Origin of the sequence: Parendozoicomonas sp. Alg238-R29 (assembly GCF_947331445.1) — a bacterium.
In the GTDB taxonomy this organism is placed as follows: Bacteria; Pseudomonadota; Gammaproteobacteria; order Pseudomonadales; family Endozoicomonadaceae; genus Sansalvadorimonas.
Genome location: NZ_CAMZOG010000015.1, coordinates 1 through 57,671, shown reverse-complemented (window position 1 = coordinate 57,671; position 57,671 = coordinate 1). Strand labels below are relative to the sequence as shown.

39 protein-coding genes and 3 tRNA genes (1 of these 42 running past the window's edge) are annotated in these 57,671 nt (G+C 48.4%); 24 read left to right on the top strand and 18 right to left on the bottom strand.

Going from position 1 to position 57,671, the window contains the following annotated elements:
* The 3 genes from QMA35_RS05940 to QMA35_RS05930 form a co-directional block, all read left to right on the top strand.
* Positions 1-26: the 3' portion of an HlyD family type I secretion periplasmic adaptor subunit gene (locus QMA35_RS05940; protein ID WP_281646219.1), read on the top strand. The gene continues 1,078 nt to the left of window position 1, outside the view; 26 of the gene's 1,104 nt are visible here — the last part of the coding sequence; the start codon falls outside the window, past its left edge; it ends in the stop codon at positions 24-26.
* Positions 10-144: a hypothetical protein gene (locus QMA35_RS05935; RefSeq protein WP_281646218.1), complete on the top strand. Its 135-nt coding sequence runs from the start codon at positions 10-12 to the stop codon at positions 142-144. Before QMA35_RS05940 ends, QMA35_RS05935 begins: the two co-directional genes overlap by 17 nt.
* Before the next feature lie 184 nt (positions 145-328).
* The gene (locus QMA35_RS05930; RefSeq protein WP_281646217.1) at positions 329-832 is read left to right on the top strand and encodes a hemerythrin domain-containing protein; all 504 of its coding nucleotides are present in this window, start codon (positions 329-331) and stop codon (positions 830-832) included.
* 53 nt (positions 833-885) lie between these two features.
* Here QMA35_RS05930 and QMA35_RS05925 read toward each other — a convergent pair whose 3' ends face one another.
* Together QMA35_RS05925 and QMA35_RS05920 are read right to left on the bottom strand one after the other, a co-directional pair.
* The gene (locus QMA35_RS05925; RefSeq protein WP_281646216.1) at positions 886-1,575 is read right to left on the bottom strand and encodes an SDR family oxidoreductase; all 690 of its coding nucleotides are present in this window, start codon (positions 1,573-1,575) and stop codon (positions 886-888) included.
* A gap of 137 nt (positions 1,576-1,712) precedes the next feature.
* On the bottom strand, positions 1,713-2,549 hold the full coding sequence (locus QMA35_RS05920) for a hypothetical protein (RefSeq protein WP_281646215.1): 837 nt from the start codon (positions 2,547-2,549) through the stop codon (positions 1,713-1,715).
* 265 nt (positions 2,550-2,814) lie between these two features.
* Here QMA35_RS05920 and QMA35_RS05915 point away from each other — a divergent pair, with 265 nt between their 5' ends.
* The 9 genes from QMA35_RS05915 to QMA35_RS05875 all read left to right on the top strand — a co-directional run bounded on the left by QMA35_RS05915 (position 2,815) and on the right by QMA35_RS05875 (position 15,858).
* Positions 2,815-3,696, top strand: coding sequence for an NAD(+) kinase (locus QMA35_RS05915; protein WP_281646214.1), 882 nt, complete (start codon positions 2,815-2,817; stop codon positions 3,694-3,696).
* A gap of 145 nt (positions 3,697-3,841) precedes the next feature.
* Positions 3,842-4,711, top strand: a complete 870-nt coding sequence (locus QMA35_RS05910; protein WP_281646213.1) for a rhomboid family intramembrane serine protease — start codon at positions 3,842-3,844, stop codon at positions 4,709-4,711.
* A 15-nt stretch (positions 4,712-4,726) separates the two neighbouring features.
* Positions 4,727-4,987, top strand: coding sequence for a DUF1315 family protein (locus QMA35_RS05905; RefSeq protein WP_348650931.1), 261 nt, complete (start codon positions 4,727-4,729; stop codon positions 4,985-4,987).
* A complete protein-coding gene (locus QMA35_RS05900) occupies positions 4,987-5,844 on the top strand; it encodes a DUF2797 domain-containing protein (protein ID WP_281646211.1) in 858 nt (285 codons plus the stop codon). Before QMA35_RS05905 ends, QMA35_RS05900 begins: the two co-directional genes overlap by 1 nt.
* Positions 5,845-5,902: 58 nt before the next feature.
* Complete coding sequence (gene pepN, locus QMA35_RS05895; protein WP_281646210.1) at positions 5,903-8,545, top strand: aminopeptidase N; 2,643 nt, start codon at positions 5,903-5,905, stop codon at positions 8,543-8,545.
* A 260-nt stretch (positions 8,546-8,805) separates the two neighbouring features.
* Positions 8,806-10,887 (top strand): DUF1302 domain-containing protein, encoded by a 2,082-nt coding sequence (locus tag QMA35_RS05890; protein WP_281646209.1) that lies wholly within the window; start codon positions 8,806-8,808, stop codon positions 10,885-10,887.
* A 165-nt stretch (positions 10,888-11,052) separates the two neighbouring features.
* Positions 11,053-12,426 carry a DUF1329 domain-containing protein gene (locus tag QMA35_RS05885; RefSeq protein ID WP_281646208.1) on the top strand — a complete coding sequence of 458 codons (1,374 nt, stop codon included), beginning with the start codon at positions 11,053-11,055 and terminating at the stop codon, positions 12,424-12,426.
* Positions 12,427-12,518: 92 nt separating this feature from the next.
* Positions 12,519-13,484, top strand: coding sequence for a YCF48-related protein (locus QMA35_RS05880; RefSeq protein ID WP_281646207.1), 966 nt, complete (start codon positions 12,519-12,521; stop codon positions 13,482-13,484).
* A 19-nt stretch (positions 13,485-13,503) separates the two neighbouring features.
* Complete coding sequence (locus tag QMA35_RS05875; RefSeq protein ID WP_281646206.1) at positions 13,504-15,858, top strand: MMPL family transporter; 2,355 nt, start codon at positions 13,504-13,506, stop codon at positions 15,856-15,858.
* Positions 15,859-15,969: 111 nt separating this feature from the next.
* On the opposite strand, the gene QMA35_RS05870 is transcribed toward QMA35_RS05875, so the two are convergent.
* The 6 genes from QMA35_RS05870 to QMA35_RS05845 are packed head-to-tail and all read right to left on the bottom strand — an operon-like array spanning position 15,970 to position 23,094.
* Positions 15,970-17,700, bottom strand: a complete 1,731-nt coding sequence (locus QMA35_RS05870; protein ID WP_281646205.1) for a BatD family protein — start codon at positions 17,698-17,700, stop codon at positions 15,970-15,972.
* Complete coding sequence (locus QMA35_RS05865) at positions 17,694-19,577, bottom strand: VWA domain-containing protein (protein ID WP_281646204.1); 1,884 nt, start codon at positions 19,575-19,577, stop codon at positions 17,694-17,696. Before QMA35_RS05865 ends, QMA35_RS05870 begins: the two co-directional genes overlap by 7 nt.
* Positions 19,574-20,608: a VWA domain-containing protein gene (locus QMA35_RS05860; RefSeq protein ID WP_281646203.1), complete on the bottom strand. Its 1,035-nt coding sequence runs from the start codon at positions 20,606-20,608 to the stop codon at positions 19,574-19,576. Before QMA35_RS05860 ends, QMA35_RS05865 begins: the two co-directional genes overlap by 4 nt.
* Positions 20,601-21,149, bottom strand: coding sequence for a DUF4381 domain-containing protein (locus QMA35_RS05855; protein ID WP_281646202.1), 549 nt, complete (start codon positions 21,147-21,149; stop codon positions 20,601-20,603). Before QMA35_RS05855 ends, QMA35_RS05860 begins: the two co-directional genes overlap by 8 nt.
* The gene (locus QMA35_RS05850) at positions 21,146-22,078 is read right to left on the bottom strand and encodes a DUF58 domain-containing protein (protein ID WP_281646201.1); all 933 of its coding nucleotides are present in this window, start codon (positions 22,076-22,078) and stop codon (positions 21,146-21,148) included. The genes QMA35_RS05855 and QMA35_RS05850 overlap by 4 nt, the downstream gene beginning before the upstream one ends.
* A 35-nt stretch (positions 22,079-22,113) precedes the next feature.
* A complete protein-coding gene (locus tag QMA35_RS05845; RefSeq protein ID WP_281646200.1) occupies positions 22,114-23,094 on the bottom strand; it encodes an AAA family ATPase in 981 nt (326 codons plus the stop codon).
* A gap of 628 nt (positions 23,095-23,722) precedes the next feature.
* Here QMA35_RS05845 and QMA35_RS05840 point away from each other — a divergent pair.
* Positions 23,723-28,552, top strand: a complete 4,830-nt coding sequence (locus QMA35_RS05840; RefSeq protein WP_281646199.1) for an NAD-glutamate dehydrogenase — start codon at positions 23,723-23,725, stop codon at positions 28,550-28,552.
* A gap of 80 nt (positions 28,553-28,632) precedes the next feature.
* Here the strand turns inward: QMA35_RS05840 and QMA35_RS05835 are convergent, their stop codons facing one another.
* The gene (locus QMA35_RS05835; protein WP_281646198.1) at positions 28,633-32,748 is read right to left on the bottom strand and encodes a hypothetical protein; all 4,116 of its coding nucleotides are present in this window, start codon (positions 32,746-32,748) and stop codon (positions 28,633-28,635) included.
* 234 nt (positions 32,749-32,982) lie between these two features.
* Here QMA35_RS05835 and QMA35_RS05830 point away from each other — a divergent pair, with 234 nt between their 5' ends.
* Positions 32,983-34,023, top strand: coding sequence for a quinone-dependent dihydroorotate dehydrogenase (locus tag QMA35_RS05830; protein WP_281646197.1), 1,041 nt, complete (start codon positions 32,983-32,985; stop codon positions 34,021-34,023).
* A 115-nt stretch (positions 34,024-34,138) separates the two neighbouring features.
* On the opposite strand, the gene QMA35_RS05825 is transcribed toward QMA35_RS05830, so the two are convergent.
* A complete protein-coding gene (locus QMA35_RS05825) occupies positions 34,139-34,351 on the bottom strand; it encodes a ribosome modulation factor (RefSeq protein ID WP_281646196.1) in 213 nt (70 codons plus the stop codon).
* 454 nt (positions 34,352-34,805) lie between these two features.
* On the opposite strand from QMA35_RS05825, the gene rlmKL reads away from it, so the two are divergent.
* Together rlmKL and QMA35_RS05815 are read left to right on the top strand one after the other, a co-directional pair.
* On the top strand, positions 34,806-37,022 hold the full coding sequence (gene rlmKL / locus QMA35_RS05820) for a bifunctional 23S rRNA (guanine(2069)-N(7))-methyltransferase RlmK/23S rRNA (guanine(2445)-N(2))-methyltransferase RlmL (RefSeq protein WP_281646195.1): 2,217 nt from the start codon (positions 34,806-34,808) through the stop codon (positions 37,020-37,022).
* A 103-nt stretch (positions 37,023-37,125) separates the two neighbouring features.
* The gene (locus QMA35_RS05815) at positions 37,126-38,514 is read left to right on the top strand and encodes a hypothetical protein (protein WP_281646194.1); all 1,389 of its coding nucleotides are present in this window, start codon (positions 37,126-37,128) and stop codon (positions 38,512-38,514) included.
* A gap of 3 nt (positions 38,515-38,517) precedes the next feature.
* Here QMA35_RS05815 and QMA35_RS05810 read toward each other — a convergent pair whose 3' ends face one another.
* Positions 38,518-39,210, bottom strand: coding sequence for a pseudouridine synthase (locus QMA35_RS05810; RefSeq protein WP_281646193.1), 693 nt, complete (start codon positions 39,208-39,210; stop codon positions 38,518-38,520).
* Positions 39,211-39,595: 385 nt separating this feature from the next.
* Here QMA35_RS05810 and QMA35_RS05805 point away from each other — a divergent pair, with 385 nt between their 5' ends.
* Positions 39,596-40,804, top strand: a complete 1,209-nt coding sequence (locus QMA35_RS05805) for an ammonium transporter (RefSeq protein WP_281646192.1) — start codon at positions 39,596-39,598, stop codon at positions 40,802-40,804.
* Positions 40,805-41,058: 254 nt separating this feature from the next.
* The gene (locus tag QMA35_RS05800; RefSeq protein ID WP_281646191.1) at positions 41,059-41,241 is read left to right on the top strand and encodes a hypothetical protein; all 183 of its coding nucleotides are present in this window, start codon (positions 41,059-41,061) and stop codon (positions 41,239-41,241) included.
* A gap of 1 nt (position 41,242) precedes the next feature.
* On the opposite strand, the gene QMA35_RS05795 is transcribed toward QMA35_RS05800, so the two are convergent.
* The 3 genes from QMA35_RS05795 to QMA35_RS05785 form a co-directional block, all read right to left on the bottom strand.
* On the bottom strand, positions 41,243-42,220 hold the full coding sequence (locus QMA35_RS05795) for an MDR family oxidoreductase (RefSeq protein WP_281646190.1): 978 nt from the start codon (positions 42,218-42,220) through the stop codon (positions 41,243-41,245).
* Positions 42,221-42,313: 93 nt separating this feature from the next.
* A complete protein-coding gene (locus tag QMA35_RS05790) occupies positions 42,314-44,269 on the bottom strand; it encodes an ATP-dependent DNA helicase RecQ (protein ID WP_281646189.1) in 1,956 nt (651 codons plus the stop codon).
* Between the two features lie 95 nt (positions 44,270-44,364).
* Positions 44,365-50,316: a hypothetical protein gene (locus QMA35_RS05785; protein WP_281646188.1), complete on the bottom strand. Its 5,952-nt coding sequence runs from the start codon at positions 50,314-50,316 to the stop codon at positions 44,365-44,367.
* 163 nt (positions 50,317-50,479) lie between these two features.
* Between QMA35_RS05785 and QMA35_RS05780 the strand changes: the two genes are divergently transcribed.
* The 6 genes from QMA35_RS05780 (at position 50,480) to QMA35_RS05755 (ending at position 55,939) form a co-directional block, all read left to right on the top strand.
* Positions 50,480-52,861, top strand: a complete 2,382-nt coding sequence (locus tag QMA35_RS05780) for a DNA polymerase II (RefSeq protein WP_281646187.1) — start codon at positions 50,480-50,482, stop codon at positions 52,859-52,861.
* 331 nt (positions 52,862-53,192) lie between these two features.
* The gene (locus tag QMA35_RS05775; protein ID WP_281646186.1) at positions 53,193-53,678 is read left to right on the top strand and encodes an HAD family hydrolase; all 486 of its coding nucleotides are present in this window, start codon (positions 53,193-53,195) and stop codon (positions 53,676-53,678) included.
* Positions 53,679-54,048: 370 nt separating this feature from the next.
* A complete protein-coding gene (locus QMA35_RS05770) occupies positions 54,049-54,405 on the top strand; it encodes a hypothetical protein (RefSeq protein ID WP_281646185.1) in 357 nt (118 codons plus the stop codon).
* Between the two features lie 12 nt (positions 54,406-54,417).
* A complete protein-coding gene (locus tag QMA35_RS05765) occupies positions 54,418-54,834 on the top strand; it encodes a DUF393 domain-containing protein (protein WP_281646184.1) in 417 nt (138 codons plus the stop codon).
* Between the two features lie 23 nt (positions 54,835-54,857).
* The gene (locus tag QMA35_RS05760) at positions 54,858-55,265 is read left to right on the top strand and encodes a hypothetical protein (RefSeq protein ID WP_281646183.1); all 408 of its coding nucleotides are present in this window, start codon (positions 54,858-54,860) and stop codon (positions 55,263-55,265) included.
* 65 nt (positions 55,266-55,330) lie between these two features.
* A complete protein-coding gene (locus QMA35_RS05755) occupies positions 55,331-55,939 on the top strand; it encodes a LysE family translocator (protein WP_281646182.1) in 609 nt (202 codons plus the stop codon).
* Here QMA35_RS05755 and QMA35_RS05750 read toward each other — a convergent pair.
* The 4 genes from QMA35_RS05750 to QMA35_RS05735 all read right to left on the bottom strand — a co-directional run bounded on the left by QMA35_RS05750 (position 55,929) and on the right by QMA35_RS05735 (position 57,557).
* A complete protein-coding gene (locus QMA35_RS05750) occupies positions 55,929-57,113 on the bottom strand; it encodes a hypothetical protein (protein WP_281646181.1) in 1,185 nt (394 codons plus the stop codon). The two genes, QMA35_RS05755 and QMA35_RS05750, sit on opposite strands and share 11 nt — an antisense overlap.
* Before the next feature lie 163 nt (positions 57,114-57,276).
* Positions 57,277-57,352: transfer RNA gene (locus tag QMA35_RS05745), tRNA-Gly, on the bottom strand.
* A 19-nt stretch (positions 57,353-57,371) separates the two neighbouring features.
* Positions 57,372-57,447: transfer RNA gene (locus tag QMA35_RS05740), tRNA-Glu, on the bottom strand.
* A gap of 34 nt (positions 57,448-57,481) precedes the next feature.
* Positions 57,482-57,557: transfer RNA gene (locus QMA35_RS05735), tRNA-Ala, on the bottom strand.
* Positions 57,558-57,671: the final 114 nt, after the last annotated feature.

Here is a 57,671-nt window from a genome sequence, read left to right as displayed (position 1 = left end):
GTGTGATTTATGCTATCTGCAGATAGCCTGATCGATGATGCCACACAGGAGCCTTACTATCTGGTTCAGATAGAGGTATCTGTCGATGAAATTCATCGATTGCAAGGGAAAGCCTTCAGCCTGGAATGCCAGCAGATATTATGATTTCTACGGGAACCCGTACGGCATTGGAATATCTTACTCAACTTTTAAGGGACTCTTTTAATAAGGCTTGGCGTGAGTCGTAATTTCGTTTTTATTTGGAATCTGTCGTCAATTACTTATCTGGTTTCGTGGAATGCCTTCTGTTTAGAACTATAGATAATAGTGGGCTAAACCAGAGGTGTTGATGATGAAGTGTGCCAATAATAATTATTTTGATGGTGTTTCCATTGAGCCAATGGGGTTCGTCTCTGTGTATCCCGGTTTTTCTGGTTACGATGAACGATTGACAGATGTTCTTACCAAAGAGCATACAAAATTATTAGCAAATTATATTGAGCTTTCTTTAGGCATCCAGAGAAGAGCTGCTGATGTGCAGGTTCAGCTAGATCAATTTCTGACAGAACTGGAAAATCACTTTGTGCTTGAGGATTCAAAACTGTATCCCCAGTTAATTAAGGGGCTGACGGAGTGTCCTTTTTCACAAACGATAATCTCCAGTATCAGTGTTCGCATGCATGAAACCAGTCAAAGAATTTCTTCGTTTGTCCAGGCAGCGAAAACAAAGGGTCTTGACCACAAAGATAATCACTTTGCTGCGCGCTTTTCATCAATAGGACAGACTTTGAGGGAACGAATTGAGCTGGAAGAGAATGTTTTGTACCCGATTTATCGAGATCTGGCGAACTAAACTAATGGAGCATTAGCAGGCAGTGGCATCTCTGCCTGCTTCGTCTTCGCTAATTACCAATCGATGTTCGAACCATCGTAGTTGAAGAACTGGCCTGAGTTCTCTGCATTCAGGTTTTCAATAACTTTCCGTAAACCGGTAACTGATGTCTGGGTATCGATTAACGCATCAGGGCCGCCCATATTGGTTCTTACCCAGCCAGGGTGGCAGATAACAACAGAGAGGCCTTTGTCTGCAAGATCATGGGACAGGCTTTTGCCAACAGCGTTAACCGCGGCTTTGGAGGAGCGGTAGATATAGCTGCAGCCACTGGTGTTATCGCTTATGCTACCCATTTTGCTGCTGATCAGGGCGATCTTTGCACCTGCGGGCAGCAAATCCACCAGGGCTTGAGTCACCATCAACGGAGCTATGGTGTTGACCTGCAAAACCCGCATCCACTCCTCTTGATTGACCTCACCAAAGGGCAATCGCTCACCGTAAATACCCGCATTGTTAATTAGAAGATCTATGAGTTGTCCCTGAAGCTGCCTATGAAGCCGGTGTAAATCTTCCTGCTGTGTAACATCCGCCGTAATAAGGGTGAGGGTATCGGGGTATTTCTCAGAGAGAGTGTGAAGCTGCCCAGATGGTGTACTGCTTCTTAGTACGGCAAAAACAGTTTCCCCTGCTGCAAGGTACTGTTGGCAAAATTCCAGTCCTATACCACGGTTTGCCCCGGTAATTACAATGGTCTTTGGCATGCTGTGTCCCCCGTTAATATTCACAAGAGTTTAACTGCCGTTTGTTGTTAATGCCCATTGTCTTGAAGTTGTTTGTTTGAGGGTAGAAACAAAAACCGCCCCTGGAGGTTGGGGCGGCTGTCAGTGATGTGCTGGATTTAAGCGGTGCTGTCAGTCTCCGAAATCGGAGTGTCAGCATTTACCTTTTCTGAGATCAGCGCCAGATCTTTTCTCAGATTGTTCTCAACAATCTTTACCTGTTTCAAATTATCTAGAAGCGAATTCATCTTATCGAGCTGCTTCTTCAAGCTCTGTAAAGCTTTCAGCTTACTTTTATCTCTCTTGCTTGGGTTTTCGAGAGCAGACATGGCTGTAATGTTCTTCTCCAGGTGTTCTTCAAGCCCGCTGGTATGGGTTAACAGTGTTGGTTGAAGGTAGTCGACACCAAAGCCCATGTTTTTCTGTGCTTTCAGAAACAGGCCATCAGTGCGGTTCGCGGCCTTCGTATAAGCTATCTGAGCCTTCTTCACATTCGCGGCTGCATCATTAATTTTATCCTGTAGAAGCGTTTGTGGAGTCAGGCTGCGAATAGTCCTGATACCTTTAATTGCGCCAACCGTTCCACCAATGCCTGTCCCGGCAGCAAGACCAACTATTACGCCTGCAGGGATTGCTGCGATATGCATGGAAAACGCGGCTGTTACTGTTCCACCGATAAGTCCTGTAATGCCACCAATCTTGGCTCCTTTTACCGCGCCACGATAAGTGTGCTTGAGGAATAACTTAACTTTCTTTTTCCAGGTGATTTTGTAGTCATCCAGCAGCTTCTGCTTTTTAAAAGCCGGAACATCGGAGTTATCTGACTTTCGCGTCATGGGCTCCACGTTGGACAAACGCTGTACTGGTGAAGTGTTTTCAGCGGTTGCTGCTTCAGGTGTGCTCACCCTTAATGGGTCGGCAAATGGATGCTGAATAGACTCTGAGCGTGATAACATGGCGATCTCTCCCTGTAGGAATCAAATTGAATTTGTATTGTTATGTTTGAAGTATTGTCAGGGCCCGGGAGAGCTGCCATAGACCTTTGGTCGCAGGTAGTACTTAGGTCTTAGGCGCCTGGGGAGCTTTTTGGTGCTTTAATTTCAGTGGTTGATAAAAGACAAATGGACTTGCTTCCTGACCTTCGCCGATAATAAAGAGTAATAATCTCCAGCCACCCTTTGGCTTGGGCAAACAGGAATCTCGTAAAAACTTCCGGCATTTATGGAACAATTCAAACATATAGGGGTTATAGGGCGTCAGGGCAGTGTTGAGGTAGTGGACACGCTTAAACGCTTGAAAAGCTTTCTGCTTTCCCGGGATCTCCATGTCATTCTTGAAGAGCCCATGGCGCAGTTGTTGCCCGGGCATGGCCTCCAGGTCAGCAGTCGTAAGATGATGGGAGAGATCTGTGATCTGGTGATCGTTATTGGCGGAGATGGCAGCCTTCTGGGTGCAGCCCGGGCATTGGCGCGCCACAATGTTCCGGTGCTTGGTGTTAACCGTGGTAGTCTGGGATTCCTGACTGACATTCAGCCAGATCATCTGGAAGAGCAGGTGGGCGATGTTCTTGATGGTAAATATGTTGTCGAGAGCCGTTTCCTTCTGGAAGCCACAGTGAAACGTAATGGCGAGCCTATAGGTCATGCTGATGCGTTAAATGAAGTGGTGCTGCATCCTGGTAAGGCTACACGGATGATTGAATTTGAACTGTTTATTGAAGGACAGTTTGTTTACAGTCAGCGCTCCGATGGTTTGATTATTTCCACGCCGACAGGTTCTACCGCATATGCACTGTCTGGCGGTGGGCCCATTATGCATCCCCGTCTGGATGCTTTGGTGCTGGTGCCAATGTTCCCCCATACATTGAGCAGTCGTCCACTGGTGATTGATGGTAATAGCGAAATCAAGATTGTTATCGGTCGCAAGAATCCCACTTACCCGCAGCTTTCCTGTGATGGTCAGGTGCATATTACGGCGGCACCGGGAGATACTCTCTCCATCCACAAAAAACCATTTAAATTGAGATTGATTCACCCACTTAATCATAATTACTACGAAGTCTGCCGATCCAAGCTAGGCTGGGGTAACCGTCTCGATACCTGATTTTTTCTCTGCTGCTGTTGTCTACGGTGGCAGAGCTTTTCTGAATTGAACTGCTTTTTCTGAATTGAACTACTTTTGGCTCTGTTTTGCGCCGACTTTTCTGGAGGCGCAGTATTAACAGAGTTTTGATCCAGGACTTATGGATATGATCCGGGTTTTTGACCTTCCTTCTGAAGATGATCTTCTACCGTTCTCGGCTTTTCTCTGGAAGCAGAGTATTCCCCATCGTATTACCGAGAAAAGAGGGCGGCAGGTGCTCTGGATAGAGCATCCTGAGCATATGTCGCAGGTATTGTCATTCTATCAGGAATGGAAAGCCGGGATGTTGCAGCTGGGCAAAGTGAAAGTGTCCTGGAAGTCCTCGGCCGGGCTGGTAACAGGGCCGCTGGCCAACTGGAAGAAAATGCCGGCGACTTTGCTGTTTATGCTGTGCTGCCTGGTTGTGGCTGTTGTCACCCGACTTGGGGGTAACGAAACACTGGTTGCTCTGTTTACCATGGCAGATTATCGAATCGCTGGTGGTTACATTCATTACGCAAGTTTGACTGCGATGCTGGAGCAGGGGCAATTCTGGCGATTGGTTTCTCCCATATTTCTTCATTTCGGTATTTTCCACTTCCTGTTCAATATGCTTTGGCTGATGGACTTTGGCTACAGAATAGAAAGCCGTCATAAAACACCGTTCTTAATATTGCTGGTCTTGGGTGCCGGGCTGATTTCTAACATTGTTCAGTTTGTGGCTATGGATGGTTATCCGCTATTTGGCGGCATGTCGGGAGTGATTTATGGTCTGCTGGGTTTCTGCTGGATTCGAGAAAAGCAGGAGCCGGGTTTGTATGGCGTTCCTTCAGGTATTTATCTGTTTATGTTGCTGTGGCTGGTGATCGGTGCCACTGGGATGCTGGATATTTTCGGGTTTGGAAAGATTGCCAACGCTGCTCATACCGGAGGATTGTTATCCGGTGTTGCCGCGGGCTGGCTGTTCAACCGATTTGCTGGTAGAAAGGCAGGATAATTCAAAAAGGGGGTAATCATGGATTTTGAACAGCTGTTGTCCACCCTGACACCAGAAATTGTTGCCAGTATGAAGCGCGCTGTTGAACTGGGGAAGTGGCCTGATGGTCGTGTTTTAACTCAGGAGCAACGGGAGCAGAGCTTGCAAGCTGTGCTGGCCTGGGAAGCCCGCAACCTGCCAGAAGAGCAGCGTATTGGTTATATGCCTCAGACCTGTAAAAGCTCAGAACAAAAACAGGAAACTGAGCCAACCATTCTTCGTTTTCAGGATGCCTGATGTCCACTGCCGTGAATGACACAATTGAACTGACCGGAACAGTCTCCAAAATGCATACCGAGCTGGGCGAAAACGGCCAGCCAGTTTCTTACCGATTACCAGTGGGTGATGAGAGTGTTTCCCTGAATGATGTTCTGGGTAGAAAAATGCGCTTGGAGCATACCGGTAATATTTTCTGTACCCATTGTAATCGCAAAACCAAAAAGAGTTTTAGCCAGGGTTTTTGCTGGCCTTGTTTTCAAAAGCTGGCTTGCTGTGACAGCTGCATAATGAGCCCGGAGAAATGCCACTATCACAATGGCACCTGCCGTGAGCCAGAGTGGGGCGAAAAGTTCTGTATGACCGGGCACGTTGTTTATCTTGCTAACTCGTCTGGGTTAAAGGTTGGCATTACCCGTGCCAATCAGGTTCCTACCCGTTGGATTGACCAGGGTGCGGTTCAGGCTTTACCCATTCTGCGCGTGGCTACCAGGCAGTTGTCGGGGTTTGTTGAAGATATGCTGCGTCAAGATGTCAATGACAGAACCAACTGGCGCGCTATGTTGAAAGGGCAGGCGGCAGAGATCGATCTTGAACAGGAGCGTGAGCTGCTGCTGGATAAGTATGCCGATGGTATTGATTCCTTATTGCAGGAGCATGGTTTGCAGGCGGTTCAACCGGTGAGCGATGTAGCGCCTGTAAATATTCACTATCCTGTTACTGAGTATCCAACCAAAGTAACCTCGTTCAACCTTGATAAGAACCCTGTTGCGGAAGGTGTTCTGATGGGCATCAAGGGTCAGTATCTGATTTTCGATACCGGCGTAATCAACATCCGCAAATACACCGCTTATGAACTGGCGGTAGCGATTCACTAAAAGTGACATGAGTCAAATGCAAAGCCACAAGTTTTGCATTTGGCGTTAAGGAGAGAGCATGAAAGACGCGCAACCCCGGGCTATCTATCTAAAAGATTATCAGCAGCCTGACTATTGGATAGATACCTCCGCGCTGACTTTTGAACTCGGTGAAGAATCGACGCTGGTCACGTCGACTCTGAACTTTCATTTGAACGATTCCAGGCAGCACGACACTCTGCCACCTCTACCTCTGCATGGTCAGGAGATGGAACTGGTCAGTGTTGCTATTGATGGTGAGGTGATTCCTGCGGACCAGTATCAGGTTGATAAGGAACAATTGGTACTGCAGCCAAAATCCGACAGGTTTGAAACCACTATCGTGACCCGCATCAAGCCCCAGGAAAATACCTCTCTTGAGGGCTTGTACCGTTCCAGCAGTATGTACTGTACCCAGTGTGAAGCCGAAGGCTTCCGCAAGATTACCTACTATCTGGATCGCCCGGATGTGATGTCTGTATTCACCACCACGGTGATTGCCGACAAAGAAAAATATCCTGTTCTGCTTTCTAACGGCAATGCTGTTGATCGTCAGGATTTGGATAATGGCCGTCATCTGGTGACCTGGAACGATCCGTTTAAAAAGCCCGCTTACTTGTTCGCGCTGGTGGCCGGCAACCTGGATTTTATTGAAGATAAATTCACGACTATGAGCGGCCGGGAAGTCACTCTGCAGATCTTTACCGAATCCCACAATATCACCAAGTGTGATCACGCTATGCGCTCTCTCAAAAAATCCATGAAATGGGATGAGGACGTGTATGGCCGGGAATACGATCTCGATATCTTTATGATCGTGGCGGTAGATGACTTTAATATGGGAGCAATGGAGAATAAAGGTCTTAATATCTTTAATTCCTCTGCTGTGCTGGCTCGTCAGGATACTGCTACTGATGCCGCCTTCCAGCGTATAGAGGCGATTGTAGCCCACGAATATTTCCACAACTGGTCTGGTAACCGAGTGACCTGCCGCGACTGGTTCCAGCTGAGCTTGAAAGAAGGTTTTACTGTTTTCCGGGATGCCGAGTTCTCTGCGGATATGAACTCTCGCACAGTGAAGCGTGTGGAAGATGTCAACCTGCTGCGTAGCCATCAGTTTGTCGAAGATGCTGGCCCAATGGCTCATCCCATTCGCCCGGATTCCTTCATTGAAATTAACAACTTCTACACCCTGACGGTTTATGAGAAGGGCGCGGAAGTTGTGCGGATGATTCATAACATTGTCGGCAAAGACGGTTTCCGCAAAGGTACTGATCTGTACTTTGATCGTCATGATGGTCAGGCCGTTACAACAGAAGACTTTGTAACGGCTATGGAAGATGCCAATGGCGTTGACCTCACCCAGTTCAAGCGCTGGTACTCTCAGGCTGGTACACCGGTGCTGGATGTGACCGACGACTATGATGAAGAGAAGCAGGAATATCGCCTCACTATTCGCCAGAGCTGCCCGGCCACTCCAGGGCAAAAAACAAAACTGCCTTTCCATATTCCAGTAGAAGTCGGCCTGTTGGATGGCGAAGGGGAACCCATGCCGGTTACCTCAGAAGGAAAAACAACTCTGATCCTTGATCTTAAAGACGAAGAACAGACTTTTGTCTTTACCGGTATGGATGAGCGTCCTCTGCCGTCTTTGCTACGTGGTTTCTCTGCTCCGGTTCGTCTGAACTATGACTACAGCCGTGAAGAGCTGATCTTCCTTATGAGTAATGATGAAGACGGCTTTAATCGGTGGGACAGTTGTCAGCGTTTGGCTATTGATGTTTTGCTGGAGTTGGTTGCTGCTGTTCAGGAAGGGAGAGAGCTGGTTGTCGATGAAAGTCTGATCAATGCTTATCGTCAAGTGTTGTCTGACACGTCTCTTGATAAGGCAATGGTGGCCGAAATGTTGAACCTGCCATCAGAAACTTATCTGGCTGAGCAGATGGATGTGATTGACGTTGATGCTATCCATCGGGCGCGGGAGTTTGTGAAGCAGCAGGTAGCCGTTGGGCTGCAAGATCAGTTATTGGCAACCTACCAGCGTCTCAACATCGAAAAACTTTATCGCCCGGAAGCTGAAGATATTGCTGAGCGAGTGCTCAAAAATACCTGTATGGCTTATCTGGTTGAGCTGGATGATGTTGTGGGTGTTGAGCTGGCCAAGAGTCAGTACGCTGCAGCCACCAATATGACTGACACCATGGCCGCGTTAAACTGCCTGATTCACGCGACTCATGAAAGTGCTGCGCCAATAGTGGGAAAAGCTCTGGCTGAATTCGCTGAGAAGTGGATCGGCGACAACAATGTGATGGATATGTGGTTTGCTGCTCAGGCGGGTAGTCCACGCACGGGTAAGCTGGAAAAGATCAAAGAGCTGATGGAGCACAAGGCGTTCGATAAAAAGAACCCTAACAAAATGCGCTCTGTTGTTTCTGTGTTCTGTGGCCGTAATTTAGTGAACTTCCATGACTTGTCTGGATCAGGTTATGAATTCCTGGCCGATGAGGTTATTCGTGTGGATACGTTGAACCCTCAGTTGGCAGCAAGGCTGATCAATCCGATGACGCGCTGGAAGCGTTATGATGAAAAGCGTAGGGAGCTGATGCAGAAAGCTCTTAAGCGCATTCAGAGCCATGATCTTTCTGCCGATATCTTTGAAGTGGTGAGTAAGTCTCTGGCATAAAGTGCCAACTATATTGACGAAAGAAACCGGCTGAACAGGCCGGTTTTTTTATGGTTTGTGTCGTGTATAAAACATCACGAATTTGTACGTCGAAATACCTATAAAGGCTATACAAAACCGAAAAATCAGGATAAATTGACCCCAGCCCGAAACTTGATGGTCAAAGAAGTCAATCACGGTGAAGCCGCAGGGGGGAAGCTGTTGCTCACTTTAATCCTCACGGGCACTAAAAATAACAACGCCACAAGGTGATAATAATAATGAAACTGCGCAGGATTTCTGTTTCTACTCCCATGCATATTGCACCGGCTCGCGCTGGGTTTGCCTTAGCTAGTATTCTGGCTGTGGCTCCGGTTCAGGCCGTTGAGTTCGACCTGATGGATGGCGATGTTTCTGGTTCCCTTGATTCTACTGTTTCCTATGGCGCTATGTGGCGTGTGCAAGGTCAGGACAAGAATAACGACGGTGTTAACGGTAACGACGGTAACCGTAACTACGACACTGGTATTGTTTCACAGGTTTATAAAATCACTTCCGATCTGGAGCTGAACTACGAAAACTACGGTCTGTTTGCCCGTGGTACGGCTTTTTATGATTCCGAATTAAGTGGCAAGACAAACTTCGGTGAAGAATCTTGGCACGCAAGCCAGCCAAGCCAGGCAGGTATGAATGGCTCTAAGCCAAATAACCGTTTCACCAACGATGCCAAAGATATTTCCGGTAAAGATGCCCAGCTTCTTGATGCCTATATCTACGGCAGCTGGGATATAATGGATCGCCCGGTTGATGCCCGTTTAGGCAAGCAGGTGCTGAGCTGGGGTGAAGGTATTTTCTACCGTAATGGTGTGAATACAACCAACCCGATTGATGCCGCCAAGTTCCGTTTGCCAGGTTCCGAGCTGAAAGAAGCTCTGATTCCAGTTGAGACTTTCGCATTGAGTGTTGGTCTGACTGATAACCTGTCTATGGATGCATTCTATCAGTACAACTTCCGCAAAACTCAGATTGATCCGGTCGGTACTTACTTCGCGGAAACAGATTTGTTTTCGGAAGGTGGTCACACTGCGTACAATAAAACGCCTGCTGGTTTAACAGGTTTTAAAGCATTGATGCAGGCTCCGGTAGGATTAGGCCCTAATGGTAGCGGCTTAGGGTTGAGTCAACAGTATTTTGAGCAAGATGCTTTTAAGGTTGCATCTATCGGTTCTGATATTAATGCTAAAGATGACGGACAGTTTGGTATTTCTTTCCGCTACGTAGCAGAAGAGCTGAATGATACTGAGTTTGGCTTTTATTTCGTTAATTACCACAACAAAGAGCCTGTTATTTTTGCAAGTGTCGATGATGGTTATTACGGATTTACAGGTCAGGGTACGAACGGCAGTGCCACACTTGCAAATGTATTTCAAACTGTCGCGACAGGTGTAAATGGGCTCCTGGGTAGTTCCTATACAGCTGCAGATGTTCAAACGGCACTAGGTCTTGCTGCTGCAGGTCAACCTCTGGATGCTGGGCAGCAGACCCTTGTTAATTCTGCCGGTGGTATTACCGCAGTTGATCTTGGTAATAGTTTGACCGGTAATCGTAAGTACCTTGAAGATATTCGTATGTATGGCTTCTCATTTAGCACTACATATGGAAATACTTCATTTGCTGGTGAGATTGCATACCGCCCTAATATGCCTGTCACGATATCAGCAACAGATGATCTTATTGGTGATGTTCTTCTACAAGCGACTACTTTATCTTCTGGAGGTAATGCTCAGGTCGCAGGTCAGGATATCAATTATGGGCAGCTGAGAACTTTGGACAATTATGAGCGGGTTGAATCCTATAACCTCTCATTGTCTGCTATTCACAACTTTGGACCTGTACTCAGCTTTGATTCGCTGTTTGGTATCGTAGAAGTTGCCTCTGAGCATTTGCGAGGATCTGATCTGAGCTATACCGCTTATAATTCAGAAACTCGGAATGTTGATCAGGTGCGTAAATATGCAGGCCGCGGTGACTGCGAATACGGCTCCTTCGATGAAGGCGAGTGCAACGAAGACGACCAAGTCTCCAAAAATGCCTGGGGCTACAGCGCTGTACTGGCTGGTACCTGGAACGATGTCTACGCTGGTGTCACTCTGAACCCTTACCTGAAGTGGAGTCAGGACATCAAGGGTAACTCCCACCGTACAGGTAACTTCCTGGAAGGGGCTAACTCCATGACTGTGGGTATGACCGCGCAGTATCTGGATATGGAAGCTGAGATCCAGTACACCGAGTTTACTGGTCCAAGCACTTACGGTTCCCGTGACCGTGACAACATTGCCATCGGTGTGAAGTACTCCTTCTAATTGTTGGTTGTTGCTCTGAAACGGGGGCTGGCATCAGCCAGCCCCTTTATTATTAACCTTTTAAATGTTTACTTTTTGCTCAGATTTTTACCGCTACAATGTGTTGTCATAACGGTTTCTGACAACAATGTTTCGCGATAACAGGGCTAAGTGAGAATAAGAAATATGAGAACAAAAAGAACACTGATTGCCAGTCTGGCTGCACTTATGATGTGTGCCGGTCCGGTGGCGGCGAAAGTGTCTATCGCCGAAGCCGGTAAGCTGGGTAAAGAGTTAACACCGATTGGTGCTGAGCTTAAGGGGAATGCGGATGGCAGTATTCCAGAGTGGAAGCCATTCACTGATGCGGATATTCCTGCCGACTACAAGGGTCCAGGCAAGCACCTGGCTAACCCTTATCCTAACGATAAGCCACTGTTTACGATTACGGCGGCTAATCTCGATAAATACAAAGATAATCTGACCGCTGGCCAGATTGCTCTGTTTAAAGCGTATCCTGATACGTTCAAAATGCCGGTTTACCAAACCCGCCGAAATGCTAAATACCCTGAGCGGATTTACGCCAACACTAAAAAGGCTGCGACAACAGCAACCTTGTTGAAAGGTGGTAATGGCTTTGAAGGTGCAATGGATGCCTATCCATTTCCAATTCCCAAGAGCGGTTTAGAAGCACTCTGGAACCATATTGTTCGTTACCGTGGTGAGTACCTGGTTCGCCGTGCATCCGAAGTGGCTGTACAGCGTAATGGTAGCTATTCACTGGTAACCTCCCAGCAGGAAGTGTACCTCAAGTACAACAACCCTGAACTGTCCGAGAAAGACCTGAAGAATATCATCTTCTACTACCTGTCATTCACCAAGGCTCCAGCTCGTCTGGCTGGTGGAGCGATCCTGGTTCACGAAACTCTTGATCAGATCAAACAGCCACGTAAAGCCTGGGGTTATAACGCCGGTCAGCGTCGTGTGCGCCGTGCACCAAACCTGGCTTACGATACGCCAATCGCTGCTGCAGATGGCCTGCGTACTGCTGACGATACCGATATGTATAACGGTGCTCCCGATCGTTATGACTGGAAACTGGTTGGCAAGAAAGAAGTTTATATTCCGTACAACAACTACGAGTTGATCAGCGATGAGGTGAAGTACGACGATATCCTCGACCCTGGCCACGTGAATCCTAAGTACACCCGCTACGAAAAGCACCGTGTTTGGGTTATCGAAGGTAATCTTAAGAAAGGCAAGCGTCATATCTACTCTAAGCGTGTCATCCACCTTGATGAAGATAGCTGGGGCGCAGCGGTTGTCGATCAATACGATGGTCGTGGTGACCTGTGGCGCGTAAGTATGGCTTACCTGACTAACATCTACGATCTGCCCACTACCTGGACGACTCTGGATGTTTTCCATGATCTGCAGTCACGTCGTTACCATGTGCAGGGTCTGGCGAACGAAGAAGAAACCTTCCTGGATTACAGCAAGGCCATTCCTTCTGAGAAATACTTCAAGCCATCCGCACTGCGTCGTCGCGGTCGTCGATAATCTGAGCGTTAATGCTTGAGTTGTCCTTCGCTGGCGTCCTTTCCTAGGGCGCCAGTTTCAGAATCAACAATAATAATCACACAGGGTTGGCTATGAAGTTTCCCTCATTCGTGCTTTCAGCGTGTTCAGGCCTACTGGCATTGGGAGTGGCTTTTTCGGGGGGAGTAGCAGCCGCAGAACCAGCATCTGAAAAAGTTCTTTCCTCTTTGTTTAATGATATTGAGCGTGTTGGCTCAAGTCAGCGACTGGTTGCGGTCGGTGACCGTGGCTATGTGCTGTGGTCTGATGATATGGGGAAGGAGTGGAAGCAGACTCAAACCCCTTCAGATGTTCTCCTCACAGCCGTTGATTTTCCTTCCGACGACACAGGTTATGCCGTTGGTCATGATGCAGAAGTGTTTAAGTCCCAGGATGGTGGCCAGAGCTGGAAGCGTGTTTATCAGGATAAAGAAGCAGAAGTACCTCTGCTAGACGTTTTCTTTACAGACAATAACAACGGTTTTGCCATTGGCGCTTACGGTTACCTGGTTCAGACGACAGATGGCGGTAAAACCTGGCATGACCGTCGCGACTCTATCGATAACGAAGATGAATTTCATTTCAATGCTATGACTCGCTTGAAAGATGGCACACTGGTTATTGCTGGAGAGGCGGGCACTCTTTATCGCTCTACAGACGGTGGTAAGGATTGGGAAACTCTGGAAAGTCCCTATGAAGGTTCTTTCTTTGGTGTTCAACCTTTGGAACAGTTAAATGCAGCTGTTGCCTATGGTTTGCGAGGCAATGCATTTATCACCACTGATAGTGGTAAAACCTGGGCGGAACTGGATACCGGTACTGATCAGTCTCTTTACAGCGCTGTTGTGCTGACCGGCAATCAACCACTTCTTGTTGGTAGCAGCGGCACCTTTGCATTAAACGATGGTGATGACAGTCTGGTTGCTAACCAGTCTGACCGCGCTGCATTAACAGGTATTGTGCTGGCTCGTGACAATATGTATGTAGTGACCGGTGATAACGGTATTAAGCGGGTAAGTCCCGGGATTCTGGGTCAATAAGAACAAGCGGATTTAATTTATGAGTAAGCATCATTCATCAGAGCCGCTGCTGGAGCGAGTGTTCTTTAACAATCGCTTGCCAGTACTGGCCTTTTTTATTCTCGCTTCTATTTTCCTTAGCTGGAAGCTCACAGGTCTTCGCGTTGATGCCAGCTTTGAGAAAATGATCCCTCTCAAGCACCCGTTCATTATGAACTGGCTTGAACGCAGAGATGATATGGGTAGTGCCAACTCTCTGCGTATCGCTGTTGCTCCACAAGATGGTGATATATTCAATGCTGAATATATGAAAGCCCTGCAGAGTATTACCGATGAGGTTTTCTATCTGCCGGGTGTTGACCGTGCTTCGCTGAAATCTCTCTGGACACCGAATGTTCGCTGGTTGATGGTGACAGAAGAAGGTTTTGAGGGTGGCCCTGTTATTCCTCAAACCTATGATGGCAGTGATCACAGTCTTGAAGAGTTGCAAACTAATATTCTTCGCTCTGGAACAGTTGGTCGCCTGGTGTCCAACGACTTCAAATCCAGCATTGTTGAGTTTCCACTGTTTGAGCTGAATCCGGAAACCGGCGAGAAGCTGGATTACTCTGCACTCTCCACAGCACTTGAAGATATGCGCAGCCGTTATGCGGATCAGGGTGTTAACCTTCACATTATTGGTTTTGCCAAAATTGTTGGTGATCTGTTTGAAGGTGTTCAGGCGATCGGCATTTTCTTCCTGATGGCCCTTGGTATTACTGCTGTACTGCTGTTTCTGTATTCACGTTGCCTCAAGTCGACCATTGTTCCGATCGTCTGCTCCTTGATTGCTGTGGTATGGCAGCTTGGTTTGCTTTCTGCATTAGGTTTTGCGCTGGATCTTTATTCTGTATTGGTGCCTTTCCTGGTTTTCGCCATTGGTGTTAGCCACGGTGTACAGATTATCAACAATATTGGTATTGAGTCGTCTAAGGGGGCGAGTTCTCTCAAGGCTGCTCGTTTGACATTCCGGGCTTTGTATATTCCCGGTATGCTGGCCTTGATTTCCGATGCGATTGGTTTCCTGACCCTGCTGGTTATTGAAATTGACGTTATTCAGGATCTGGCTATTGCGGCCAGCTTGGGTGTGGCGGTTATTATTCTGACTAACCTTGTTCTTCTTCCTGTGTTGATGTCCTGGGTTGGTGTGAGCAAGAGTGTTCGTGAGCGTGGTGACGAAAGCGAGAAGCATTCTCCTTTCTGGTCGTTAATTTCCAAGTTCTCTCACCCCTATGTTGCTCCTGTTTCCATTGTTCTGGCTCTGGCTGGTTTTGGCTACGGCATGATGATGAAGTCAGAGTTGAAAATTGGTGACCTTGATCCTGGTGCTCCAGAGCTGCGTGCTGATTCTCGCTACAACTTGGATAACGCCTTTATTACCGGTAACTACTCCACCAGTGCTGATACCTTTGTCACTATGGTTCAGACTGGTACAGAGATGTGTTCCAGCTATGAAGTGATGAACGCTATTGATAAGTACATGTGGCATATGTCACAGGTTCAGGGCGTTCAGGATGCTGTATCTATGGTGACGGTTGCCAAGCAGGTTATTCGCGGCCTGAATGAGGGTAACCCTCAATGGCAGACACTTTCTCGTAACCAGTATGTACTGAACAATGCGATCAGTAACGGTACAGCCAAGCAGCTGTACAACGATGATTGCAGTCTCGCTCCAGTGCTGCTGTTCCTGGAAGATCACAAGGCCGAAACCCTTGAGCGTGTGGTTGAGGCAACTAAAGTGTTTGCTGCTTCCAACAATACTGACGATATCCAGTTCCTGATGGCGACCGGTAATTCTGGTGTTGAAGCGGCAACTAACGAAGTTATCTCTTCTGCTCAAAACCTGATGTTGGTTTGGGTTTATTCAGTAGTGAGTGTGCTTCTACTGATTACTTTCCGCTCCGTACGCGCTGTTATCTGCATTATTGTGCCTCTGGCTCTGACTTCTCTGTTGTGTCAGGCCTTGATGGTGCACCTTGGTATTGGCGTTAAGGTGGCGACACTGCCGGTAATTGCACTGGGTGTTGGTATTGGTGTGGATTACGGTATCTATATATTTACCCGTCTGGAAAGTTTCCTGAAGCAGGGCATGAGTTTGCAGAAAGCTTATTACGAAACCCTGCGTACAACAGGTAAGGCAGTTGTCTTTACCGGAGTAACTCTGGCGATTGGTGTATGCACCTGGATCCTGTCTCCGATCAAGTTCCAGGCGGATATGGGCATGCTGCTGACCTTTATGTTCCTGTGGAATATGTTTGGTGCTATCTGGCTGTTGCCAGCGCTGGCTCGGTTCTTTATTCGCACGGAAACCGTTGCTGAGAAGGATGAGGATGTCCGTCCAGCGGTAAGTCTTTAAACCCTGAGCAGCGTTGATATAAAAAGAGCCACCCGTGATATGCGGGTGGCTCTTTTTTTTGGAGTTATTTTGAGTGGAGTTATTTTGATTGGCGTTAGCCGGAGAGTTGCCTCAGGGATTTATGGCATCCAGTTCAACAACAGCCTTTTGTGATCTTTTTAGATAATTTTTTCTTGCGGCCTTAAAAGCTTGGGCAAGTTTGTCGGTGTTTGTGCTCTGAACTTTGCTCTGGCTATAGCGGGATTGCTGTATGTTCATCCAAAGATTGGAGAGTTTCGTGCTATTAAGAGATTCAATGACTTCACCTGAGGAATAAACTGGGCGCTTTAGCAAGAGTTGCCCCCACTGTTTCAAAGCACTGTCAACGCTACTTATGCTATTGCTGGCACAGGCAGTCAGTAGATGCTGAAAAGCCTTTTGTTCATCGCTCCCAGATTTTGTCTTCCTCTTGGTAGAACTCTTAGCTGTGGCAGGGGGCTTTTTTCTGCGAACAAGAGCTGTCAGTGTACCCAGCCATAACAGTCCAAATGTGCCGGTGGCAATCTGCCAGTAAATCAACGAGTCGCCGTCTTTTGTTTCAGTCGTTGGTGACTGTATTTGCTTGATGGCTGGCGCAGCAGGTTGAGCAATACCTGGTTGGTTGATGACAGGCTGAGTTCCACTAAGTGGAGCCGTACCGAGAAGTACAGTAATGGTTTGTCCTTCCAGCCTGGCTGTTTCAATCTGCTGGGTTTTGGTGTTAAACCAAGTGATGTTTACGGCAGGGATTTCCAAATGTCCCGCTTGTGTGGGCACCAGTGCTACAGATTCACTGCGGGTTCCTATGGGGCCACGACTGCCAACATTATCTTCAGTGACAGGTTGATCTGGGTAGGTTTTTACATTGGGCAATTGTAACGGCGGCAGGGGAGGAATCTGCGCACTGTTACTGCCTTGGGCACGAATCTTTACAGTGCGGGTAACAGAATCACCTGCTGCGATTTTGCTGGTGTCACTGCTCCATGACTCAGAGATATTCATACTTTCTGCTGGCAGCCAGGGTTTGTTGGATGGCCAGTTTGCTGGGATAGGATTGATCTTTAAGGTTATGTCGGGAGCAACGGCCCGGAAAGGTTCCGGTCGAACCATCCGCATCAAACGGCTGCGGCCGTATGGGTCTTCGCCTTCGATATAGCCAGTGAGAACCTGACCGGGAATTGTGACCGTACCTGCTTGTGTTGGAGAAATAATATAACGACGAGTAATCACTCTATGGCGGACACCATTGATGATTTGTTCTTCATCTTCATCTTTCCCGAAAACCTTAAAGCTGACATTGTCGGCTTCCGGCGGAGTGAGGTTTGGAGATTCAGCATAGTCGGCACGGGAATAAATCTTCAGAGTCAGAATGGCTTCCTGGTTCTGCCAAAGCTCCTCTGTGCTGATGCTGGATCGGATATAAACATTCGAGGTTGTCGCAGTACCTTGGCCGTCAGAATTTCCTTTCTTTACTTCGACACGGATGGGCTGTGACTGGTCATTATTGAAGCTGACAGATGGAATAGAGAGTGTACCTGGCTTTTTCGGTTGAAGAATGAGTTTCCAGGTAGTGGTAGAAGTGTTCTTTCCACCGGAGAAATTGATCACCCGACTCTGGTTTTGCCCTCGACTCAGAATAATGAAGTTTTTTTCCAGAGGGGAGAAGTCAGGGCTTCCCATCACGGAAAAGCTATCGCTTTCCAGTGTGTAGCGAATGGCTTCACCTTCATTTAGAACCAGTTTGTCTACGGTTGCGGTCAATGTTGCTAGAACAGGAGCGCTGGCAGTGGCCAGCGCCAAAAATAATACGCTTGGTTTTACCATGTCTTCTCTCCCTGCTGGACAGGCTGTCTCTGCTGTTGCTGCTCAAACTTACGGCGCAGTAAGCCGCCAGGGTCATCAGGAATGCGACGTAGCCAGGCTTCTATCTGCTCTGCATCCTGATCCTGTTCACCATCTTGAAGGTGTTGGCTTTGTTCCTGGGGGGAACTTTCGGACTGTTCCGGTTGTGATGGTTGAGGTTGCTCACCAGCATCCTCTTGCTCATCTTTAGTCTGTTGGGATTGTTGTTCTTCGGGTTCTGAAGATTTGTTTGAATCGTCTCTATCTTGTTCGCTCTCTGCTTCATCAGACTTTTGACCTTCAGGCTGTTGATGGTTTTGCTGTTGGTTCTTGGAGTTTGAGTTTTGGGAGTCCGAGCCTTGGGAGTCTGATTGAGAATCTTTATTCTTCGAGCTGCTGTCAGAATTGTTTTCTGAGTTTTGGTTTTGATCAGAATTTTGCTCTTTATCGTTTGAATTCTGGTTCTGATCACCCTGTTGCTGGTTGTTTTTCTGTTGTTGTTTTTTCAGGTCTTCAACAATTTGTTTGTTTTTCTGGGCGGCTTCCAGGTTCGGGTTTTTCTCAAGGGCTTTGTCATAAGCCTTGAGTGACTCATCTAATTTTTCTGCTCGAGCAAGTGCGTTACCCTGATTGTAAAACCCTTCAGCTGTATTCTGCTGGCCAAACATTTTGGCAGCTTCTTCATAGTTGCCGCTTTTATCCAGCGCTTCAGCTTTCCATTCCGTGTTTTCAAAGGTTTCCGAGGCAGCTTTTGCATCGCCGTTCTCAAGCAAGGCTTGCGCCTGCTGGTCTGGCCTTTTCCACAGGTCTTTCCATTCCATGGCATAACTGTGCTGTGGCTGAGAACTTAAACCTAATAACAAAACAGGAAGTACCCAGCCTCGGCGGAAGGCGAGGGCGGCCAAAGGCAACAGGAGTAAAACCAGCCAGCGGCCTTCGTCAAACCAGCTGTCAAAACTACGATCGACCCGAATGGTTTCATCTGTGACTGAAGAGCCCGGTATCAAAGAAAGGATATCGTTGTCGTCCAGAGTCAGGTCGCTGTAGCGTCCACCAGTGACTTTGGCTGTACTGGAGAGAATATCCCTGTCCAGTTGTGCCATAACAATGGCACCGTTTCTGTCTCGCTGAAAACCACCATTCTCACCGGGAACCGGTGCTCCGGTTTCTGTACCAAAGCCCAGAATAGAGAGTTTATCGCCAGACTGTTTCAGAATGTTGGTAATGGCCTGACTTTGACTTTCTTCCATGCCGTCGGTGAGCAGAAGAATGGTTCCGGCTTGCCCGGCCCCTTGTTTCATCAACTCAACAGCTTGAGCAATGGCCTTTTCCGGGCGACTGCCAGGAACTGGCATAATGCTGGGATCGAGTGCCCGAATCATATTGATCAGGGTTGCACTGTCGTCTGTCAGTGGTGTAACCACATGGCTGTTTCCAGCATAAGCCACCAGCCCGGTTAAACCATCCTTACGCAGCCGTACAATATCGGTCAGCTTTTGTTTGGCACGTACCAGCCGGTTGGGGCTGGGGTCAGCGGCCAGCATTGAGCGGGAAAGGTCAACAACCAACACCAGCGGCGCACGGCTCTTTTCAACCGGGGTAGTGAGTTGACGCCATGTTGGGCCAGCCAGAGCAATCACGGCAATAATTCCAGCCAGTGTTGCCAGAATGGCAGGTGCGCGGCTGCGGGTTTGTTGTTCGCCTTCCAGAAGATGTTCTAGCAGATGACCTGGAATAAGTTTTTGCCATTGACCAGCCTGCAGACTTTGCTTCCAGAGTTTCCAGCCAATAAATAGAACCGGAATTAAAGCCAGAAGCCATAACGGACGTAGAAAGTGGAATTGTTCAATCATGCTCATACTTCACCTCCCGCTCTGCGTAGGGAGGGCAGGACTTTTATTGTTGCCAACATAAGAGCCAGTAGAAAGGCGACTGCCAGTGGCCAGTAAAACAATTCTTTCACAGGGCGGAAGGTTTCCTTACTCAGCTCAACAGGTTCCAGTTGATTAATAATGGTGTAAATCTGTTTCAGCTCATCAGCGGATTGAGCACGGAAGTAACGGCCACCAGTTAATTCTGCAATCTTGGTAAGGGTTTCTTCATCAAGGTCTGCAGAAGGATTAACCCGCTGGGCGCCAAAGCTGGAGCCAAAGATACCAGGAACAATCATCTCTTCTGCACCAACGCCAACGGTATAAATGGTGACTTTTTCCTGTGCCGCAATTTCTGCTGCTTTGATGGGGCCAAGGTTGCCAGCAGTGTTGTCTCCATCGGTCAGAAGGATCATTATCCGCTGATCCTGTGGTCGTTTGCGCAACTGCCTGACAGACATACCAATGGCGTCTCCAATAGCCGTCAATGGGCCGGCAATACCAATGGTGGCTTCATTCAACAGAGTCCGTACTGTTTCAATATCGAAAGTCAGTGGTGCCTGCAGATAAGCCTGGGTGCCAAACAGTACCAATCCAACTCGGTCACCTTTGCGGCCATCAATAAACCGTGAAACCACATCTTTCACGACCTCCAGGCGGTCGGCCTCCCGTCCTCTCAACGAAATATCTTTTTGGGACATACTGTTGGAAAGATCGACTGCCAGCAGGGTGTCCCGGCCAGTCACAGGAAGCTCAACGGGTTCTCCTACCCAGCGTGGGCCAGCGGCTGCCAATAACAACAATAACCAGGCTAGGCCAGATAAGAGCAGGGGAGCTTTACGAGTACCCGCTGGTGAAGAGAGGGAATCTTCCAATGGAAGATCATTGTAAAATGGGACCAGCAATGCACTTTGCTGTTTGTTGGCAGGTTTTGAAAAACGATAAACCAGCCATGGAAAAGGCAATAAAATAAGAATCCAGGGAAGGGTGAATTCAAGCCCTTTTAAGACATCAGGCATGAGGTAGACCTTCCTTAGCAGTACTTCTTATGTTCTTGGATTTTGGCGTTTTGTGTTTGCGGACCCAGAGTTTCACTGAGTTATGCAGTTTTTCTGAATCAACACTGACCGCAGTGCTATAAACCTGTCCAAGAGCTTTACCGGCTCCTTTGCGGAACGTTGTACTTTGTTTCAGGTTTTTATCCAGAAACTTCAACCAGGCAGCACTATTCAGTGCGGCAACCTGTTCTCGGGGAAATGCGCTTAAAGCGACAGCCTTCAAAAGATGATTGTACTGCTTCACCAGTTTTAGCTGATCTTGATGGTGCTCAAAACCCTGTTGAATGGCATCCAGTTTCTTCAGAGCTTCCCGCCGATAGGCATTGCGCTTGTACCAGCGCCAAAAGGCGATTCCTGTACCAGTAATAACCAAGACAATCAAAAGTGCGAGAACCCACCAGCCAATAGCCGGTGGCCAGAAACCAATGGGATCAGGAAGTATATTTGGCTCAAGGGAATCCAGTGGGTTTGTACCCTGCTGCATTTGCTGTGGAGGTGTCACTGTGAACCTCCTTCAGACCGACTTTCCGGTGAATGAATATGTCCGAGCATCTGTTCATCGGTTGGCAGACTGCTGTTAATGCGCATGAAAGGAATACGGTATTTGTTCAGATGTTCAGTCAAAGTCTTTTGTTTGTGTATGGCCTGTGAACTGTATAGTTCTCTGTTGCGGCGGGCACGGGTATCGAGAATGCCCCGGTGGCGGCCATCGCTGACACTATAGAGTCCGGCATCCGGTAACTGTTGATCAAAGGGATCAAAAACCTGAATAGCCATGACATCATTGTGGCGGGCAATTAATGCAAGGTCTTTCAAACCGTTGCTGCTGATACCATGGAAATCACTGATTACCACAACCAGAGAACCAGGGTGTGCCAGCCGTGATGCACTGGCCAGCACAGTATCAAGAGCTTTGTCGTTACGGGGCTGACCGGCTTTCAACTTTTGATTCATTCCTGCTGTTTGTTGCAAAAGTTGCAGAAGATGTTGGCGGGAGCGCCGAGGACGAAATTCTTTGTGAGTGTCGCTGCCTGCAAGCAGTGCACCTACCCGGTCACCATGATGCAGGGCTTTCCAGGCTAGCATGGCCATAGCTTCTGCTGCGGCGACAGATTTGAAATTTAACTTTGATCCGAAAAATAACCCTGGCCCCTGATCCAGAACCAGAAGAACCGGGCGTTCTCTCTCTTCTCGATAAACGCGAGTCTGAGTTTTGTTGGTGCGGGCACTGGCTCGCCAGTCGATAGTGCGGATATCGTCTCCGGGCTGATAACCCCGGAATTCCTCAAAGTCCATGCCACGTCCACGGATACGGGATTGATGGCCGCCAGACATCAGGGCTTTGGCCGGGCCCGGGCGAAACAGTGATATACGTCTGGCCGGAGCCGACAGGCGGGTCAGTTCTTCAAGGTTGGTATAAGCGCCACTCATGCAATGCTCTCCTTAATTATTATTTCCCGGAGAGGTCAGGCAACCGCAACCTGCTGCATCAGCTGGGCAAGAATCCGGTCAGCATTCATACCTCGGGCTTCGGCCTCATAGCTTGGGATAACTCGATGACGCAGTACATCGTGGGCAATGGCCTGCACATCATCAGGAGTAACAAAGTCACGGCCATTCAGCCAGGCATGGGCACGGGCGCAACGATCAAGGGCTATGGTTCCCCGCGGGCTGGCACCGTATTCCAGTAGCTGACCAAGGTTCTGCTGGTATTTGGCAGGATCACGGGTGGCATCAATTAGATGAACAATATAATTTTCTACGGCGCTATCCATATGCAGTTTCAGCACTTCTTCCCGGGCGGCAAAGATGGTTTCCTGGGGAATCATAGAAGGTACTGCCTGCTCAATATGCAAGGCTTCACCGCGAGCCAGTCGCAGGATATCCCGTTCCGCTGCGATAGACGGGTAATCAATGCTTACATGCATAAGAAAACGGTCAAGCTGGGCTTCTGGTAGAGGATAGGTACCTTCCTGTTCAATAGGGTTCTGGGTAGCCATTACCAGAAACAGTTCTGGCAGCTTATGAGTGGTGCCGGCCACACTGACCTGACGTTCCGCCATAGCTTCCAGAAGAGCAGCCTGAACCTTGGCAGGGGCACGGTTGATTTCATCAGCCAGCACAAGGTTCTGGAAAATAGGACCCTGCTGAAAACGAAAGCTGCCATCTTCCGGGCGATACACTTCCGTGCCGGTAATATCTGCTGGCAGGAGGTCGGGAGTAAACTGGATACGCTGAAAACCCGCAGCAAGGCCATTAGCAAGGTCTTTAATGGCTTTGGTTTTTGCCAGACCCGGTGCCCCTTCAACCAGCATGTGGCCATCGGCCAGCAGAGCAATCAGCAAACGATCCAGTAACCGTTCCTGACCAATAATCATTTTGCGGAGATAGTTTCTCAGTGACAGAATGGATTGACGGGAAGGGGATACATTTGTCGCTGATTCCATAAGTACACTCATTTCTTCTTAGAACAGGTAAAGCCGTTAAATACAAAGGCGCTGACTATTTATCAGCGAATGTTTTTTCGGTGTCAAGTTATGCGGCTCACATGGAGGAATGCACAGAAATGACAGTGCTTCGACAGGCGAACGCCTGAAAAGTTCCCTGCCATAAGCATTTTGGGGATGTGCTTGAAAAATTGGTCGAGTGAACGGTCATCTCACAACAGGAATTCCTTCTAAGCTAGGGGACGTTCGGATATCGGCCTGGTGCTTGTGGGAGGAATGATTCTGGGGACGTTGTTTTCCTTGCTGATTGTTCCCACGGCCTGTCTGGTCATGCTCCGTTACCGGAAACTGGATGTTCTTTCGGAAATTTCTGTCAGGTCATCATTGTCTGGTTGATTCCTTTGTTTTACGAAAATCTACAAGAAAATGTCGTTTAGTACCTCCTGCTCTATGGACATGCCGTAGTATTGTGGGTAATTGTCGCTGTGTGGAGCCTTTGGCTTGTGGGCTGGAGAAATCCGCAGATACAAACGGGAGGAGGGAATCATCTTCTCTGGGGGCAAAGCTCCTGAGGGGAAGTTGGTTTTTCTGCCAGGCAGTACCTGATCAATGCCAGGGGAAATAGTTAATGGGGCATGTTTACGCAGATAGCAGGGATGAGTTTATTGGGAAGCTGGAACTGGAGCTGTCCAGCCACCTTCCTGAAGAGCAGCAGGAAGGGCTCAAAACTTTTCTAAAACCTTTCTTTTCTATTACAACGCCAGAAGAGCTGACTTCTTACAGGCGCCGTGATCTTCTGGGCAGTACCTTGGCATTCTGGCGATTTTTCCAGACCCATGACCACAGTGCGCCCAAAATTGAAGTGCTGAACCCGGATTATGAGAATAACGGCTGGCACTCTACTCATAGCATCATTCAGATTGTGCACCCGGATATGCCCTTTATTGTGGATTCCGTTCGTATGAAACTGAATGAGCGCGGGGCAACAATACATAATCTTCGCAACTGTATACTCAATGTTGACCGCGATGATAGCAACAGGCTTGTCTCCGCAGGGAATGGTAACTCCTACAAGGAAGCCCTGCTTTATATCGAAGTGAACCGCCTTGCGCAGGACAGTGAACTGGAGGCTCTGCAGCAGGATCTTTCAGATGTGTTGGCGGATGTTCGCCGTGTCGTGGCGGACTATAGGCCAATCTGCCGCAAGGTTGAAGAACTGGTTGGCAGCCTGGAAGCCGGTTCTTCTTCAAAAGACGGCGAAGTCAAAGAGGTTGTGGAATATCTTCGCTGGCTTCTGGACAACAACTTTACCTTCCTGGCTTTTGAAGAGCTGGCGGTAGAGCGTAGCAAAGAGCAGCCAAACGTTATTCCTGTGGAAGGGCAGAGACTTGGCCTTCTGCGCCCAAGGCATAGTGGTCAGCTGGATCGTGGCTCACTGGAGCCAGAGCTGGATCGCAATATTTTTGCAGATCACTCCCTGTTGTCATTTGCCACGGCAGCAGTACGCTCCAGTGTTCACCGCCCTGCGTACCCCAGTTTTATTTTGGTTAAGCGTTTTGATAAGTCCGGTACGGTGATTGGGGAATATCGGTTGATGGGGCTTTATACCTCTCCGGTATACACTCAAAGCCCTCGCGCCATTCCCTGGTTAAGAAATAAAGTCAGCAATATTGTTCGGCTGGCGGGTCTGGATATGGGCAGCCACCATGGTAAAGAGCTGACTCAGACTATTGAAGTTTTTCCAAGGGAAGAGCTGTTCCTGACGCCCGTTGATCAGCTGTTTGAGATCATTATGGGAATCCTGCGGATTCAGGAGCGTAACCAGATTCGGGTCTTTATGCGCCGGGATCCTAACGGATTGTTCTGCTCGGTGCTGGTTTACGTTCCGCGGGAAGTTTACGACACCACTTTGCGCACCCAGATTCAGGATATTCTCTGTGAACGGCTGAATGCTGTGGATGCGGAATTTACCACGTACTTCTCAGAATCCATTCTCGCCCGGGTTCACTATGTTCTGCGATTGTCTGATAAAGGTTGTGATGATTTTAACCCTAAGGCTATCACTGCTGAAATTAATCAGGCGGCTTACACCTGGGATGAAGAGTTCCGTGACTCACTGATGGAAGCCCGGGGGGAGGTTGATGGTCATGCTCTGTTAAAGAGTTTTGAAGGTGGTTTTCCGGTCAGTTATCGGGATGCCTTTACTGCTCTGACAGCGGTTGCGGATGTTGAGCATATTCAGCACCTCAATGCCGGCTCTCCTATGGCGATGAGCTTTTATCAGCCTATCGATGACGACGGTTACCTGCATTTCAAGGTTTTCCATCAGGGGGAATCGCTGCCTCTGTCGGATCTTATTCCAATTATGGAAAACCTCGGCCTGAAAGTTATCGGTGAGCATCCTTACTACATCTACCGAAAGGAAAATGGTGAGACGATTCGGGTCAGTCTCCATGACTTCACCCTGTCTCTCACTCATGGGCAACAGCTGCCACTGCGAAAAGTGGCTGGTAAGTTTCAGCAAGCCTTCAAGCGTACCTGGGATGGGGATGCGGAAAACGATCGCTTTAACCGTCTGGTGCTGGTGGCCGGCATGGACTGGCGCCAGGTCAGTATGCTGCGCGCTTATGCTCGCTACATTAAGCAGATTCGCTTTGGTTTCAGTCAGGGTTATATCGCTGACACTTTGTGTAATAACAGTGAGATAGTTCTCCAACTTCTGAAACTGTTTGAGGTGTCCTTTAACCCGAGCCTTGATTTAACTCAGGAACAGCGGAAAGCTCGAAGACAGCAATATCAACAGAATATTCTGGAAGCGCTGGATGGCGTAAGTGTCCTGTCAGAGGACCGGGTTCTGCGCCGTTATATGGAAATCATTATGGCCACGTTGCGCACCAACTTTTACCAGTTGAACGAAAGTGGTCAGAATCATGATTACATGTCTTTCAAATTCGCACCGGGTGATATTCCTGATATTCCCAAGCCTGCGCCGATGTTTGAGATCTTTGTTTATTCACCAGCAGTGGAAGGTGTTCACCTCCGTGGTGGCAAAGTGGCCCGTGGAGGCTTGCGTTGGTCTGACAGGGTGGAAGATTACCGTACAGAAGTGCTGGGGCTGGTAAAGGCTCAGCAGGTGAAGAACGCGGTCATCGTGCCTGTTGGTGCCAAAGGCGGCTTTGTTCCCAAGCGCCTGCCTGCAAATGGTTCCCGTGAAGAAATCCAGACTGAGGGTATAGCCTGCTACAAACGCTTTATTCGCGGCTTGCTGGACGTGACTGATAATTTGGTGGATAACGAAGTTGTTCATCCAAGCAACGTTATTCGTTACGACGAAGATGATACCTATCTGGTGGTAGCCGCAGATAAAGGCACGGCAACCTTCTCAGATATCGCCAACGGCATTGCTGAAGGATATGGCTTCTGGCTGGGTGACGCGTTTGCGTCAGGTGGCAGTGCCGGTTACGACCATAAGAAAATGGGTATTACCGCCAAGGGTGCCTGGGTGTCTGTGCAGCGCCATTTCCGCGAGCGCGGGGTTGATGTTCAGAAAGATCCGGTTACCGTTGTTGGTATTGGTGATATGGCCGGGGACGTGTTTGGTAATGGTTTGCTCAGCTCCAAGTCTTTGAAGCTGGTGTCGGCTTTTAACCACATGCATATTTTCGTTGACCCTGATCCTGATCCTGCCGCCAGCTATGTGGAGCGCGAGCGACTGTTCAAACTGCCCCGTTCCAGTTGGGAAGATTATGACAGCCAGCTGATCTCTGAAGGTGGTGGTATTTTCTCCCGTAATGCCAAGTCCGTCAGCATCTCTTCTCAAATGAAAAAGGCGTTTGGTATTCGAGCAAACCGCCTTACTCCCAGTGAACTGATCACGGCTATTTTGAAAGCACCCGTTGATCTGATCTGGAATGGCGGTATTGGAACCTATGTGAAGTCCTCCCATGAGAGTCATGCCGATGTGGGTGATAAGGCCAACGATAATTTGCGTATTGATGGTGCTCAGGTTCGGGCCAAAGTGTTGGGTGAAGGGGGCAATCTTGGTTTCTCCCAGCTTGGCCGTATTGAATATGCCTTGAATGGCGGCGCTCTTAATACAGATTTTATTGATAATGCCGGTGGTGTGGATTGTTCCGACCACGAGGTGAATATCAAGATTCTGCTCAACCAGATTGTTGCTGCAGGGGATATGACCCGCAAACAGCGGAACCGGATGCTAGAGGATATGACCGGAGAGGTTTCCACTTTAGTACTGGGTAATAACTATCGCCAGACCCAGGCAATCACTCTGGCGGAGAGTGAATGCCTGAGTCAGATGGAAGAGTACAAGCGCTTTATTCATGCCCTTGAGGCGGAGGGGCGTCTGGATCGGGCTATTGAATTCCTTCCTGACGATGAAAGCATTCGGGAGCGCCAGACTGCCGGGCAGGGTTTAACCCGTCCAGAACTGTCTGTGTTGATTTCGTACAGCAAGGCCGATTTGAAAGAGAAACTACTGGATTCGAAAGTACCGGATGACGAGTATCTGGCTCGGGAATTGATCACTGCTTTCCCGAAAGAGCTGGTTAAGAAGTATGGCGAACCGCTGGCTCAACACCGCCTGAACCGGGAAATTGTTGCTACCCAGATTTCTAACTATCTGATCAATATGATGGGGCTGACGTTTGTTAGCCGTCAGCAGCAGTCCACAGGTGCGGGTGCTGCAGATATCGTGACTGGTTTCATTGTGGCCAGAGATATCTTTGGTGCTGAGCAACTGTGGTCTGATATTGAAAGCCTGGATCATACTGTTGAAAGCGAGCTGCAACATGAACTGATGGGCGAGGTTATGCGCCTGTTGCGCAGGGCAACGCGCTGGCTGGTACGTATGAAGCAGGTCGATCGAAACACCTCTGATTGTGTTGAGCACTATCAAAGTCGGTTGTGTCAGCTGATGGCGAATCTTTCTGAACTGCTTCCTGAACGTCAGCGCAAAGAGTGGCAGGAACAGGTTGATCAGCTGGTGGCCAGAAATGTTCCCGAACAACTGGCCCAGCGTATTGCTGGAGTTCGTCACTTGTTCAGTATGCTATCGGTGATTCAGGCAGTTGATCAGACTGGCGAGAAACTTGAGAGAGTCGCTTCAGCATTCTTTGCTATTGGTGAGCATCTGGATCTGCACTGGTTTTATCAGGAGCTCAGCCAGCTGGAAGTTCAGAACCGTTGGCAGGGGCTGGCTCGGGAAGGTGTACGGGATGAGCTGGCTCTGCAGCAGAGGGCACTGACAGTGAACCTGCTTAAGCTTGATTCTTCGGCAGAAGATGTGGGCGAACTCCTCGCTCGCTGGAGTGAAACCAATGCCATTGCTCTGACTCGCTGGCATGCGATTCTGGAAGAGTTACGGGGCGCGGCAGGCAGTGAGCTGGCCATGTACACGGTAGCTACCCGGGAGTTGTTGGATTTAGCACAGAACAGCTAAGTTTTGCTTCTTTTTTGACGTATATGGGCAACCCTGAGGTCAGTACAAAAAATGGGCAGTTTAGTAACTGCCCATTTTTATTAACTCGCCCACCTCATATGTGCCGGAAGGTCTCGCTCGCCGAACTTGAACCCCCTTCCCTTGAGCTGATTACGGGCATTCTTCCGATCAGAAGTAAACACCCCCTCCCAGGTGGTGCTGACTATATTATTGAACTTGCTAGTAATTGCTGAATCCAGGTCTCGATTGTTTTTACGTCCTTTTTCAAACTCACGCTTGGTCAGCATGCCTTCCTCACTGCACCAGCCTTTACCATAGGTACTATATACGCTGGTAAGTACTTTTTTCATGGCAATGCTCATAGCGTTGTTCATGCGCTGTTTGGCCCAGTTGACCAGCCCTACGCGGGTCATGGCCCAAGTCTCCGTCCACGCTGTGTGGGCTGGCTTGTAGTACTGCTTCACCATAGAACCCATCACGCTTTTGGTCATAAAGTCTACCAGGGCATCTTGCAGTTGATCTTTGTCAAGAGGCAGTTCTTCTGTGCCTAATCTGTGATACAGGTTCTCGCGGTAGCGCTCTTCCAGAGCCATCAACCAGAAAATACGACGCTCTTTATCCTGTGGGATGATTAAAGTCTCAGTCTCAGGAAGCTTGGAAAGAACCTGCTCAACGGTCAGTTCGCCAAAATCTTTATTCTCAAGCCATTGCAGCATCTCGCGCTGCTGATTCAAGTTTTTTAAGTCCTTCTGGTTTACCTCATCGTTTGCCAGACTGCTTTGCAGCTCCTGACGCTTTTGGTTCTGGGTGTCTTGCATCCACAACATGGTATGCTTGGCTCTGGCCAGGTTCAGCTCGGTTGTGTCTTTAATTTGCTTGGTCTGTCTGTCGAGCCATTCCTGATCTGTTTCCGTTAGTTCCCAGCTCTTACTCTTGATCTGCTCCAACTCATCCTTAAGCCCTTGCAGTTCTTTTTGTTGCTGTTCAAGAATTGTCTTCTCCGCTTCACGGAACATCTTTTCTTGCTGTTCAACCCACTTGTTCCAGTGAGTCTTATGCAGGTTGCGGTAAGCGTGGGCTTTAGACATTTTCTCAATACTGTCGCGATAGCCAGATTCGCTCATGACTTTATCAACTTCTTTATCAATAGCCGGTTTGCTGCGTGTGGCAATACCTTCAACAAGACCTGTCACACGGGAAGCAAGGCTCAGTAAACCTTCGTGGTGGTTCAGCGTGTCAGCACGGTGCCAGGCCCAGTAGATACTGCCCCCCAGCATACTGAAGGAAGCAAAAACCCCTGCAATACCACCAGTAAATATGGTAGCCACCGCCACACCAACAGAGATTCCGGTAGGGCCAAACACGCTGGTAACTTTACCGGCTTGTATCAGGAAAGGAGTCAAGCTATTACGCTCTCTGCGCCAAAGCTTCCCAAACGCTTCCCTGAAACCGTTAAACAAGGATTTGAACGGCTCCAGAATAACCGCTCGGGAAATGACTGCCGGAATGGAGTGCTTACTGGCAATATCTGCCAGAACGCTACCGCAGCGCTGCATCATCCGCTGACGGGTGTTAGCGACTGCCAGACCACTGCTCATAATATCCATAGCGTAGTTGCAGTCACGAACGGTTTGAGCATCCATGGTATTTACATTCTTCACTATACGGCTGAAAACCAGCTTTGCACCAGCTGATGACCAGGTCCAGCACTGAGCCAGGAGGTTGGTTCCATTCTGGTAAGTCTTGAAGGCGGCATCCAGCAAGGTTGGGAAGTAAGGAGCGGCTTCCATTAGCTTACAGATGGTCAGAATCTTTTTAACTGCAGCCAGCTCTTCGTCAGTCAGGTTATCCAGGCTTACGGTTTCATGATTAACATTTTCCAGGAAATGTGTTGTTGCTGCTTCGGCCCAGACCCTGTTATGTAATTCATCAAACATGGCGATAACAGGGGATGTACCCGCCAGAGTATTCAGGGCTACAGATTTGGCCTGAGCCAGGTTGCCGGCTAACGCACGGATAATCCTTGGGTTTTTCGCGCCTATGGCAGCTGCGGCTGTTAACTCTTTCTGGAATGTTTTGGCCAAGGTGGTTAATCCATCTTTGCCCATGTGGCTTGCGGCGACAGCGGCCTGTGAAGGGCTGACTTTGCCTTGAATGAGATCCTTCAGGCCATAAACAACCTTCGCACCAGCAGTGACCGTGTTGCCCAGAAGATCCAGACCGAGGCTGGGCAGGGTGCCCAGAAGATCCATGGCTTCATCATTGAAGGCATAACCACCTTTAACAATGAGGGCTCTTTCCAGCTCCAGCTCCTGGAGAATATGTTCTGTGGGGATTTCATTACCTTTCAGCATCCTGCCGCCAAGATTGGCAGCCTTGGACCAATTGTCCATTTCATCGTCAAGGTAATGAGCGTCCGGGCGCTCTGATTCCAGATAGCGAATACGGCCACAGAGCTTTTCAAACTCATCGGAGCCTTTAACGTGTTGAACCGTTCGGGCTTGGTCAAGTAAAGCGTCGATCTGGCTTTTGAGCAGTTGATCCCGGCTCTTCATATGTTTGGTCAGCTCAGCGGCGCCACACCCTGGTTGAACCTGACGGTATTTTTCCAGCTCGACAATAGCTTGGCCGACTTTGGTTTCCGCACTTTTGCTGCTGATGGCTTCTGCGGTCTGAGTCAGTTCAATATCATTATTCAGATACCATACCTGTTCACCGTGCAAATGACCTGACTCAATCGCATGGTGGCAGGGAAGGGCTTCCAGGAGTTCGATCTTGGAAGCCAGAGGCGCTAGAGTCTGAGCGGCTTTCTGCGCTGCCAGTTTTGTTGCAATAGTTCTGGCATTGTTAAGGTCGTTCTTATGGCCGGAAATAGTAGCTGCTGCCAGTGGTTCGTGAGCCTGAATTTGTTCCTCAATTGTGTGCACCAGATATTCGGTGATATCGGCAAGGTACTGATGTTGGGCACGAACAGCGATAATCTCAGCAAGTGCTGGAAGCGCTTCTATAACTTTCAAAAGTTCTTCGGGGTTTTCGCCGGCCTGGTCAATCTGTTGCAGTTCCTGTCGAAGCCCTTCTTGCTGATCTGCAGGAGCCTGGAAGATTTCATTGACCATAAAGTCATGGAACAGCCCGAATACAACATCTGGGCGTCTGCGTGCCAGAGTGTCAATCAGCAGCCTTGGATCTACTGCATCATCGGGGTGTGGGTAGTCATTTTGCCTTAGAGTATCCAGCAGAGCCTGAGCGCTGGCATCGTGGCAGCGGGACGCTTCTTGCTGAGTGAAATTCATCAGATTACGGGCAAGTCCACTTGGATCGGATGAGGTCTTACCACGGTTTTGGTGAGTGATTTGGGTCGGATCAACTAACAGGCTCTCACCATCAGCTTCCATAACTTCCGCTGGAAGGAGTCCCGTGAAAGCTTTGGCTAAAGGAGTAGCCAAAAGCTCTTTGATACCGATAAAACAGATGTTCAGCTTTTCCAGCCAAGAGTCTTTTTTACGGGCAGTTTCATATTCCCGCAGCCCTTTAATGACTATCAGAAGGTTTTCTTCCGTGGGGTTTTCTTCCAGGTTGCTGAAATCATCAAGCATGGCTTTTATCATCTGTGGAGCATCGCCCTTGAAGTAAAACTCTTGCATATTGTCTTCAAGAGCTGTCAGACGGCAGCCAATCAAATCGATAGTGCCTTGCTGATCTCTGCGGAACTGGGCAGTAAGAATGTTTTGACCGGGCAGGTCTCTAATGAAAAGGGTTGGCGACATGCCGTTCAGATCTTTCTTAAGACCCTCCTGGGTCTCCAGAGCTTGCTCTGTGAGAGCGGCGACGTCGTATTCGTCCTCATCCACTTCGTCTTCTTCATCAGTCTCATCAGTGACTATGGATGACTTCCCATGGACAGATTGCTGGCTTGAGGGGATAGAATGAAACTCTTCTTCAACGTCTGTTGGAGGTGTTTGGGTTGAAGTCAGGGAGTGAAATTCTTCTTCATCATCAGTACTGGTGATGGTGTACTGATTCAGGGCTTTTTCCTGGATGCTTTTGGCGGACAGATAAGGATCATCAGTCAGACAGGTTAACCGAAGCCCTGTGGTTTTGGTCATGCTGCCGTTGGCGCTTTCATACACACTGCTTTGTGATGACAAGCTTCCTTGGGGAATGTTATAGCTGGCGAGTGATGAAAGTAAGTCCATTTTCGTGCCTCCATGCACAGGGTTTAACCCTGAAAAACGTCCGGTTACTACATATGACCGGTGTTTCCGGAGGAAGTTTCGATAAATCTGGCGGTTAAGACTATAGATGTATCCAAGGGTGTGGGTCTGATGTGGCCACGCTTGGGGAGAGGTTGTATCAATAACAGTGGATAGCCTCTATTGGAGTCCATATAATTCCGCGCAGAATTCCCACCCCTACTGCAAGGAATCACCATGTATAAGCTGGCTCGCTCGTTACTGTTTCGCCTCACCCCAGAAACAGCTCACGGTGTCACTATGGATTTGCTGGGGGCAGGCCAGCGACTGGGGTTGATTAAAAAGGTTATCCGCCCGGTTCCTGATGCTCCGGTTAAGGTTATGGGTATCGACTTCCCCAACCCTGTTGGTCTGGCCGCTGGCTTGGATAAAGACGGTGAATGTATTGATGCTTTTGGTGATCTCGGCTTTGGTTTTGTAGAAGTTGGCACTGTAACCCCTCTGGCTCAACCCGGAAACGCCAAGCCCCGCCTGTTCCGGCTGGTAGAAAATGAAGCCATTATTAACCGTATGGGTTTTAACAATAAGGGCGTGGATCACCTTGTTGCCAACCTGCGTAAGGCTAAGACTAAAGCTGTAATTGGCGTTAATATTGGCAAAAACAAGATCACTCCTGTTGAAAAGGCCAATGATGATTACATTGCTTGCCTGCAAAAGGTTTACCCTTGGGCCGGTTATGTTGCAGTTAACCTTTCTTCTCCCAATACGCCAGGATTACGGGAGCTTCAGTTTGGTGAACACCTCTCATCTCTTCTCAAAGCCCTGAAAGAAGAACAGACCCGTTTGGCCGAGGAACACCATCGCTATGTACCAATCGCTATCAAACTCGCGCCAGATATGTCTGATGATGAATTACGGGAAATTGCTGGTCAGCTGGTAGCCTGTGGTATGGATGGTGTAATTGCCACCAATACCACTCTGGAGCGTGATGCTGTTGCCGGGCATCAGTTTGCTCAAGAGCAGGGTGGCTTGAGTGGTAAACCTCTCACTGGGCTGGCTACAGACAAAATCAAGGTTTTGGCAGAGGCCGTGGATGGGAAGATCCCTGTTATCGGCGTTGGTGGCATTATGAGCGCCGCAGACGCGGTAGAAAAAGTCAGGGCAGGAGCGAGCCTGGTACAGATTTACAGTGGCTTTATTTTTCGTGGGCCAGACCTGATGGCGGAAGCCTCTGAAGCTGTAGCGGCTGAACTGGCCAAGCTAGTCAAAGCCAGATAAACAAAAAGGCCCTGATAGAGTATCGGGGCCTTCTCAATGCTGAACCCAGCGAGTGGCTGAGGATTTTTTCTTCAAGAGCCAAGTGTCTTCAAGAAGAGAAAAGGAGAGTTAGCAGTTAAAGCTGATGCTCATTAAGCTTGTGGATACCGGAAACGCCAGTGAAGCCTTCCACGTGGTCTGACCAACCTTCTCGCCAGCCATTCAGCCAGGCTTGTCGTTGATCATTTTCGTTGGCATGTGGGCAGTTTTCATTGGGTCGCCCTTGAGCTCCCATCTGGTAGCCTTTGGCATAAGCCCGATCTGTCATGTCTCTTTTTTGTCTCTTCATTGCGAAGTAGCCTCCTTATTCGGATACAGCATCCCAGAGAGCTCGCCAGCTATCCGGAATTTATGTGTCACAGAAAGGAACATCAATCCAGTCCTCTAGTCTGGAGAACCTTTCTGGGGTGGGAGGGGATGTTTTCACATCACTACGTCAGTAAGTTCTATCGGATTCCTTGCGATCTGTCGAGGAACGAATAGACATAGCGCTATAACTACTTAGTTTAAAACTCAATATGTGGACGAAACCTTGCCAATAAATAACTGAAATCAAAAGATATTGACCGTTTGTCTGATGTGCATGGCAAAACATCGGTTTTGCTCTAGCTCTAGAGATTATTAAAGCTTTTCGGTCTTTATCAGTACCTGTGCGAATGGTACGGCTCGTAATCCACGGTACAGGCTGTACAATCGGCCAGATTTTTCGATCTGCTTCATGATCACTCTGTTTGAAGGTGACAATGTCCGATAACTACGAATTCTTTGCCTCCTGCCCAAAGGGCGTGGAAGGTTTGCTGGCTGAAGAACTGGCTGCTCTTGGTGGTGAGGATATTCGCCTGACTGTGGCTGGCTGCCATTTTAAGGGTGGTTTGCAGGCCGCCTATCGTAGCTGTCTCTGGTCACGGCTTGCTAACCGTATTTTGCTGCATCTTCGCCAGATTGATGCAGAAGCTCGTGAACTTCTCTACGACGGGGTTAAGGCTATTCCCTGGGAAGATCATTTTGAACCTGATGCCACTCTGGCGATTACCTTTAATGGTACCAGTAAAGCTATTAATAACAGTCACTTCGGTGCACTTGTTGTGAAAGATGCTATCTGTGATCGCCTTCGAGAAAAAGCAGATTTTCGACCTGCCATTAATAAAACATCTCCGGACATTCGTGTTCATGTGCGTATGAGCCGTAATCGGGCGGATATCTCTCTGGATTTGTCTGGTGAGAGTCTGCATCGCCGTGGTTATCGTCTGGATACCGGTAAAGCGCCTCTGAAGGAAAACCTTGCTGCTGCTCTGCTTGTCCGTTCAGGTTGGCCGCAGATGGCAAAAGAAGGCGCTACGCTGGTTGATCCACTGTGTGGTTCCGGCACGTTGCTGCTGGAAGGAGCGTTGATGGCCGCAGATATTGCTCCTGGCCTGCTGCGCCTTAACTACGGCTTCCACAATTGGTCCGGCCATATTCCTAAAATTTGGCGGGAGTTGCTGGAAGAGGCTCGTGAGCGGCGAGTCGCTGGCCTGGAAAAACTCAATAACAGCTTTATTGGCTATGAAGGGGATGTTCGGGTTGTTCGCCAGGCTCACGAAAACCTGCGCCGTGCCGGGCTTGAGAAACGCATTCATATTGAAACCCGTGAACTGGCCAATGTTGATGCGATCAAAAACACATCAGGCCTCGTGATCTGCAACCCTCCTTATGGTGAACGTTTGGGAGATGAGTCCAGTCTGGTTTGGATGTATCAGCGTCTGGGTGAAACCTTCCGCAACTGTTTTGAAGGGTGGCAGGGGGCGATTATTACCAGCAATCCAACGCTGGCTCGCCGTATGGGGTTACGTGCTCGCAAAAACTACAGCTTCTTTAATGGCGCTCTGGAAGCCAAGCTGTTCACTTTTGATATTCAGCCTGAATGGTATTACGGCTATCACAAGCGCAACGAAGAAAGTAAAACGCAAAATAGTGAGCAGGCACCTGGAGAGCAAAAAGTTTCTCAGATCGTGGTGAAACCAAAGGTTGAAATCAGCTTAGGTAAAGGCGCAGAAATGTTCGCAAATCGTCTGCGTAAGAATCTGAAAATCTTGCAGAAATGGGCGAATAGAAACGAAGTGGAATGCTATCGGGTTTATGATGCTGATATGCCCGAGTACGCTGTTGCTATAGATATTTATAAAGATCAGGTGTTGGTTCAGGAATACCGTGCTCCAGCATCTATTGATGAACAGAAGGCGGAAGAACGCCTTCACGATATACTTCAGGCTATTCCAACAGTTCTTCCGGTAAAAACCGAGCAGATTGCTCTGAAGCAGCGACGTCGGCAGGCGGGTAAAAACCAGTATCGGAAGATGGCTGATCAGCAGCAGCGCTTCGAAGTGGCCGAAGGTGGCTGTCGCTTCCTGGTGAACTTAAAGGATTATCTGGATACCGGATTGTTCCTTGATCATCGTCCGATGCGCCTGCGTATCCAAAAGGAGGCCAAAGGCAAGCGTTTTCTCAACCTGTTCTGTTATACCGGCGCGGCCACTGTGCATGCAGCGGCTGGTGGAGCCAGTCAGACTACCAGTGTCGATCTATCCAAAACTTATCTGGAATGGGCTCGGCAGAATTTGTCCCTGAATGGTTTCAGTGATCGTCATAAGCTGGAAAACGCCGACTGCATCAAATGGCTGAAAGGTTGTAAGGACACCTATGACTTGATCTTTATTGACCCTCCAACATTTTCTAACTCGAAGAAAATGCGGGATGTCTTTGATATTCAAGAAGAACATAAAGATATGCTGAAGCGGGCTATGGGGCTTCTGGCTCGTGATGGTGTGTTGTACTTCTCTAACAATTTCCGCAAATTCCGTATGGATGACGAACTGGCTGAGTTGTTCAAGGTTGAGGAAATCTCTGCCCAGACGATTGATCAGGATTTCAAGCGTAACCAGAAGATTCACCGGTGCTGGCAGTTGACTCACCGGCACTAGATTCTATTTATGTGATTTCTAAGGAGGTTTGGTGCCTCCTTTTTTATGCTGGTTTTCGAGCGCAGGCCGCCGATATTTCTGACAGGTTTCAGGAATATTAATCATGAGAATTCCCCAGTTATTAGTCAGAATTAAAGCCAGCTTTCTTAGTGCTGTTGAGTCCCGTCAATCAAAAGGGCGAGCAGATAAGGCTAGTATTCTATCGCGACTTGCAGAAAAGATTCTTCCAAAGAGTTGGGCAGATAAGTTGTTGGGGCAGCGTTCTGTTGCTGTTGTTCAAGAGCATGAACTGCAAACCTTTATGAGCAATCAACCTGTTGGGTTGAATACCTTTTCGCCAAGCCCAGAGCAGCTCCAGAGACTCACTACTGATGTGGAACAGTTTACGGCTGCTATGTCTGGCAGAGATCTCTCTCTGACTATTGATACGCTGAATAGGGTGCTCCACTCTGTAAGCGCATGCGGTGAAGGCAAGGATGTATCAAAAGAGCAGCTGAAGAGTTTACTCAGTAAAGTTATTGATAATGTCTACGCAAGGGCTTCAAAAAAGGAAAGAAAGCTAATGCTCAAGGCCTTGGTGAGGCCGAGTACGGAAATATCTTATCTGATGGGGGTGTTAAAGGCTCACTGCATGTTTGATGCTGACAATCGACATATTCACAGTGTTTTTCATGTAGGGGATATGTTGTGTGCGGGGCTGGTTAAAACAGCCCGAAAACATTCTGCAGGCCCCATCTTTGATTTGCGGGTTCAATCGGTAGCCAATGATTTGGTAGAAGGGAGAGAAAGTGCCGTTAATGCACTGATATTTCGCGCAATATACAAACGCACATTATCACCCCCCCCCCCAGATATGGAAAGACTGCCTTTGCCTACGCTCCATTCAAGACCAATGCCCTGGGTTGAACTTGCGCGCCCGGCCTTGAATCAGTACATGATGAGTCCAGAGAAACCAGCAGAAGCGCACTTTAATAAAAGTGCTCAGTCTTACCTGAATGCCATGGCAGAGAACAACGGTGATGCTTTAGTGCTGGGTTGTTACTGCCTTGTTCGTGATGCTTATGCCTTGGCGGCGGCTATTAAGCCAAATGAGCGGTTGGGAACCGGGGAGATTTCAGAGCTAGTGGGTCCCTTTATTGCTCGAGCTGTAGAAAGGCTAACAGATGATCAAAGGAAGCGATTACAGCAAGGGCTGCAATCGCCAGATTCCCAATTGGCCAAAGCCTTGGCGGCTATCAATCTCACCATGGAGTGGTATCCAAAGGAACTCGAAGAATCAAGCCCCATGGCTCAACAGGCAGCACTGGCCGGGCCGCCTATGGTCAGCGAATTTGTTTCTCAGCTTTTACCGGAAATAGCGCAAGCCTTTCAGGATGAAGTCACTCAAATAGCAGATATGACCAGCAAGGGTGAAGGCAGTGATCAGGAGCTCACGCCTGCAGGTATTCACCGAACACTGGGTTTGCTAAAGGTGGCGGAGGCAGCCCTGTAGATTTTAAACGCTACCTATTTCTTCGGGGGTTAACTCCCGCCACTCTCCAGGTTTCAGTATTTCATCCAGCTTAATATCTCCAACCTGCTCCCTGTGCAGGGCTGTGACTCGATTGCCCAACGCAGCAAACATTCTTTTTACCTGATGGTATTTGCCTTCGGTGATAGTCAGCAGAACCTCGGTATCAGAAATACGTTCTAGTTTGGCAGGCAGAACAGGCTTGGTTTCGGTTTTCAGCTGTATACCTTCAGCGAGTTCTGCTTCCGCGGTCTCTACCAGAGGTTCAGCCAGCCAGACACGGTAGCGTTTGTTGCAAGCTTTTCGTGGTGAAGTGATACGGTGTCCCCATTGCCCGTCATTGGTTATCAGGGTGAGGCCAGTGGTATCAGCATCCAGCCTGCCCGCTATTTGCAGAGTCTCCGCTTTGGGTAGGTCAAGCAGCGTTAAAACAGAAGGGTAGCCGGCTTCGCCAACATTGGAACATACGGTGTCAGCCGGTTTGTTGAGCATGATATAGCGGCTACTGACATGGTACAGCCGCTCTCCTGACAGGTGCACTTCGCAGTCTTTATCCACTTTAAAACCGGAATTCTTTACCACAACGCCATCGCAGGTGATATCTCCCCGGTGCAAAGCCTTTTTGGCATTGGCACGGCTGAGCTCGGTGCACTCACTGATATAACGATCCAAACGCATAAATAGTGAACTTATTGGTAACGAATTTAGCTGCAGGATTATGGAGTGGGTAAAGCAAGACCGCCAGAGTAAATTTATACCCGCACAAATGGTGGGCATATTTGGGTATGAAAATTGCTTTTTACTAGTGCCTTATTTTTAAAGCGTTCTTTCATGGTGCAGGTGTGTCGATAGTGGTTTGCCCTGAGGGGGAGCCAGAGTGCCTGAAATAGAGCGGTTTAAGAGGGTTTAAGGCAGGTTTTGGAGTGGACACTGTTTTCCTGTAAGAGATAGCAGTTCCTGAATTTCATGTCGCGGTGACCCTTAGGGGTGCGAACAAGAACAAGAAAGCACCCCTTTGGTGCAATGAAGCAGTAATAACAACCAGTAGGCAGTAGGCAGATTTATGGAACACATGAACAGCGCTGTAGAATCCCTTTTACAAGGGACGAATACACTTTTCATATTGCTGGGAGCCATTATGGTTCTGGCAATGCATGCGGGCTTTGCATTTCTTGAAGTGGGCACGGTGCGCCTGAAAAACCAGGTCAACGCACTTTCCAAAATCATCAGTGATTTTGGGGTTTCCACGCTGGCCTACTTTTTTATTGGTTACCAGATTTCTTACGGCGTGAGTTTTTATTCTGGTGCTGAGGAGCTGGTTACCGGGCAGGGTTATGAACTGGTGAAGTTCTTCTTCCTGCTGACCTTTGCCGCAGCGATTCCAGCTATTGTCTCTGGTGGTATTGCTGAACGGGCGAAGTTTTACCCTCAACTTCTGGCGACCTTTTTGATTGTTGCTTTCCTTTATCCTTTGTTTGAAGGCATGGTGTGGAATGGTAACTTTGGCTTCCAGGCTTTTCTGGAAGAACAGTTTGGCCTGCCTTTCCGTGATTTCGCCGGTTCTATTGTTGTTCATGCGGTTGGCGGCTGGATAGCGCTGGGGGCTGTATTGTTACTGGGGCAACGTCAGGGGCGCTATCGTAATGGCAAAGTTGTTGCTTTTGCTCCGTCCAATATTCCTTTCCTGGCTCTGGGTTCATGGATTCTGACTGTGGGATGGTTTGGCTTTAACGTGATGTCTGCGCAAACAGTCGACAGTATCAGTGGTCTGGTTGCCGTTAACTCCCTTATGGCCATGGTTGGCGGAACCCTGGCTGCGCTGGTGGTTGGTCGTAATGACCCTGGCTTTATTCATAACGGACCGCTGGCTGGGTTGGTGGCTATCTGTGCTGGCTCCGATATTGTGCATCCGATTGGTGCGCTGGTCATTGGTCTCGTTGCGGGTGCGTTGTTCGTCTGGGCATTCACTACCACTCAGAACAAGTGGAAGATTGATGATGTTCTTGGTGTATGGCCGCTGCACGGTCTTTGCGGTGCCTGGGGTGGTATTGCGGCTGGTATCTTTGGCCTGCAGGCACTGGGTGGCCTTGGCGAGGTGTCCTTTATGTCTCAGCTTGTAGGAACCGTTGCCGGTGTGGCTATCGCTGGTATTGGTGGTTATGTGGTTTATGGCATTATCAAAGCTGTCTTTGGCCTACGCCTTTCTGAAGAGGAAGAGTTTGAGGGCGCTGACCTGTCGATTCACAAGATTGGTGCTGTTAACGAAGATTGATCGCTGTATTTTTTGAAATGGCTTAGCCCGAATATTTTACCAAAATAAGAAGGGCGAGATGGTTTTTTGTTATTGTTCAGTGACTTACGCCAAACATAACGACCAAATCGCCCATGACAGATTGCAATCCTCCCATCGCTCGTTTTCCACGCTGCCGCCATAAAACCGAACCACTTCTGGGGCAGCGTATTTCTGCGCTGGCCCTCGGCTATGAATATCTGAAGGATCATTAGCCATTGCGGGATGATCCGGTTTTGCAGACCACCGTTGATCGTGATGAGTGTTTAGCCAGCCAGGTCACACTGTGTCGTGAGTGTGTCAGTATGTTTGAAAACCCAGACCAGATTTCAAAGCTGGCAGAGAACAGCTTAAGGATGAAGGAAGCAGTAACAGCACCACCGGTTGGCGATGCTGTAGAGGAAAATGTGTTGTGTTAGATCACAGTTTTACCAGGACACGCCCCGTCACCTGACCATTGGTGATGGCCTCAGCCTGTTCGGCAACATCTTCCAGGGTAACTTCTTTGCAGGCACGCTGGAAGAAAGATTCTGGCAGCCGTTCAACCAGACGGTTCCAGGCTGTCATACGACGTTCCAGTGGACAGTAAACAGAGTCAACACCCAGCAGGTTTACGCCACGAAGAATAAATGGCATTACGGTTGTGGGCAGGTCAAAACCACCGGCCAGGCCACAGGCTGCTACAGCGCCACCGTAGTTTACCTGGGAAAGAACATTAGCCAGCATCTGGCTTCCAACAGTGTCTATCGCACCAGCCCAGAACTGCTTATCCAGTGGACGGCCTTTCTCAGTAAACTGGCTGCGAGGCAGAACACGACTGGCACCCAGTTCTTGCAGTAAAGGTGTGTTTTCTTCACGGCCGGAAACGGCAGTAACGTTGTAACCCAATTGGGACAGCAAAGTAACAGAAACACTGCCCACACCACCGCTGGCACCAGTCACCAGGATTTCACCGCTTTCAGGTTTTACACCGGCATTTTCCAGAGCCATAACACACAACATGGCGGTCAGGCCGGCAGTACCAATAGCCATGGCTTTTTTGCTGTCCAGTCCTACAGGCATATTCACCAGCTGGCTGGCTTTTACACGAGCCATGCCAGCCATGCCGCCCCAGTGGTTTTCACCCACGCCCCAACCCGTCAGGATAACCTTGTCACCCTTATCAAAAGAGGTGTTATCGGAATGGGCAATAGTGCCAGCGAAATCAATACCGGGAACCATTGGGAAGTTACGAATGATCTTGCCTTTACCGGTAACGGCAAGACCATCCTTGTAATTCAGGGAAGAGTACTCAACATCTACCAGAACATCGCCTTCCGGCAAGTCGTCAACTTCCAGCTGCTTAACTGAGGACAGGGTTTTCTTGTCTTGTTGCTCCAGTACCAGCGCCTTGAACATACGACATTCTCCAGATGTTAAGTGATAAATCCTGAGTTCAAGGATGATAGACCGTACTGAGTGTGTAAATAGTTGATAAAACCTAAATTTATTTTAATTACAGATAGCTTTCATAACTCTTTGATAAGGCCATTGGGTTAAAGTTCCAAAACCCGGAAGCGAACGCCCACGAACCTTCTGTAAAACCGGCTCGGGAATCCCGCAAAGAAACCGGGCCAGTGTTTCAGGTTCCGGTTGTTGCTCCCAAACTGTGTTGAGTTTGTCCGTATAAGCTTGCAGTAACTGTTGAACATTCACGGAGTCTGCTGGTGGGTTTAAAGGCGGAGTGGGGAAAACGACTGCGACCTGGCGGCAGGCTGAACAGTGTCCACATTGTGATGGCGCGTTGTGATCACCAAACCACTGAGCCAGCTGACTGGTCAGACACTCTTCACTTTCAAATAAAGCCACCATCTCATGGATGCGCTGAATTTCGCTCTGCTCTTTTTTCTTGAACAGTTGGTGAAGGGTGTCGGTTAATTCATTCAGCACAAAGTGATTGCCGATAACCTGATATACCTCAGTCATCTGCCTGCTTTCCAGTACAATCCAATTGTGTTCCTGGAAGTAATCCAGTGCCTTAATCACCCGGCTGCGGTCGGCTTGCCCACCCAGTGAGTTATAATTTTGACAGAAACTGTCGATATCCAGTGTGCCCCAGGTGCGGGCCATGCGGACACTATTGAGTAACGCTTCAACAAATTGTCGCCTTTCTCCCTGAAAGTGTTCAGACAGCTGGTCGGGCTGAATGACATACTGCAGCCGGTATTCGGCAAAGTAACTGTAAAGTGGACGAATCACCCCCTGTATCTCTAAATACACCAGCAGGGTTTTCAATGGCAGCAGTCGTATATTTGTTGATGATGACAGCCGATTCATCATCACTTCCCACTGACTGCCAGCATCACGAATCTGCTGTAAAACCAGTTTGATACTGTTAGCTGTGGGAGTATCGCCATAAACAAAGTTTTCCAGCACATTCAGGTTGTCCCGATTTCCCAAAACCAGGCAGCGAGAGGGAAGGCCATCTCGCCCGGCACGGCCAATCTCCTGACTGTAGTTCTCAGTAGATTTGGGCAAGTCGTAATGAACAACGGCACGAATATCGCTTTTATCAATGCCCATGCCAAAAGCAATGGTAGCAACAATGCATTTGTAGCGATTATTCATAAATGCTTGCTGAATGTTATCCCGCTCTTCGTTTTGCAGGCCTGCGTGATAAGCGACAGCATTGATGCCGTTATCTCTTAGAAAGGCTGCCAGAGAATCAGCTGTTTTCTGTTGGGTCACATAAACGATAGAGGCTTCATACTGGTGGGGCATCAGCCACTCCAAAAGAGTTTGATCCCGACTATTTTGGTCAACGGAAGCGACCGATAGATCCAGGTTCGGACGGTAAAAGCCTGTTGCCACTATGTCATCATGGCTGATAGCAAACTTTTGCTGCATGTCTGCCATTACTTTTGGAGTGGCCGTAGCGGTCAGTAAAAGGGTTTGGGGAATGCGAAACTCTTTCTGGTAATCGGGAAGCTTTAAATAATCCGGACGAAAGTTATGTCCCCATTCTGAGATGCAGTGAGCTTCATCAACAACCAGCAAAGAAACGGGAATATTACTGATAAACTGGCGAAAACGTTCATTCTTTAAACGTTCTACTGAAACCATCAGGATTTTGATCGTTCCGTTTCGAACATCTTGCATAATCTGTCGGGTTTCGTCGCCACTGCGTGTGGAATCAATGCTGGTAGCAGGAATGTTGTGGCTGTTAAGAAAATCCAACTGATCCTGCATTAAAGCGAGTAATGGGGAAATAACCAGAGTCAGGTGGGGCAGGTTCAGGGCTGCCATTTGATAGCAAAGGGATTTTCCCGACCCTGTTGGGAAAATTGCAGCTGCGGAACGGCCATCAATAATGGTTTGAATAACTTGTTCCTGACCTTCACGAAAGCTGCTGTAACCAAACCATTGATTGAGATTGTCGTGTAAAGCGGAAGGGAGCATCTGGCTCATAATCCTGTCTGTGTGATGTTTTGATTATCAGTGAAGGTGTGAAGATATTCTATGTTATCAATGGAATATGTATTGTGGGTTATCAAGGGCATCGTTTAAAGCGCTGTCTCCTCAGCAGGTGAGTCTTCTGGCTTTTCGGGAAGAGTAGATCTTCCAGATGAGCTGTCACCAACAGAATGGGTTTTCTTTTTACTTTTCTTCTTTGTTTTACCAGAGCTCGCAGAGCCAGGTTCTTTGGGCGGTTGGCTGGTGGCTTCCTTTGAACACCCAAAATCTCCCAAATCAATTCTGAGCTGGTCATACCAATACTTTGCCATGGCCAGTTGTGCATCATCTGCAGGGTACGGCAGCCTTAAAAAGTTTCCTTCCAAAAGGCAGTTGGTGATCAGTAAATATAAGGAATTCCGGTAGTGTGCAGATGTTCTTTCCGGGCCAGGCCCATGACAAACAGCATCCCCTTCTTTTGGGAGAAGACATTGAAATTGTTGAGCGCAGTCCCCTTCTTGCCATTCTTTTAATTCCATCTGCCCCATCATGGCAGGTAGCTGGTACCAGTTATCTATCTGTCCGTACCAATCAATAAACCGTTGCCATTGCTTTTCGTCAGGTGCTGGATTATCAACAAAATAAGGAACTGTTCGGTAGGGAATTTTTAGTTGAGACAGCTTTTCATCCAACTGGACAATTTGAGCCAAGGCTCGCTTATAGTCTTCATCCGTGTCTTTATAGGTTAGTTTCAGGTGGTGTACCCATTGATGCATTGTTGAGGCACTGACACCGGACAATTTCCTTGAAGAGTACAGGCGATGGACTTGATTTTCTCCAATAATCTGGTGACACGTACTGATCAGCAAACTCAGCTTACTGCTTGCTTCAGAGCCACTCGTGGATTCCACTAAACTCATAAGCTTGGGTATGAGTTCACTCTTTATCATCACCCGCAGAGGCTTTTTAGGGGACTTTGCACCTAGGCACGTACGGTCCAGAGTATTGATGATATTGTTTATTTCGTGTGTATAGAGATTCCAGGGAGGGAATAAGAATCTCAGCTTATGTCGTCGAGCCCGTTGATACTGGATTAAAAACACGTCCAGAACCCGCTCCATAGATATCGGAGAATCAAAACGAAGGGCAAGCCTGGCAAGATGGCGGGCGGCATCATCACAACCATGCATTGCTGCATTTACCAGCTCTGCTCCTGCGTAGGCGATCCCATGACTGCCCGCATCTTCTTTATGTTTGATTTCTATACATAGCCCTTTTATCAGTGGCAGGTATGGATTTAGGGGCTGGTATGGATTTAGGGGCAGGTATGGATTTTGGGGCTTATGTTTCTGGAGTTTTGTTAAACGAACAAGAAGTTTGCTGGCAAGTTGCGGGTTAATTTCTTCAAGTATAATGGTGTCATCACAGATGGAATCACAATAATGATAAAGGGCATCTTTCAAGGACGAAACATTGAACGGGTCTGGTTTCTCTCCGGTTAACCCCTTTAATAACTCATCGTCAACTCGTTCTAACTCGTGAAACTGCGATTCAAGATCAGAGGATGGTGTAAGTAAAGTGATTTCTGCATCTGGCTTGAGAAACTGGTATATGGCCGGCCAAGGCTGAATATCCCTTATAAAGGGGTCTCTGCATTCTGGCAAACTTTGCCGAAGATCTGAGGCCAGAGTGCATTGCACCAATCGCATTAAGCGTTCATTGGGAATGATGTTGTCTCGCACATAAGTATTTTTCCTGGATATGTTCGCTTTCAATTGCTGACTGGCGTTGACAGCATTATCAATGCCTGGCTGCCACTGCAGGTAAGTTAAGAGCTTTACACTGTCATCACTGGTCAGTGAAGCGATATTTGTTGTTCTCTTACTCTCTGGTGTTACCCAAAGATCGGCTAGTGCTCTGGCAGGAGGTGAAAGAAAACTCACTAATATTCTTTCGTAATAGCTCTTGGTTGCTGGGCCAAAGTAGTTTAGAGATGTCGCAATACAGATCTGTAACCCGTCTGGAATTTTGAGATCGTCCAACGCCCTTGGTATGCCAAGTTTCTGTATGGATTTATCAGCTGTAGGGCATGTTTTGTGTAAAAGAGCATATATCCAAATATCCCGCAACATATGGCAGGTATCTGGGCTTGCAGTAGCGTCCTCATAAATGCTGGTTAAACCCTTAAGGAGATATGCGCACCAATCGTTGTTGGTTCCGTTGCCATCGTAGTTGGTGATATGGTCGAGGAATTCACTCTTGCAAATGGCCGGGAAGTTCAGTTTCAGGGAGAACTGTTTGGCCTTGAGTTGACGGCAGGTAATCATGCTCACAATGGCAATCATCAGGGCATCAGCTCTCCCTGCCAGTAATTCTGCCATCAGGTCTTCAGCTGCACCGTTAACACCCATGGTGGCTGCGAACATCATAGGGGCCAGATAATATTCGTACCAGTCCTTCTCTCCCTGTTCTGTGGCCAGTCGGGCAATAAGATTTGGCCTTATCAGGCGGCTATAGGCCCAGCATGCGTAAGGGTTACCAAACTGATCAATAGCCTGTTTTAAAAGTGTGATAGCCTGTGCGCACTTTTCTGGAGGGATGTTGTGAAAGTCACTAGTATCTGGGCTTCGATCCGAAAGTTGGGCACCGATCAGTGTCAGTGCCTCTGCTGTTAACTCACACCCTTGAGTAACAGCATTGGCCGGAGATTGGTTTACTAAAGGGCTTTGTGGTAGACCATCTGGTGGGCAAACTTTAACTGCCAGGCTGTCCAGTAACAGCCTATCAAGGTTATCATAATCTCTGGGTACTCCGGCAGCACTGCTTGGGTCATCTCGGTCTATCTCTTCCCGTAGACGTTTTGCATTTAATGGCGATGGAGCTGGTGAGCTTAAAAAACCAGCAGTGTGAGACGCTGTTTGTGAAGCAATATCGGCTGCCCCTGTTATCTTTGGCTTTGCTGCTTCGGGCTTTGACAGTTCGGTAGACGCTGCTGGTTTGGGAGTACGCCGCACTCTCTGTAATTTTAAAAGGTGCTTCCAGTAGTTTTTTAACGCGTCTTTATTTTTCATCCAGCCAAGGCCTGTGTGGCCGGGCAGGCAGAGAGGCAGCCATGTTGGCCAGCTCCCGTAACTTTGTGCAGGATCACACATCCTGACAATGCTTGTATCCAGGCCTTCACTATTTCGCAGCAGTATCTGGTATAACGCTTCTGCAGCAGGGCAGGTTTTTAGTGTGTCGGGCAGAGTGATATCTTCAGGGCTCAGGATGATTCCTGAAGAGGTTTTTGGTTGTTTATCCTGAGCATGTGACAGCGTCATTGGCAGACTTTGGATAAACCAGTCCAGAGCGTGAGCTCTGTGCAGGGATGCCAGTACTTTTTTACCAATGTTTTTTTTGTATTCCATAGCTTCCGCAAAGTCTCCGCTGAAGTTCATTGCGCAGGCTGCCACCAGCATGCATCGTTCACGTTCATCCGGAAGAAAATGGGAAAGTGCGTTCAGCTTTTCGCCAAGTTCACGCCAATGTTCATTGGTTATTTCTTCGCCGCCAAGCTGCTGCTCAATGGTAGCAATGATTCTGTCGGCTCCACTGAATGGTGGACGATAGGAGCTACTTTGGAAGCGTAGTTTGTACTGGCGGTTTGAGGGTCTTTCTACACAATTCTTGAGTAATCTCAAGGCAACACTGGCCGGAAGGGGGCAGTGTTTCTGGAAGCTTAAGCGAAGCAATTCTATAGCCGCCCCTGTAACTCCTGCGCTGGCAGCATTCAGTAGTGCCTGAATACCATTATCACAAATGCCTGAAGTCTGGGTCAGCATCACACCCTTTAGATAATCTGTATAAGGGCAGGCAGCCATTCCTACCTCATCCAGTTGTTCAAGTACCTGCTGCTTCTGGGTGGAACCCTCCCTCAATTCCAGAACTGGAGTGCCATTCCAGGCGAATGAACCAGCATGAGTATGTGTGATAAGTACTGGAAGCAGACCCTTTAGACGAACAGCTTCGGTTAGGCATGGGCTTGGGTTGGCGGAGATATCCGGTAGTTTTCCGGTAACAAGATACTCTGTTATGGCTTCCTCTCCTGGAACCCAATTTCCAATGGGAGTAGAGGTGGCACCCGGCAGACCCTCTTTGACACATCTGTAAGCCTTCTCAAATTTTGTTTCTTCTGTGAGTGGTGGTTCATCTTCCGGCAGTTCATAGCAACTTAGCGTGCTCTCTGAAGTGATGGGCATGGCGTCTGAGTCTATGATTGCTTCAGCCACGCTTATCTCAGGGCTTGTTGTTTTTGGCGCAGCTTTCATCTCCGGAAGTTTCATCTCCGGAAGAGGCTGAGGTTTTGGGGAAGGCGGTTCAAGTTGTGGCTTTATCAATAGAGCCGCAAGTACTTCCAGAGAGGGATTGGTTTGGGATTTTCTCAGTATTTCGTCAGGGTTGACCCCTTCACTGAACATAATCTGTATGCGCTTTTCATAGTTGTTCTCTTCTTCGAGCCGGGAATGAATCCTGGTGATGTCATCTCTAGACAGTTGCTCTACAGATATATAAGACTGCGGAGGGGGCGCGTGTCTGGGTTTTGTATCCCTGTATGATTTTTCTCTTCTTGAATTTCGGCTAATCGCGGTAGAGTTGCGCTTTTTTTCCCATTTTCCTTTATTCCGTACAGGTAGGGTTCTGGGTTGGTCATGCATACATGTAGGCTTTTCCTTTACCTGTGGGTCAGGTTGTAATGGGCTGGTTCCAGCAATTAATGAAGATGCGTAAGTTTGTGCTGGAGAGGGTTCTGTATGCTTGGGCTCATCCTCTACCGGGTCTTCTGGTGATTGTGGGGTGACCGTGTCATCAGTAGATTGAGTCGGAGTGCTTTCTTTTTGAAGTGTTTCAGCACCGTCTTGGATGTCTGGCATCTGTAGGTTCGGTGTAATCCAGGCTTTGGTACTCTCAACGGTTTCAGAAATATTGACAGGTTCTGGCTTGACCGGAACCACAACAGCTTTCTGTAAGTCTTCAGGCTTTTCTGATTCTTTAGATTTTTTTTGAGCCTGCTCTGGTGTAACAATAGCAATGGCGTGGCTTCTTGCTCGGCGCACGTAGGTTTTTGCAACCGGTGCCGTTTCTTTAGCTTTGGGTTGTTTAACGGGCTCAAAAAAACGTGGACTGAGATGGTTCACGTTGTTGCCGAGTATATATGGGAGAAGTTTTTTTAAGCTGGCATGCTGTTCAGGAAGATGTTCGCAGACCAGCTCGATCAGCTGGTAGCAAAAATCGTCTACATTCTCACTAGTCAGGCGTCGTGTCACTTCCATATAAATAAGGAGGCGGACAGTGTCTTGCAGTTTCTCGTAGATGACAGGATCGCAGGAGGGGTCACTTAACGCTTCGTTGAGTGCTGCGAGATAAACCGTATCGTTCAATGTGGTGGGATGCGATAGCGTTGTCGGCCCGTCGGGAGTGTTTCTGCTGATCATTGGTTGATGGTCAGCCTTATCGATATAACGACTGATTAGACTGTCAGCAGCCTCGATTCTAGGATTTGGCTTGTCACTGTGCAGAGGGGCGGAAATATCAATGCTGCTCAGGGGTGTCACTCGACCATTGGCTTCAACGCGACAAATTTTTATCGAGCGCTGTTTAATACCATGTTGGAAGTTATCAAGGTAGGTGACCTTGGTACGCAATCCGGGGTTTTGTTCAATGTGCTTTACCAGGGAATCGATCAGACTTGTTTGGTCCGATATACTTCTGGCCCAAAGATCTATGTCATTCGTTTGGTAGATGGATTGCCCGTCTTCAATATCGTCACAATAACGGGTTCCAAGAATCCGTTGCAAAATTCTGGAGCCTATAATGCAGAAATTTTTGGGGCTGGTTTTGGGAGGGGAGTAATCGGCAATCACACCGATCAGCCATTGATCCAGCTTTCTGTCTCCTGGTTTCTTACCACAGGTTTTCGGGCGCAGGCTTGCCGCCCACCGAAAGCGAGTGTCTTCTGGGTCGTGGTAGTCCACTCTTATCGGTGATCGTCTGGCTTTAGTGGCCTGTGGAATGGGCCTTACCACTGCCTGCTCCGTACTGCCTGTTTGCACACTATTTTCCCCGTTGGCCTGAGCTGCTTTTAGACCTTAAAAGAAAGAGAACTGTGATGAGTTATGACAGGGGTGACAGTAGTTCTTACATGTTAGGATGGAGTATCGCCATGCCAACAATTCACTACGAGGCTTTGTGAGCACAATCCATACTGGTTTTTTACTCACCCGTTCCAGTCATGATCGCAGCCGCCATACTGAGATTGTGTTGTGGGTTGTCACTCCTCAGGGGCCCGCTCGGTTGGTGATTGAAGGTGAACAGCCGATTTTCTTTGTTGTCAGCGAGAATCAGGAGTTGTGTGATCGTTTACTGGTGAAAGCCGGTATTCATTTCCGCAGCCGACCTCTGGAGCTGAAAACCTTCAGCCATAAACCGGTTACCGCATTTTATTTCCTCACTCTTGATTTAGCCTGGCAGGCACGTAAGGCCTTGCAGGGTGGTGCTATTCCTGTATACGAAAATGATTTCCGCCTGCAAGACCGCTATTTAATGGAGCGTTTTGTGAACGGCGGAATGGAATTCACCGGACAGGCAACTGAGTTTGAAGGGTATACCGAATACCGGAATGTGAAAGTTCGACCAGCAGATTTTGTTCCTGGTTTTCGTGTGGTTTCCCTCGATATTGAATGTTCTGCCAAAGGTGAATTGTACTCTATTGGCCTCTATGGCCATGGTCCGGAAAGTTCTCATCAGGAACAGGTTTTGATGATCGGCCAACCAGAGGCAGATTCCCGGAATATAACCTGGATTGATAATGAGCTGGCTCTTTTGGAGGCGCTGGTTCCCATGATTGAACTCTGGAATCCAGACATTATTATTGGCTGGAATGTTATTAATTTTGACTTTCGACTGTTAATTAAACGGGCGGAGATTCACGGAATCAAGCTCGCATTAGGGAGAGGTGCTGGTAACAGGCAGCGTATAGCCAGCTGGCGGGATCGTCGGGGAGAGGAAGGCCAGGGTTTTATTTCTATTCCCGGGCGCATGGTGATTGATGGTATCGACAGTTTAAAAGCCATGACCCTGCACTTTGAAAGTTACAGTCTGGAGTTTGTCAGTCAGGCGTTGCTGGGGCGTGGGAAAGATACGGAGGATGTTGATAACCGTATGGCTGCCATTACCCATGACTTTGAAAATAACAAACAGAAACTGGCGCGCTATAACCTCGAAGACTGCCGTTTGGTTCATGATATTTTCGAGCATTGTCGGCTACTGGATTATCTGCGCTTGCGCAGCCATTTGACCGGACTGGAGCTGGATAGGCAGGGCGGTTCGGTTGCGGCTTTCACCAACCTTTATCTTCCCCGGTTGCACCGCGCCGGTTATATCGCGCCTAATCTGCCAGAAGGCGGTGGATTGGCCAGCCCTGGCGGTTATGTGATGGATTCCGTGCCGGGGCTTTATGATAATGTTCTGGTGTTGGATTTTAAAAGCCTGTACCCGTCGATTATTCGTACTTTCAAGATTGATCCCTTGGGGCTAGTGAAAGGTCTTCTGGAACCGCAAAAGGCTATTCCTGGGTTTCGTGGTGGTATGTTCTCCCGGGATCAATATTTCCTGCCAGACATTATTGCTTCGCTGTGGAGTCAGCGGGATGAAGCAAAGCGAGAGAAGGATGCAGCTCGTTCTCAAGCCCTGAAAATTATTATGAATTCGTTTTATGGTGTGTTGGGCTCGGGTGGTTGCCGTTTCTACGACACTCGTTTGGCAAGCTCAATTACCATGCGTGGTCACGAAATCATGCAGCAGACGGCTCGGTGGATTGAAGAGCGAGATCATAAGGTCATTTATGGGGATACCGATTCCACATTTGTTTTGCTGGGAAGTGACGTAACGGCAGAACAGGCTGACACTATTGGCAGAGAGCTAGAGGATGAGATAAACCGGCGCTGGCAGTCTCAGCTTAGGGAAGAGTTTGATCTGGATTGTTATCTGGAGCTGGAATACGAAACTCTTTATAGCCGCTTTCTGATGCCAACCATTCGAGGATCGGAGACGGGCAGTAAAAAGCGTTATGCCGGATTGAAACGAACGGACAAAGGCGAAGAACTTGTTTTCAAGGGTTTGGAAACCGTGCGTTCAGACTGGACGGCTTTGGCCAAATCTTTCCAGACAGAATTGTTCGAAAAGGTTTTTGCCAGAGAGTCCCCGGAGGCTGTGGTCAAAGATTATGTCGCCAGAACCCGTGCCGGAGAGTTGGATGATCAGTTGGTTTATCGGAAGCGGCTGCGCCGGCATCTCCACGAATATGTAAAAAATATCCCTCCTCAGGTGCGAGCAGCCCGGCAAGCGGATGAGCAGAATAAAAAACTTGGTAAATCTCTGCGCTATCAGCATAAAGGCTGGATCAGTTATCTGATAACAGTGACCGGACCGGAAGCAGTTGAACATCATCACAGTGCTATTGATTACGATCACTATGTTGAACGGCAACTAAAGCCTGTTGCAGAAGGGGTTTTGCCCTTTGTTGGCTTGGACTTTGATGTGCTGATTGATGAACAGGGCAGTCTGTTTTAGTTGCTCCGTGGTCATTTCGAGCTTTGATGGCTTCTGCCGCTTCTGCGGGCCGGGGCAATTCTTTACTCTTTCGCAATTTGATAAGAACCCTTGAAAATGTAATGGCCGAGTGTTGTGAAACATGAGCCCATCGTTCGTTTTGTTCCACGCTCACTCTCCTCTAACAGGCTTGCTCTTGAGGAATAAGGTGGGTGTATGGAAGGAAGAGGTTGATACGGGATAAGCCATAGAACAGGTAAATCCTTGGTGTTTTCACAATGTGTATTCGATGGCGTTGCTTTAGGCTGGTGTCAGCGATATAACCGCTCTCTTACCCAACAATAAGAATGCTATGAATAACTACAGCAATATAGTCTTTGATTGGGGGGATACCTTGATGGAGGATATTCCCGGTTGTACAGGGCCAATGTATCTATGGCCGGAAATCCGAGTTGTAGAAGGAGCGAGGGATTTACTGGAGAGCCTATCAAAGAATTACACCTGCAGTCTGGCAACTAACGCTGCCGATTCCAGTGAACGTGAAATCTGGCAGGCTCTCGAGCGGGGTGGGTTGGCAGAATTTATTGATAATGTTTTCTGTCAGGGGAATGTTGGCTGTAAGAAAGTGGATGATGGTTACTATGAAACCGTTGTCTTGCGCCTGGGTGGTGATAAACGTCAGATATTAATAGTGGGCGATTCTCTTGAGAATGATGGAATCAGGGCTCTGCAGGCTGGTGTTGATGCGGTTTGGTTTAATCACAAAAACACTGATGAGCCTGACGAGATGAGAGCTATAAACCGACTATATGACCTTACGATGCTCTTGGCTCATTAAATTATAAGCAACAGTCGCGTTAATGCGGCACCGATAATCACTGAGGCAAGGGCTAAGCCATAAAAGTGCAACTGTTTGGTAGGTTGAGGCATCACAGAATTCCAGCAGGTGTGTTGCACGCTATTAGAACGAAAAATCCCGACTGATTCGGGGATGCTCTTCACACTTTTTGTTAAAGGTGTTTTTTCTACGAAAGTGCTCACAGATTTTCGCTATTTCCCTTAGGGGGGGCGTTCTCAATTAAGCATCGAGCTCGGCAATGCCCTTCGGGTGGTGCTGAAAGCCGCCATCCGCTGCGTCAGGCTTGTTCAATGTAGAATAACTACGATTCTCACAAGCCCTTCTAACGCCTAGCGACTAAGAATGCAGTTTGGCTCTGAAGGGTTCAGAAAACATCTGCGCTATGATGCTTGTGTGTCGTGTATTTCAAACCATTTATGAACGTTTACCTGAAGATGTGTTGGCAATGGAAAAGTTAAGGCGGGTGGGAGACTTGGTGCGTCGGCTTTATCCTCAGTTTGATGCGCCCGGAGGATGTGTTTTGATTGATCTGTTGTTGCACTGGCGGGAGACGTTCAGTATTCCCGGATTGTCTTCACTTGGATTAACCGAACAGGGGTGTTGTGATGTGGCAACCATAAGCGATAACAAACAATCGCTTGTCTCTTACCAAAGAGGAGATTCGTCAGATCCTGCTGGCACGGTTATAGTGAGAGCATGGACGTAGGGAGGGCGGATTATGGTTTTAAAACGCAGGGATATCAGTTTTCCAGTGACATTATTTTATGATGGCAGTTGCCCCATCTGCATGAAAGAGATCAACTGGCTTTATAAAAAAGATAAAGATCAGCGGCTGCATATGATTGATATCAGCCGGGGAGGCTTTTCAGAGGAATATCCTGAGATGGATCCGGAAGCGCTGGATCGGTTAATTCATGCCCGCTTGGGCGATGGTCGTATGGTGACCGGTGTGGATGCCACCTTGGCAGCTTGGGAGGCAGTGAACCTTGGCAGCTGGATAGCGCCTTTGCGATGGCCTTTGCTACGGAGCATTGCGGATTTGGGTTATCGAATCTTTGCGAACAATCGCCATAGCCTTGCCCGCCGTTTTGCTTTTTTTCTTGGCCGACCGTCATGTTCTACTGGTAAGCGTTAAAAAGAGATTTCTGGTGAAAATGGATGCGTCGTAACTTTAATCAGTTACCTGTGTTGGAGGCTCTTTATCAGCCCCGGCAGTTTGATCCGCTTTCCTGTTCGCGGAAGTTTGTTATGGCCTCTTCGGATTATGTGGTGCAATACCTTTTTTCTGATATTGCGGCAGAGGTGGCCAGCCAGGCTCCGCAGACTAGTCTGGAGTTTCGGTTGTGGGAACCTTCGCTGGTGAGTAGCTTTAGTGAGCAACCTATTGATCTGGTGTCGACCATCATTGAAACGCCCAGCCAGCATTACCACCTGTTTTGGCATCAGCTTTTTAGTGATGACCTTGCCCACCACTGGTTTAGACGACTGGCTTTGTCTTTCCTTAAAGACAGTTTTGATAAGTCTGCGACTTTGAGTATGAGTAAAAAGACTTCTTTGTATGACTAGTTATCGTTTTGTGGAATGGTTTGCTGAAGATAGTATCACCCTATGATTTCTGGATAGTAGGGTAAATGATGACTTTCACTCACTGGATTCCTCTGGCGGCCGTTTGCACATTAGGGGCTATAAGCCCCGGGCCAAGCCTGGCGTTGATTATTAATAATATTGTGCAGACGGGGCGCCGTGGTGGCGTTGTTACGGCTGTTGGTCATGGTCTGGGTGTGGCGCTCTACGCCTTAATAACATCCATGGGGTTGGGGGTGATTATAACCAATACTCCCTGGCTATTTAACCTGATCCAGTATGCTGGTGCTGGGTTCCTGCTTTATATGGCGTTCAAAATTCTGCGTGCCAGCCCCGACGAAAGCGCGAGTGCCAAGAAGGAAGAGGGGCGTTTTGTCGGCTTTGGTGGTGGGTTCCTGGTCGCTTTTCTGAATCCTAAACTAGCGATTTTCTTTCTAGCCTTGTTTAGCCAGTTTGTCGCTGACAATCTCACTTTTAGTGATCAACTGATTATGGCCATGACTGCCAGCGGTATCGATATTCTTTGGTATGGACTGGTTGCCTTGGGTATTGGCAGCACCGGATTTTTGGGTTGGCTGCAAAAGAACAGCCATTGGGTTGATCGAATCAGTGCCTTTGTTTTTATAGCACTGGCTTTGCTGGTTATTAGTCGCTAACGGATCCAGATACTGAGGGCGAAATTAGCGCACTCAATATCTGTTCCAACTGAAAAACATTGTTGGTCAGGTTTTCTTTCTGGTTATTGAATTGGGGGAGTTGCAGGTGAAACACTTTTACAGGGCTGTTTAATTGTTGCTTTAACAATAAGGCTCTGTAAGTGAGTTCATTGGGCAGGTAGCCACCACTGGAGCCCGTGACTGATACCTCTTCAAACACTTCTTCCACATCCTCGATAGTTTTCGTTCCTGTTAGCGTTGAAATGGTACGGTTGTCGATAACCGACCATGGCAGCTTGACTCTAAAAAATGAAGAGTCTGGCTGTGAGCTGGCAAGAAATTCCGGGCCTTTCAGACTTTTTCCTTGAAAACGTGGAGGGGAAGGGCGATAGGGTTTGGCACTGGTCATGGTGTTGTTGTTATCTGGAATGGGAGTGCTTCGGTTACGCCCCGCATAGCGCTGGAAAATAAGCTGCTTTTGGTTGCCAGTGGTTAGAATGACAATGGCTTGAAGGTTTTTGTTCTGAAAAAAGGGATTGAGCAGGCCTTCTACCAGGCCATCGTCAAAATCCCGAAAACGGTTCGGTACTAAAACAGCCTGACTATGAATGTTTTTTCCGTTGCCCTGCCAGTGGTGTTCATCAAGGTTCAGTACAAGTGAAGTGGGCTGCTGACGCCTTCTATTGCCCATATCAAAGGTGGATGGATCTAACCCGATTATCAAAAGGTTAATACTGCCTGCATTGAGAAATGAGGCGCTTAGCATTCCTCGAGAACTCAATTCATAAAGAGTCAGTAGTTCCCGGCGTTGTTCGGTGGATAGGGAAAAGTTGGCTTTTTGCTGTTTGATGTGGATACGACCTGCCAGCCTGGCTCGATATAGATTTTGATGATCTGTGTTTACACTCCACAGTGTAAGGCCTGACTCTAGTACAAGTGTTTTCAGTTCCTTAAAAGAAGGGGCTGAAGCTAAAACAGAAGCGAGCGTCTGGGTAGGTTTTTTCTCATCATGCGCATTGCTTGGGGAGTATTGGGATGAGGTGGTGAGTAGCCTGCGCTCTTCAGCATTAATTGGCAGAGTGTCAGGCTGGTGATGAGCCCAAAGGGTGTTACTACATATCCAAAGTAGGAGTAGTGTGTACTTTAAGCTTTTCAGGAACAGGGGTTTTGTCATGCTCCGGCTGCCAGCCGCTTCACAGGTTCTCTCTAAACACTAGTGAGCATTGCTGTTGTCGGCAACCGGGGTGTTGTATCAGATTTAGGCAGGAAGATTTATGAATAAGTAATAAAAAAGCCCAAATCTTTCGATTTGGGCTTTTGGCTCTTAACGAGCAATTTGGAGCGGGAAACGAGATTCGAACTCGCGACCCCAACCTTGGCAAGGTTGTGCTCTACCAGCTGAGCTATTCCCGCAATATTCTATAAAAGAATATGGCATCCCGTAGGGGACTCGAACCCCTGTTACTGCCGTGAAAGGGCAGTGTCCTAGGCCACTAGACGAACGGGACACAATCTCTTCGAAAAGAGTCTTCATAAAGAAGATGGTGGAGCCTAGCGGGATCGAACCGCTGACCTCAACACTGCCAGTGTTGCGCTCTCCCAGCTGAGCTAAGGCCCCTTCGTGCAAAGCGTTTTGCTGTTGCCGAAATGTGGTGCGAATTCTATGGGGAGGCTGTGGGTGTGTCAATACCGTGGAAAGAAAAACTGGAGAAAAGTGTAAGATGGTTTTCCG

What these genes read in the sequence shown, in the direction of transcription:
- QMA35_RS05935 (WP_281646218.1), top strand. Translation starts at nt 10, where the DNA reads ATGCTATCTGCAGATAGCCTGATCGATGATGCCACACAGGAGCCTTAC.
- QMA35_RS05930 (WP_281646217.1), top strand. Translation starts at nt 329, where the DNA reads ATGATGAAGTGTGCCAATAATAATTATTTTGATGGTGTTTCCATTGAG.
- QMA35_RS05925 (WP_281646216.1), bottom strand. Translation starts at nt 1,575, where the DNA reads ATGCCAAAGACCATTGTAATTACCGGGGCAAACCGTGGTATAGGACTG.
- QMA35_RS05920 (WP_281646215.1), bottom strand. Translation starts at nt 2,549, where the DNA reads ATGTTATCACGCTCAGAGTCTATTCAGCATCCATTTGCCGACCCATTA.
- QMA35_RS05915 (WP_281646214.1), top strand. Translation starts at nt 2,815, where the DNA reads ATGGAACAATTCAAACATATAGGGGTTATAGGGCGTCAGGGCAGTGTT.
- QMA35_RS05910 (WP_281646213.1), top strand. Translation starts at nt 3,842, where the DNA reads ATGATCCGGGTTTTTGACCTTCCTTCTGAAGATGATCTTCTACCGTTC.
- QMA35_RS05900 (WP_281646211.1), top strand. Translation starts at nt 4,987, where the DNA reads ATGTCCACTGCCGTGAATGACACAATTGAACTGACCGGAACAGTCTCC.
- pepN (WP_281646210.1), top strand. Translation starts at nt 5,903, where the DNA reads ATGAAAGACGCGCAACCCCGGGCTATCTATCTAAAAGATTATCAGCAG.
- QMA35_RS05890 (WP_281646209.1), top strand. Translation starts at nt 8,806, where the DNA reads ATGAAACTGCGCAGGATTTCTGTTTCTACTCCCATGCATATTGCACCG.
- QMA35_RS05885 (WP_281646208.1), top strand. Translation starts at nt 11,053, where the DNA reads ATGAGAACAAAAAGAACACTGATTGCCAGTCTGGCTGCACTTATGATG.
- QMA35_RS05880 (WP_281646207.1), top strand. Translation starts at nt 12,519, where the DNA reads ATGAAGTTTCCCTCATTCGTGCTTTCAGCGTGTTCAGGCCTACTGGCA.
- QMA35_RS05875 (WP_281646206.1), top strand. Translation starts at nt 13,504, where the DNA reads ATGAGTAAGCATCATTCATCAGAGCCGCTGCTGGAGCGAGTGTTCTTT.
- QMA35_RS05870 (WP_281646205.1), bottom strand. Translation starts at nt 17,700, where the DNA reads ATGGTAAAACCAAGCGTATTATTTTTGGCGCTGGCCACTGCCAGCGCT.
- QMA35_RS05865 (WP_281646204.1), bottom strand. Translation starts at nt 19,577, where the DNA reads ATGAGCATGATTGAACAATTCCACTTTCTACGTCCGTTATGGCTTCTG.
- QMA35_RS05860 (WP_281646203.1), bottom strand. Translation starts at nt 20,608, where the DNA reads ATGCCTGATGTCTTAAAAGGGCTTGAATTCACCCTTCCCTGGATTCTT.
- QMA35_RS05850 (WP_281646201.1), bottom strand. Translation starts at nt 22,078, where the DNA reads ATGAGTGGCGCTTATACCAACCTTGAAGAACTGACCCGCCTGTCGGCT.
- QMA35_RS05845 (WP_281646200.1), bottom strand. Translation starts at nt 23,094, where the DNA reads ATGGAATCAGCGACAAATGTATCCCCTTCCCGTCAATCCATTCTGTCA.
- QMA35_RS05840 (WP_281646199.1), top strand. Translation starts at nt 23,723, where the DNA reads ATGGGGCATGTTTACGCAGATAGCAGGGATGAGTTTATTGGGAAGCTG.
- QMA35_RS05835 (WP_281646198.1), bottom strand. Translation starts at nt 32,748, where the DNA reads ATGGACTTACTTTCATCACTCGCCAGCTATAACATTCCCCAAGGAAGC.
- QMA35_RS05830 (WP_281646197.1), top strand. Translation starts at nt 32,983, where the DNA reads ATGTATAAGCTGGCTCGCTCGTTACTGTTTCGCCTCACCCCAGAAACA.
- QMA35_RS05825 (WP_281646196.1), bottom strand. Translation starts at nt 34,351, where the DNA reads ATGAAGAGACAAAAAAGAGACATGACAGATCGGGCTTATGCCAAAGGC.
- rlmKL (WP_281646195.1), top strand. Translation starts at nt 34,806, where the DNA reads ATGTCCGATAACTACGAATTCTTTGCCTCCTGCCCAAAGGGCGTGGAA.
- QMA35_RS05815 (WP_281646194.1), top strand. Translation starts at nt 37,126, where the DNA reads ATGAGAATTCCCCAGTTATTAGTCAGAATTAAAGCCAGCTTTCTTAGT.
- QMA35_RS05810 (WP_281646193.1), bottom strand. Translation starts at nt 39,210, where the DNA reads ATGCGTTTGGATCGTTATATCAGTGAGTGCACCGAGCTCAGCCGTGCC.
- QMA35_RS05805 (WP_281646192.1), top strand. Translation starts at nt 39,596, where the DNA reads ATGGAACACATGAACAGCGCTGTAGAATCCCTTTTACAAGGGACGAAT.
- QMA35_RS05795 (WP_281646190.1), bottom strand. Translation starts at nt 42,220, where the DNA reads ATGTTCAAGGCGCTGGTACTGGAGCAACAAGACAAGAAAACCCTGTCC.
- QMA35_RS05790 (WP_281646189.1), bottom strand. Translation starts at nt 44,269, where the DNA reads ATGAGCCAGATGCTCCCTTCCGCTTTACACGACAATCTCAATCAATGG.
- QMA35_RS05775 (WP_281646186.1), top strand. Translation starts at nt 53,193, where the DNA reads ATGAATAACTACAGCAATATAGTCTTTGATTGGGGGGATACCTTGATG.
- QMA35_RS05765 (WP_281646184.1), top strand. Translation starts at nt 54,418, where the DNA reads ATGGTTTTAAAACGCAGGGATATCAGTTTTCCAGTGACATTATTTTAT.
- QMA35_RS05760 (WP_281646183.1), top strand. Translation starts at nt 54,858, where the DNA reads ATGCGTCGTAACTTTAATCAGTTACCTGTGTTGGAGGCTCTTTATCAG.
- QMA35_RS05755 (WP_281646182.1), top strand. Translation starts at nt 55,331, where the DNA reads ATGATGACTTTCACTCACTGGATTCCTCTGGCGGCCGTTTGCACATTA.
- QMA35_RS05750 (WP_281646181.1), bottom strand. Translation starts at nt 57,113, where the DNA reads ATGACAAAACCCCTGTTCCTGAAAAGCTTAAAGTACACACTACTCCTA.